The sequence below is a fragment of the Thermobifida halotolerans genome, assembly GCF_003574835.2.
Lineage (GTDB): Bacteria > Actinomycetota > Actinomycetes > Streptosporangiales > Streptosporangiaceae > Thermobifida > Thermobifida halotolerans.
Genome location: NZ_CP063196.1, coordinates 5,339,644 through 5,397,314 on the forward strand (window position 1 = coordinate 5,339,644; position 57,671 = coordinate 5,397,314).

The 57,671-nt window shown below is 70.7% G+C and carries 54 protein-coding genes (1 of these 54 running past the window's edge); 23 read left to right on the top strand and 31 right to left on the bottom strand.

The genetic code is table 11. The features are described from left to right. The 5 genes from NI17_RS23615 to aroA form a co-directional block, all read right to left on the bottom strand. Window positions 1–105: the beginning of an efflux RND transporter periplasmic adaptor subunit gene (locus tag NI17_RS23615; protein ID WP_068687553.1), read on the bottom strand. Its footprint begins 897 nt before the window's first position; only the first 105 of its 1,002 coding nucleotides appear in the window; the start codon lies at window positions 103–105; the stop codon falls past the left edge of the window. Between the two features lie 13 nt (window positions 106–118). Then, the gene (locus NI17_RS23620) at window positions 119–1,321 is read right to left on the bottom strand and encodes an ABC transporter permease (protein WP_068687554.1); all 1,203 of its coding nucleotides are present in this window, start codon (window positions 1,319–1,321) and stop codon (window positions 119–121) included. Between the two features lie 203 nt (window positions 1,322–1,524). Then, window positions 1,525–2,331 (bottom strand): histidinol-phosphatase, encoded by an 807-nt coding sequence (gene hisN, locus NI17_RS23625; RefSeq protein ID WP_068687555.1) that lies wholly within the window; start codon window positions 2,329–2,331, stop codon window positions 1,525–1,527. A gap of 79 nt (window positions 2,332–2,410) precedes the next feature. Then, on the bottom strand, window positions 2,411–3,469 hold the full coding sequence (gene rsgA, locus NI17_RS23630; RefSeq protein WP_068687556.1) for a ribosome small subunit-dependent GTPase A: 1,059 nt from the start codon (window positions 3,467–3,469) through the stop codon (window positions 2,411–2,413). Next, window positions 3,466–4,740 carry a 3-phosphoshikimate 1-carboxyvinyltransferase gene (gene aroA, locus NI17_RS23635; RefSeq protein ID WP_068687557.1) on the bottom strand — a complete coding sequence of 425 codons (1,275 nt, stop codon included), beginning with the start codon at window positions 4,738–4,740 and terminating at the stop codon, window positions 3,466–3,468. Before aroA ends, rsgA begins: the two co-directional genes overlap by 4 nt. Window positions 4,741–4,849: 109 nt before the next feature. Here aroA and NI17_RS23640 point away from each other — a divergent pair, with 109 nt between their 5' ends. After that, entirely contained in the window at window positions 4,850–5,335 is a 486-nt protein-coding gene (locus tag NI17_RS23640; protein WP_234401550.1) for an OsmC family protein, read from the top strand. 63 nt (window positions 5,336–5,398) lie between these two features. On the opposite strand, the gene NI17_RS23645 is transcribed toward NI17_RS23640, so the two are convergent. Then, window positions 5,399–5,953, bottom strand: coding sequence for a DoxX family protein (locus NI17_RS23645; RefSeq protein WP_068687558.1), 555 nt, complete (start codon window positions 5,951–5,953; stop codon window positions 5,399–5,401). 163 nt (window positions 5,954–6,116) lie between these two features. Between NI17_RS23645 and NI17_RS23650 the strand changes: the two genes are divergently transcribed. Continuing rightward, entirely contained in the window at window positions 6,117–6,974 is an 858-nt protein-coding gene (locus NI17_RS23650; protein ID WP_068687559.1) for an SOS response-associated peptidase, read from the top strand. Between the two features lie 343 nt (window positions 6,975–7,317). On the opposite strand, the gene NI17_RS23655 is transcribed toward NI17_RS23650, so the two are convergent. Beyond that, window positions 7,318–8,175: a methyltransferase domain-containing protein gene (locus tag NI17_RS23655; protein ID WP_068687560.1), complete on the bottom strand. Its 858-nt coding sequence runs from the start codon at window positions 8,173–8,175 to the stop codon at window positions 7,318–7,320. A 453-nt stretch (window positions 8,176–8,628) separates the two neighbouring features. Between NI17_RS23655 and NI17_RS23660 the strand changes: the two genes are divergently transcribed. The 6 genes from NI17_RS23660 to NI17_RS23685 all read left to right on the top strand — a co-directional run bounded on the left by NI17_RS23660 (window position 8,629) and on the right by NI17_RS23685 (window position 13,903). Further along, window positions 8,629–9,258 (top strand): sigma-70 family RNA polymerase sigma factor, encoded by a 630-nt coding sequence (locus NI17_RS23660; protein WP_068687561.1) that lies wholly within the window; start codon window positions 8,629–8,631, stop codon window positions 9,256–9,258. After that, window positions 9,255–9,536 (top strand): mycothiol system anti-sigma-R factor, encoded by a 282-nt coding sequence (gene rsrA, locus NI17_RS23665; protein WP_068687562.1) that lies wholly within the window; start codon window positions 9,255–9,257, stop codon window positions 9,534–9,536. The genes NI17_RS23660 and rsrA overlap by 4 nt, the downstream gene beginning before the upstream one ends. A gap of 791 nt (window positions 9,537–10,327) precedes the next feature. Then, on the top strand, window positions 10,328–11,665 hold the full coding sequence (locus NI17_RS23670; protein WP_324609941.1) for an HD-GYP domain-containing protein: 1,338 nt from the start codon (window positions 10,328–10,330) through the stop codon (window positions 11,663–11,665). Then, window positions 11,662–12,984, top strand: a complete 1,323-nt coding sequence (locus tag NI17_RS23675) for an HD-GYP domain-containing protein (protein ID WP_119268005.1) — start codon at window positions 11,662–11,664, stop codon at window positions 12,982–12,984. The genes NI17_RS23670 and NI17_RS23675 overlap by 4 nt, the downstream gene beginning before the upstream one ends. Before the next feature lie 281 nt (window positions 12,985–13,265). Next, window positions 13,266–13,478: a biotin/lipoyl-binding carrier protein gene (locus tag NI17_RS23680; RefSeq protein ID WP_068687564.1), complete on the top strand. Its 213-nt coding sequence runs from the start codon at window positions 13,266–13,268 to the stop codon at window positions 13,476–13,478. A 32-nt stretch (window positions 13,479–13,510) separates the two neighbouring features. Further along, window positions 13,511–13,903 carry a thioesterase family protein gene (locus NI17_RS23685; protein ID WP_068687565.1) on the top strand — a complete coding sequence of 131 codons (393 nt, stop codon included), beginning with the start codon at window positions 13,511–13,513 and terminating at the stop codon, window positions 13,901–13,903. A gap of 10 nt (window positions 13,904–13,913) precedes the next feature. Here NI17_RS23685 and NI17_RS23690 read toward each other — a convergent pair whose 3' ends face one another. Next, entirely contained in the window at window positions 13,914–15,575 is a 1,662-nt protein-coding gene (locus NI17_RS23690) for an acetolactate synthase (protein WP_068687566.1), read from the bottom strand. 154 nt (window positions 15,576–15,729) lie between these two features. After that, the gene (locus NI17_RS23695; RefSeq protein WP_068687567.1) at window positions 15,730–16,479 is read right to left on the bottom strand and encodes a GntR family transcriptional regulator; all 750 of its coding nucleotides are present in this window, start codon (window positions 16,477–16,479) and stop codon (window positions 15,730–15,732) included. 165 nt (window positions 16,480–16,644) lie between these two features. On the opposite strand from NI17_RS23695, the gene NI17_RS23700 reads away from it, so the two are divergent. Continuing rightward, window positions 16,645–18,210, top strand: coding sequence for a sensor histidine kinase (locus NI17_RS23700; RefSeq protein WP_068687568.1), 1,566 nt, complete (start codon window positions 16,645–16,647; stop codon window positions 18,208–18,210). 16 nt (window positions 18,211–18,226) lie between these two features. On the opposite strand, the gene NI17_RS23705 is transcribed toward NI17_RS23700, so the two are convergent. Continuing rightward, the gene (locus NI17_RS23705) at window positions 18,227–18,490 is read right to left on the bottom strand and encodes a WhiB family transcriptional regulator (protein WP_068687569.1); all 264 of its coding nucleotides are present in this window, start codon (window positions 18,488–18,490) and stop codon (window positions 18,227–18,229) included. Window positions 18,491–18,831: 341 nt separating this feature from the next. Next, window positions 18,832–19,767, bottom strand: coding sequence for a diacylglycerol/lipid kinase family protein (locus tag NI17_RS23710; protein WP_068687570.1), 936 nt, complete (start codon window positions 19,765–19,767; stop codon window positions 18,832–18,834). Between the two features lie 109 nt (window positions 19,768–19,876). On the opposite strand from NI17_RS23710, the gene NI17_RS23715 reads away from it, so the two are divergent. Beyond that, window positions 19,877–20,278, top strand: coding sequence for a hypothetical protein (locus tag NI17_RS23715; protein ID WP_068687571.1), 402 nt, complete (start codon window positions 19,877–19,879; stop codon window positions 20,276–20,278). Between the two features lie 52 nt (window positions 20,279–20,330). Here the strand turns inward: NI17_RS23715 and NI17_RS23720 are convergent, their stop codons facing one another. From NI17_RS23720 to NI17_RS23745, 6 genes are all read right to left on the bottom strand, one after another. Continuing rightward, on the bottom strand, window positions 20,331–21,134 hold the full coding sequence (locus tag NI17_RS23720) for an RNA polymerase sigma factor SigF (protein ID WP_084012329.1): 804 nt from the start codon (window positions 21,132–21,134) through the stop codon (window positions 20,331–20,333). Continuing rightward, on the bottom strand, window positions 21,131–21,556 hold the full coding sequence (locus tag NI17_RS23725) for an ATP-binding protein (RefSeq protein WP_068687572.1): 426 nt from the start codon (window positions 21,554–21,556) through the stop codon (window positions 21,131–21,133). The genes NI17_RS23720 and NI17_RS23725 overlap by 4 nt, the downstream gene beginning before the upstream one ends. Window positions 21,557–21,699: 143 nt before the next feature. Beyond that, entirely contained in the window at window positions 21,700–22,182 is a 483-nt protein-coding gene (locus NI17_RS23730) for a GNAT family N-acetyltransferase (RefSeq protein WP_068687930.1), read from the bottom strand. Window positions 22,183–22,293: 111 nt separating this feature from the next. Then, window positions 22,294–23,082: an amino acid ABC transporter ATP-binding protein gene (locus tag NI17_RS23735; RefSeq protein ID WP_068687573.1), complete on the bottom strand. Its 789-nt coding sequence runs from the start codon at window positions 23,080–23,082 to the stop codon at window positions 22,294–22,296. A gap of 10 nt (window positions 23,083–23,092) precedes the next feature. Next, window positions 23,093–24,058 (bottom strand): amino acid ABC transporter permease, encoded by a 966-nt coding sequence (locus tag NI17_RS23740; RefSeq protein ID WP_068687574.1) that lies wholly within the window; start codon window positions 24,056–24,058, stop codon window positions 23,093–23,095. Between the two features lie 9 nt (window positions 24,059–24,067). Continuing rightward, on the bottom strand, window positions 24,068–24,955 hold the full coding sequence (locus NI17_RS23745) for an ABC transporter substrate-binding protein (RefSeq protein WP_068687931.1): 888 nt from the start codon (window positions 24,953–24,955) through the stop codon (window positions 24,068–24,070). A gap of 434 nt (window positions 24,956–25,389) precedes the next feature. On the opposite strand from NI17_RS23745, the gene NI17_RS23750 reads away from it, so the two are divergent. Then, a complete protein-coding gene (locus NI17_RS23750; protein WP_068687575.1) occupies window positions 25,390–26,568 on the top strand; it encodes an NAD(P)-dependent malic enzyme in 1,179 nt (392 codons plus the stop codon). 125 nt (window positions 26,569–26,693) lie between these two features. Here NI17_RS23750 and NI17_RS23755 read toward each other — a convergent pair whose 3' ends face one another. The 5 genes from NI17_RS23755 to NI17_RS23775 form a co-directional block, all read right to left on the bottom strand. Beyond that, window positions 26,694–27,593, bottom strand: coding sequence for a helix-turn-helix domain-containing protein (locus tag NI17_RS23755; protein ID WP_068687576.1), 900 nt, complete (start codon window positions 27,591–27,593; stop codon window positions 26,694–26,696). 126 nt (window positions 27,594–27,719) lie between these two features. Further along, the gene (locus tag NI17_RS23760; protein WP_068687577.1) at window positions 27,720–28,565 is read right to left on the bottom strand and encodes a PadR family transcriptional regulator; all 846 of its coding nucleotides are present in this window, start codon (window positions 28,563–28,565) and stop codon (window positions 27,720–27,722) included. After that, window positions 28,562–29,416 carry a DUF4097 family beta strand repeat-containing protein gene (locus NI17_RS23765; protein ID WP_068687578.1) on the bottom strand — a complete coding sequence of 285 codons (855 nt, stop codon included), beginning with the start codon at window positions 29,414–29,416 and terminating at the stop codon, window positions 28,562–28,564. Before NI17_RS23765 ends, NI17_RS23760 begins: the two co-directional genes overlap by 4 nt. A 212-nt stretch (window positions 29,417–29,628) precedes the next feature. Then, window positions 29,629–29,802 (bottom strand): DUF6104 family protein, encoded by a 174-nt coding sequence (locus NI17_RS23770; protein ID WP_170163068.1) that lies wholly within the window; start codon window positions 29,800–29,802, stop codon window positions 29,629–29,631. A 12-nt stretch (window positions 29,803–29,814) separates the two neighbouring features. Further along, window positions 29,815–33,513, bottom strand: a complete 3,699-nt coding sequence (locus NI17_RS23775) for a multifunctional oxoglutarate decarboxylase/oxoglutarate dehydrogenase thiamine pyrophosphate-binding subunit/dihydrolipoyllysine-residue succinyltransferase subunit (RefSeq protein ID WP_119268006.1) — start codon at window positions 33,511–33,513, stop codon at window positions 29,815–29,817. A 602-nt stretch (window positions 33,514–34,115) separates the two neighbouring features. Here NI17_RS23775 and NI17_RS23780 point away from each other — a divergent pair. The 5 genes from NI17_RS23780 to NI17_RS23800 all read left to right on the top strand — a co-directional run bounded on the left by NI17_RS23780 (window position 34,116) and on the right by NI17_RS23800 (window position 40,978). Then, window positions 34,116–34,985, top strand: coding sequence for an SDR family oxidoreductase (locus NI17_RS23780; RefSeq protein WP_068687579.1), 870 nt, complete (start codon window positions 34,116–34,118; stop codon window positions 34,983–34,985). A 168-nt stretch (window positions 34,986–35,153) separates the two neighbouring features. Continuing rightward, entirely contained in the window at window positions 35,154–35,558 is a 405-nt protein-coding gene (locus NI17_RS23785; protein ID WP_199859883.1) for a BlaI/MecI/CopY family transcriptional regulator, read from the top strand. Window positions 35,559–35,642: 84 nt separating this feature from the next. After that, complete coding sequence (locus tag NI17_RS23790) at window positions 35,643–36,818, top strand: pyridoxal phosphate-dependent aminotransferase (RefSeq protein WP_199859884.1); 1,176 nt, start codon at window positions 35,643–35,645, stop codon at window positions 36,816–36,818. Window positions 36,819–36,895: 77 nt separating this feature from the next. Continuing rightward, on the top strand, window positions 36,896–37,552 hold the full coding sequence (locus NI17_RS23795; RefSeq protein ID WP_369975116.1) for a class I SAM-dependent methyltransferase: 657 nt from the start codon (window positions 36,896–36,898) through the stop codon (window positions 37,550–37,552). 150 nt (window positions 37,553–37,702) lie between these two features. After that, window positions 37,703–40,978 (top strand): transglycosylase domain-containing protein, encoded by a 3,276-nt coding sequence (locus tag NI17_RS23800; RefSeq protein WP_068687582.1) that lies wholly within the window; start codon window positions 37,703–37,705, stop codon window positions 40,976–40,978. Window positions 40,979–41,055: 77 nt separating this feature from the next. On the opposite strand, the gene NI17_RS23805 is transcribed toward NI17_RS23800, so the two are convergent. The 6 genes from NI17_RS23805 to nadA form a co-directional block, all read right to left on the bottom strand. After that, window positions 41,056–42,138, bottom strand: a complete 1,083-nt coding sequence (locus NI17_RS23805; RefSeq protein WP_068687583.1) for a glycoside hydrolase family 15 protein — start codon at window positions 42,136–42,138, stop codon at window positions 41,056–41,058. After that, complete coding sequence (locus NI17_RS23810) at window positions 42,135–42,866, bottom strand: class I SAM-dependent methyltransferase (RefSeq protein ID WP_068687933.1); 732 nt, start codon at window positions 42,864–42,866, stop codon at window positions 42,135–42,137. The genes NI17_RS23805 and NI17_RS23810 overlap by 4 nt, the downstream gene beginning before the upstream one ends. 94 nt (window positions 42,867–42,960) lie before the next feature. After that, complete coding sequence (locus NI17_RS23815; RefSeq protein WP_068687584.1) at window positions 42,961–44,229, bottom strand: glycosyltransferase family 4 protein; 1,269 nt, start codon at window positions 44,227–44,229, stop codon at window positions 42,961–42,963. Between the two features lie 335 nt (window positions 44,230–44,564). Next, complete coding sequence (locus NI17_RS23820) at window positions 44,565–45,569, bottom strand: MBL fold metallo-hydrolase (RefSeq protein WP_068687585.1); 1,005 nt, start codon at window positions 45,567–45,569, stop codon at window positions 44,565–44,567. Window positions 45,570–45,731: 162 nt separating this feature from the next. Further along, complete coding sequence (locus NI17_RS23825; protein ID WP_068687586.1) at window positions 45,732–47,165, bottom strand: sigma factor-like helix-turn-helix DNA-binding protein; 1,434 nt, start codon at window positions 47,163–47,165, stop codon at window positions 45,732–45,734. 213 nt (window positions 47,166–47,378) lie between these two features. Next, window positions 47,379–48,377 carry a quinolinate synthase NadA gene (nadA, locus tag NI17_RS23830; RefSeq protein WP_119268007.1) on the bottom strand — a complete coding sequence of 333 codons (999 nt, stop codon included), beginning with the start codon at window positions 48,375–48,377 and terminating at the stop codon, window positions 47,379–47,381. Window positions 48,378–48,552: 175 nt separating this feature from the next. Between nadA and NI17_RS23835 the strand changes: the two genes are divergently transcribed. From NI17_RS23835 to NI17_RS23865, 7 genes are all read left to right on the top strand, one after another. Continuing rightward, window positions 48,553–49,257, top strand: a complete 705-nt coding sequence (locus NI17_RS23835; protein ID WP_084012365.1) for an NUDIX hydrolase — start codon at window positions 48,553–48,555, stop codon at window positions 49,255–49,257. A gap of 71 nt (window positions 49,258–49,328) precedes the next feature. Then, window positions 49,329–49,970, top strand: a complete 642-nt coding sequence (locus NI17_RS23840) for an HAD family hydrolase (RefSeq protein ID WP_199859885.1) — start codon at window positions 49,329–49,331, stop codon at window positions 49,968–49,970. A 127-nt stretch (window positions 49,971–50,097) separates the two neighbouring features. Then, window positions 50,098–51,249: an ABC transporter ATP-binding protein gene (locus tag NI17_RS23845; protein WP_119268008.1), complete on the top strand. Its 1,152-nt coding sequence runs from the start codon at window positions 50,098–50,100 to the stop codon at window positions 51,247–51,249. Continuing rightward, entirely contained in the window at window positions 51,242–51,949 is a 708-nt protein-coding gene (locus NI17_RS23850) for an ABC transporter permease (RefSeq protein ID WP_084012330.1), read from the top strand. The genes NI17_RS23845 and NI17_RS23850 overlap by 8 nt, the downstream gene beginning before the upstream one ends. Continuing rightward, window positions 51,946–52,629, top strand: coding sequence for an ABC transporter permease (locus NI17_RS23855; protein ID WP_068687935.1), 684 nt, complete (start codon window positions 51,946–51,948; stop codon window positions 52,627–52,629). Before NI17_RS23850 ends, NI17_RS23855 begins: the two co-directional genes overlap by 4 nt. A 47-nt stretch (window positions 52,630–52,676) precedes the next feature. Further along, on the top strand, window positions 52,677–53,582 hold the full coding sequence (locus NI17_RS23860; protein ID WP_068687589.1) for an ABC transporter substrate-binding protein: 906 nt from the start codon (window positions 52,677–52,679) through the stop codon (window positions 53,580–53,582). 85 nt (window positions 53,583–53,667) lie between these two features. Continuing rightward, window positions 53,668–53,961: a hypothetical protein gene (locus NI17_RS23865; RefSeq protein WP_119268009.1), complete on the top strand. Its 294-nt coding sequence runs from the start codon at window positions 53,668–53,670 to the stop codon at window positions 53,959–53,961. Window positions 53,962–54,106: 145 nt separating this feature from the next. On the opposite strand, the gene NI17_RS23870 is transcribed toward NI17_RS23865, so the two are convergent. The 3 genes from NI17_RS23870 to NI17_RS23880 all read right to left on the bottom strand — a co-directional run bounded on the left by NI17_RS23870 (window position 54,107) and on the right by NI17_RS23880 (window position 57,578). After that, the gene (locus tag NI17_RS23870; protein ID WP_068687591.1) at window positions 54,107–54,598 is read right to left on the bottom strand and encodes a flavin reductase family protein; all 492 of its coding nucleotides are present in this window, start codon (window positions 54,596–54,598) and stop codon (window positions 54,107–54,109) included. Continuing rightward, window positions 54,595–56,307, bottom strand: coding sequence for a signal peptide peptidase SppA (gene sppA / locus NI17_RS23875; protein WP_068687592.1), 1,713 nt, complete (start codon window positions 56,305–56,307; stop codon window positions 54,595–54,597). Before sppA ends, NI17_RS23870 begins: the two co-directional genes overlap by 4 nt. Before the next feature lie 71 nt (window positions 56,308–56,378). Next, window positions 56,379–57,578: a glycoside hydrolase family 18 protein gene (locus NI17_RS23880; protein WP_068687593.1), complete on the bottom strand. Its 1,200-nt coding sequence runs from the start codon at window positions 57,576–57,578 to the stop codon at window positions 56,379–56,381. Between the last annotated feature and the right edge of the window lie 93 nt (window positions 57,579–57,671).

Consider the following 57,671-nt stretch of genomic DNA (forward strand, 5'->3'; position numbering starts at 1 on the left):
CGGTGCGGACGCGGAGACGCCGGAGGAGAACAGCACGTAGCCGCCGAACCCCAACCCGCCCAACAGCACGGCCACGGCCAGACCGAGGATGATCCACTTCTTCACGTTCCCACCGTTCCTATTCCCGCAGCCCGGCCACCACGGACGCGCGCAGCGCGCGCCAGGCGGGGATGACTCCGGCCAGCAGGCCGACGAACGCCGCGCCGGACAGGCCCACCAGGGCCGCTTCGGGCGGTACGAAGATCGAGACGTCAGAGGGCAGGTACGGGGAGACGAGGATGTCGGCTCCCCACGCACCCGCAAGACACAGCGTGAGCGCGATCGCTCCGGCCACCACCGAGACGACGACCGCCTCGGTGACGACCGCGACGAACAAGGTCAGCGAACTCGCTCCCAGCGCCCGGTAGGTGGCGAGTTCCCGGCGGCGTTCGCGGACCGTGACCAGACCGACGTTGAGTATCCCCAACAGCCCGGTCAGCAGGGTGATGGAAGCCACCCCGAGCAGGCCCAGCGACAGGTAGTCGAGCACCTCCTGGACCGCCTCGGCGTCGTCGGACCGCCAGACCGACACGGCCTCGTAGAGGTTCTCCGTCGGCAGCCCCCACCGCCAGGACACCGGCTCCAGACGGCGCAGGAACGCCTCGGGGTCGGCGTCGTCCGGGGGGACCAGGACGCTGTAGGTCAGGAGGAAAAAGTCCTCGGAAGAGGCGGCGGGCAGCAGTTCCGCGGAGGCGGGCGCGCGCAGCAGATAGGCCTGGGGGTGGGAGTCGAAGGCGCTCGACTCCACCACCCCGACCACGCGCGCGTCCAGCCAGCGCCGCGAACCGATCTGGACGTCGGTCCCGTCTCCCAGGAGTTCGGCCAGCGCCTCGTTGGCCACCAGCATCGGGACGAGGGACTCCTGGTCCTCCTCGGCGAACCAGCGTCCCCGCACCATCTCCAGCCTGCGGATGTCGCTCAGCGAGGCGTCGACGGCGTTGACCGAGACGTCCGGGATCGTCGTGCCGGCGCTGCGGAGCAGGGGACCGCTGATCCAGGTGTCCAGCGACACCGCGCTGCCGCCGGCGCGCCGCAGGTCCGTCTCGAACGCCTCCGGATTCTCGGGTTGGACCGTGAGGTCCACCTGGAACGTGGCGGCCCGGCCGGCGACGGCCTCGCTGTAGGACCTCGCGTAGCGCTCCCCGACGTCGCCGACCGTCACCACGGTGATGAGGGCGCCGATGCCGATGATGATTCCGGCGCACGAGAGGATCGTCCGGGCCACGTTGGCCCGTGATCCCGCGAAGGCCAGCACGAGACCGGCGGTGACGGAGCGCAGCACGTCGGAGGGCCCTTTCTCGACCAGGGCGGAAAGAGATGCGGAAACCCGCGGTGACCGTGTGGCCGGGCGACTGCGGCCGGGCGGCCCGGGCACGGTTCAGCGTAGTGGATCGTGTGCGCTCGGTGGTGGGTGTGGCCGGTGGCGGCCACTGTGAGGGGAACCACGGCGGCCCCCGGAGAAGGGGCCCGGGGCCCCGACGGGCCTCAGGTCAGCCGCAGCGGGGTGGGACCGCCGTTGAGCTGGGTCAGCACGGCGTCGTGCAGCACGCCGTTGCTGCACACCAACGGTCCCCCGTCGGAGAACGGGCCGCCGCGCAGGTCCGTCGCCCGGCCGCCCGCCTCCTCCAGGATGAGCGGCAGGGCGGCGGCGTCCCACAGCGACAGCTCCGGTTCCGCGGAGACGTCCACCGCGCCCTCGGCGACCATCACGTGCGACCAGAAGTCCCCGTAGGCACGGGTGCGCCACACCGAGCGGGTCAGGTCCAGGAAGTAGTCCAGCCGCCGCTGCTCCTCCCAGCCGGTCAGCGAGGAGAACGACAGCGACGCGTCCTCCAGGCGGGACACCGCGGACACCTGGCAGCGGGTGGCCTTGGTGAGGCTGCGCCCGGCCCACGCGCCGCCGCCCCTGGACGCCCACCAGCGGCGCTGCAGGGCGGGCGCGGACACCACGCCCACGACGGGCTCGTTGCCTTCCAGCAGCGCGATCAGCGTGGCCCACACGGGGACACCGCGCACGTAGTTCTTGGTGCCGTCGATCGGGTCCAGCACCCAGCAGCGGGAGCTGTTCCCGGTCCTGCCGTACTCCTCACCGAGCACCGCGTCCCGGGGACGGGCGCGGGAGAGCACGGAACGCAGCGTCTCCTCGACCGTCCGGTCGGCCTCGGTCACCGGGGTCAGGTCGGGCTTGGTGTCGACCTTCAGATCGAGGGACCGGAAGTGCCTGAGCGAAAGGTCGTCCGCCGCGTCGGCGAGGACGTGGGCGAGACGCAGGTCATCATCAAAGGCCGCCATGACCGGTAACGCTACCGCTCTTCCCGTGGCACGGCCATGCCCGGCCCGCGTGGCGCGGCCGACGCGCCGGAACGCGGACTCAGCGCTCGGAATCGCCCTCGCGGCTGGCGAGGAGGCGGCGGAAGGAGGCGACACGGTCCGGGTTGACCCGCCCCTCGGCCAGCCAGTCGTCCAGGGCGCAGCCGCCGCCCGGTAGGTGGGAGCAGCCGGGCGGGCACTCGGCGACGGCCTCCGCCAGGTCGGGGAAGGCCACCACCACGTCGTCGGGGGCGACGTGGGCCAGGCCGAAACTGCGCACCCCCGGGGTGTCGATGATCCAGCCGTGGTCGAGTTCGCCGCGGTCGACACCGCCCTCGCGGGCCGCGAGCAACCGCTCCAGGCTCCCGGTGTCGGCCGGAGCGCCGATCGGCAGCGCCACCGCCGAGGTCGAGGTGTGCCGTCCCCGGCCGGTGACCGCGTTGACCTGGCCGACCGCCCGTCGCGCCTCGGGCACCAGCAGGTTCACCAGAGTCGACTTGCCCACTCCGGAAGGACCGACGAGCACGCTGATCCGGCCGGTCAGGTGGGCGCGCAACGCGGAGAGGTCGCCGTCCCTGCGGGTCACCACCCAGCGCAGCCCCAGCGGGGAGTAGGTCTCGACCAGTGGGTCGGGCGGGGCCAGGTCGGCCTTGGTCAGGCACAGCAGCGGGACCAGGCCCGCGTCGTAGGCCGCCACGAGACAGCGGTCGATGAAACGCGGCTGCGGCGCCGGGTCGGCCAGGGCCACCACGATGACCAGTTGGTCGGCGTTGGCGACGATCACCCGCTCCACCGGGTCGGTGTCGTCGGCGGTGCGGCGCAGCACCGACGTGCGCTCTTCGACCCGCACCACCCGCGCCAGGGTGCCCGGTCGGCCGGAGAGGTCGCCGACCAGCGCGACGACGTCGCCCACGACGATGCTGCCCCGGCCGAGTTCGCGGGCCTTCATGGCCACCACCGGACGGTCGTCCACCAGGCAGCGGTACCGGCCACGGTCCACCGCGGTCACGAATCCCGGGCGGGCGTTCTCGTGCTTGGGGCGCCTGCGGGTGCGCGGCCGGGAGCCTCCCCGGGCGCGCACCCGGATGTCGTCCTCGTCGAAGTGGCGGCGGTCCCTCAAGAGGCGACCTCGTTCCACAGTGCGGGGAAGTCCGGCAGGGTCTTGCCGGTGGTGGCGATGTTCTCCACCTCCACCCCGGGCACCACGAGTCCGATGACCGCGCCGGAGGTGGCCATCCGGTGGTCGTCGTAGGAGAGGAACACGCCGCCGTGGAGGGGGCGGGGGCGGATGACCAGCCCGTCGGGAAGCTCCTCGGCGTCGCCGCCGAGCCGGTTGATCTCCCGGGCCAGCGCCGCGATCCGGTCGGTCTCGTGCCTGCGCAGGTGCGCGATTCCGGTGATGCGCGAGGGGGTGGACGCCAGCGCGGCCACGGCCGCGACGGTCGGGGTGAGTTCGCCGACGTCGCGCAGGTCGGCGGTGATCCCGCGGACCTCGCCGGTGCCGCGCAGGGTCAGGCCGTCGTCGGTGAACTCCACGGCGCCGCCCATCTCGGTGAAGAGGGCCCGCAGCGCGTCCCCGGGCTGGGTGGTGCGGCGCGGCCAGTCGCGGACCGTCACCCGTCCGCCGGTGACCAGCGCGGCGGCCAGGAACGGCGCGGCGTTGGACAGGTCGGGCTCGACCACGATCTCGGTGGCCCGGACCGGTCCGGGAGCGACCCGCCACACGTCCGGAGCACCGGTGTCCACCTCGACCCCGACATCGCGCAGCATCTCCACCGTCATGTCGAGGTGGGGCTGGGAGGGGACCGGCGGTCCCACGTGCCGGACCTCCACGCCCTTGGTGAAGCGGGCGCCGCTGAGCAGCAGGGCGGAGACGAACTGGGAGGAGGCGGAGGCGTCCAGGGTGACGGTCCCGCCGGGCAGTTCACCCCGGCCGTGGATGACCATGGGCAGTGCGCCGCGTCCGCCGTCGTCGATGTCCGCGCCCAGTGCGCGCAGCGCCGCGAGAAGGGGACCGACGGGCCGCTCGCGGGCCCGGGGGTCGCCGTCGAACGACACGTCGCCGCGGGCCAGCGCGGCCAACGGGGGGACGAACCGCATCACCGTTCCGGCGTTTCCGACGTCCACCGTGGCGGGGCCGACCGGCGGTGCCGGGGTGACCGACCAGTCCCCGTCCGCCTCGGTCACCGTGGTGCCGAGGGCGCGCAGCGCGTCCGCCATCAGAACGGTGTCACGGCTGCGCAGCGGGCGGCGCACCACGCCGGGGGTCTCCGACAGCGCCGCCAGGATCATCGCGCGGTTGGTCATCGACTTGGAGCCGGGCAGACTGACCGCGGCGTCCACCGGCCGGGACACGGTCGGGGCGGGCCAGTGCGATGCGGTTTCAGACATGCCTGAAGGTTATCCGGGAACGCGGCCGGCCGGGGAACGTCCCCGACGGGCGGGTAGTGGCGCGGGGCGGGACCGGGAATCCCGGTCGACAGAGGAAACGGAGGACGCCGTGGCGATCGGCAGAGCGAAGCAGCACCACTACGAGGTCAGGATCCGGTGGACCGGCAACACGGGGGAGGGAACCAGCAACTATCGGGGCTACGAGCGGTCCCACGACGTCGAGGCGGACGGGAAGCCGACGCTTCCGGGATCGGCGGACTCGGCCTTCCGGGGCGACCCCTCCCGGTGGAACCCGGAGGAGTTGCTGCTGGCCGCGCTGGCGCAGTGCCACATGCTGTCCTACCTGGCGCTGGCATCGGCGTCCGAGGTGGTCGTGGTGGACTACGCCGACGAGGCGACCGCCGAGATGGTCACCCACTCCGACGGGTCGGGGGAGTTCACCTCGGCCACCCTGCGCCCGGTGGTGACGGTGGCCGACGGGGGCATGGCCGAGTCGGCGCGCGAACTGCACGGCAGGGCCAACCAGATCTGCTTCATCGCGCGGTCGGTCGGTTTTCCGGTCCACCACGAGCCGACGATCCGCGTGGCGGACTGACCCGGGACCGGGCGGACGTGGGGCCGCGCCGGGAGCGACGGCGTCCCGGCGCGGAGGACGAGGTCAACGCCGTGGCTTCGGCACCCGGACGGCGGGTTTCGACGCCCGGACGACGGACTTCGGCATCCGGACGACGGTCGAGCGGGTGCGGCGGGACGGCGTGGCGGCCGAACGGAGCCTCCGGACCGCCTGACCGGTCTGCCTGCGCAGGCGGGAGGGGCGCTTCTTCGGCTCGGTGGCGGACAGGACGAGAGCGCCGAACAGGCTGAGGTCCTTGACCGCGGTCGAGCGGCGCCGGGCGCGGTCGTCGGGGTCGCCCTCACGGGCCTCGCGCAGTTCGGCCAGCATGGTCGGCGCCGACTGGGCCGCGAGCAGGGCACAGGCGGTGCGCGGGGCCCGGCCGGCCAGCAGCAGCGCTCCCCCGACGACGCCCAGCGCGCCCTGGAGGCGGACCAGGGTCTCGGGGGTGTCCGGCACGCTCGGGTAGCGTGCCGCCAGTTGGCGTACGGTCGGCGCCAACTGCTTGGTGCGCGGGATCGGGTCGCGCAGGACGGTGATCCCCTCCAGGACGAACGGAACGGCGAGCAGGCGCCTGGCCTGGTTGCGTAGTACTCCCACGATGCCTCTCCTTGACACGGGCAGGACGAGAGCCCCGGTGGTGGCGGGGCGATGGGAACCGCTCTACCCGTGTCGGCCGGGAACATCCCAACCGTCGGGGGCGCCGTGGGAGAGGTTGCCGCGGTTTTGACCGAAGGTCACCGGTCGGTTCTAAGCTGGAGGCATGTGCGGTCGGTACGCGCTGGCGCGCGGCAGGAACGAGATCCAGCTCGCCTTCGGCTTCACGGAGCCGCAGCCCGAGGCGTCCGGTGCGGACGACCCCCGGGTGTGGCCGCCGAGGGAGGAGCTCGTCCCCGACTACAACGTCTCCCCCGGCAAGCGGGCCTACGCGGTGCTGGGCCGCGCACCGGGCGAGACGGGTACCGGACCCGCGGGACCCCGGCATCTGGTCACGCTCCGCTGGGGCCTGGTGCCGTCGTGGGCCAAGGACGCCAACGTCGGCTACCGGATGATCAACGCCCGGGCCGAGACGGTCGCCGACAAGCCCGCGTTCCGTACGGCGTTCGCACGCCGCCGCTGTCTGATCCCCGCCGACGCCTACTACGAGTGGCAACTGCTGCCCGCCTCCGGAGAGGCACGGCCGGGCACCTCTCCGGTCACCGATCCGGGGCACCGGGCCCGCAAGGCCAGAGCGCGCAAGCGCCCCTTCGCGGTGCGCTACGCCGACGACGCGCCACTGGCCCTCGCCGGGATCTTCGAGAGGTGGCACAACCGCGACCTTCCCGAGGACGATCCCGCGGCCTGGCTGTGGAGTTTCGCGGTCATCACCACCGAGGCCGCGCCCGAGCTCGCGCACATCCACGAGCGCATGCCGGTCGTCGTCGGGGAGCGGGACTGGAGCGCCTGGCTGGACCCCGAGGCCACGTCCGCCGACCTGCTGCCGATCCTGGACGCCACGCCGGCGGCCGACCTCGCCGTCTACGAGGTGGGTCCCGAGGTCAACACGGTTCGGAACAACGGTCCCCAACTACTCGCCCCGGTCGCGACGGAATCCGAAGGGGGATCGGCGACACTGTTCTGATCCGTTCGGAACCGGCCGTTTCACCAGGATTTCTCCTTCTACCGTGAACTGCGGGAACCGTTGCCCCGACCTTCTTCGGGCCGCTCCGGGCCGAGCGAGACGGTGGAATCCGTACATAAGCCGCAGTAGGGTGGCGAACGCCTGGCGGAAGCGACTCGCGACGCCGCCCCGCGCCGGACGGCGGTTCGGAGGCGGTGTCCGGAGTCGCGTCATGGCGGGCCGCGTGGCCGGGTTCCGGTCTTTCAGCGGTGGACCGGAACCCGGCCACGGCGCCGCTGTGTTCCGGCGGCCTCCGCCGCGCCGTCGACGGGCCGCGCGCCTCGGCGCGGTCGCGGGACCGGGCTCATCCGGGTTTTCTGGCGCTGGCCAGCAGGTGCATGCTGACGTCGTCGCCGGAGTCGGCGGCCTTCAGCTCCATCTCCACCAGCCGGTTCAGGGCGCGGGGGTTGTCGCCCAGCACCTTCTCCACGGTGGAGGCCGACAGGACGGTGCGGGGTTTGATCCACTCCAGTTCCAGGCCGGCCTCGGTGAGCAGTTCACCGAGTTGCTCGCCGGTGAAGCAGCGGGTGATGGCGCCGTCCGGCCAGGGCACCAGTAGCACGTCGGCGTTGGGCGCGTAGCTGAGCTCTGGCCAGCAGTCCTGTTCGGCGAGCACCGCCATGCCCAGCACCACCGAGTCCACGCACAGCAGTGTGCGGCCTCCCGGGCGCAGGACCCGGGCGATCTCGGTCAGGGACGCCTCGGTCACCAGGTGCTGGGAGAGCACCCGGTTGTCGGCGATGACGCCGTCGAACACCTCGGAGGCGAACCCGGAGAGGAGGGTGGAGTCGCCGACGACGGAGCGGAGACGGCCCGGCCGACGGTTGCGGCGGACCGGCGCGTGCTCGTTGACCAGGTTCAGGGTCCGTTTCGGCGCGGCGTCCACCGAGGGCAGCAGGGCGACGACGTCGTGTCCGGCGGCCACCGCGCGTGAGGACCCGCGGAATCCGGGGCCGGAGAGGTCGAGGAGGCGCCCCGGTTCACGGGGCAGCCAACGGGTCAGTTGGGCGGCGGCCACCGCCCAGTAGAACCTCCAGTAGACCGATGGGGAGTCGGCCGACGCGAAGTGGCTCGCCGTGGGCCGAGGGGCCGCGCTGTCGGCCTCGGGGTCGACGGACGGCCGTGATGTCGCAAGCTGGGGTGCGGAACCGGTGAGACGCACGCACACTCCTCTCCCGTCTGGTGGGCATGGGGCGCCCGACTCCCCAGGCGGCCGCGCCCCGTGCGTAGGGTCGGGGTCCGCCTGTCGGACCTCGCCGAACGTCGCTGCCTGGGGGCGTCTATCCCCACTTTCGCATGATGTGTCCGGCGTATACAGCCAATAGCGGAAGTTTCTTCTCGGTGTCGCGTGGAGTGCGGGTCCGCCCGGATCGTGGCGGGCTCCGGAATCAGGCCGCCCCAGACGTTGTTCCTATCCACATCATCGGGAAACATCCCCGTCCGCAGGGCGGGGGCGGCCGCGGGGGAGATGCGGCAGGCAGGAGGTGGGTTGATGTCGGTTTCTGCGGGAAGCTTGGTTCGGGGACGTCCGGCGCGCGTGCGGTTCGGGGGGCTCCCCGCGTATGGTGAGGTTGCGGTTGTCGCGAGGGAGAACCGTGCAAGGAGGCCGACGGGGTTGAGTCAGAGGCAGGAGACCATCGACGAGCGCAGTGCTCGGTTCGAGCGGGATGTCATGCCGCTCCTGGACCAGTTGTACTCGGCGGCGTTGCGCATGACGCGCAACCCGGCGGACGCCGAGGACCTCGTCCAGGAGACGTTCGCCAAGGCGTTCGGATCGTTCCACCAGTTCAAGGAGGGAACGAATCTCAAGGCGTGGCTCTACCGGATCCTCACCAACACCTTCATCAACTCCTACCGCAAGAAGCAGCGTGAGCCCCGGCAGGCCGGGACCGAGGAGGTTGAGGACTGGCAGCTCGCCCAGGCCGCCTCGCACTCCTCGTCCGGTCTCAAGTCGGCCGAGGCCGAGGCGTTGGAGCACCTCCCCGACAGCGACGTCAAACGGGCTCTGCAGGAACTGCCCGAGGACTTCCGCATCGCGGTCTATCTCGCTGATGTCGAGGGTTTCGCCTACAAGGAGGTCGCCGAGATCATGGACACTCCGATCGGCACCGTGATGTCCCGGCTGCATCGTGGTAGACGCCAGTTGCGTTCTCTGCTGGAGGAGTACGCGTTGGAGCGCGGTTTCCTCTCCGCTTCGGCGGGGGAGTCCGTGGCTGCGGCGAATGGTGGGAGGAACCGACGATGAGCGAGGAACCGCACGCCATCCCGTGTAGCGAGGTGCTCGACAAGGTCTACGCCTATCTCGACGGCGAACTCGAGGAGACCAACTGCGCCGACATCCGGCAGCATCTGGAGGAGTGCGCCCCCTGCCTCGAGGAGTACGGCCTTGAGGAGGCGGTGAAGAAGGTCCTGGCCAAGTGCTGCGGGTGCGACCCGGCACCGGCGCAGTTGCGGGCCAGGCTGCTGCAGCAGTTGGCCCAGGCCCGACTGGGCATGGGAGAGCGCGAGACGGTGGCCGATTAGCGGCCCACCGAATCCCCAGGGAAGCGGAAGAGCGGAACCGGGGGTGCAGTTCGGACCTTCCGGACAGCGCCTCCGGTTTTTGGTGATTCATGACTGTTTTGTGGTGATTACCGGATTGAATGGGGATCGGTGTCTGGTTTCCGGACGCGGGACCGCCCGGAGCGGTGGGGCGGACGGTCGGCGCCTCCGGGCTCTCTCTGTTTCCTGGTCGAGTGACATCTGATCTTTAACTGAAAAGTTACATCCGACTACGCAGCGTGATATGGCGTGTTCCGCGCTGCTTCTTCCCCGATGTGGAGGGGCGGTCGGATGGAGGATATTGCGCTACCTTTAAAAAGGAACCCGGTTGCGGAGCGTCACCCCGCTAATTACGAATTAGATTCGTACTTCCGCAGTTTGGAAACGATGCCGTGCTTCTTTGTCGTTCCGGGGTGCGAGTTCGGGGCAGTTGAATGTCGCGGGTCGTGATTGGCGTTAAACTGGCCGCTACATCCCCCTCATGGAGGAAATGTCATGCCTTCGAGAGCGGAGGCGAAAGCGCGGGGGGCGCTGGAAAGGCGGGATAGGGATGTTCTGGTTGTTCAACGGCTTCATGCTTCCCCTGGCCATCGCGGCCATGTTTGTCACGACGGTTACCGGATGGACCTGGTGGTAGGTCCGGATCTCTGGAACTATGGCGGAACGGTCGGCTGCAAGACGAGAAGGAGCGGGAATTGCGTGCCCTACCCGTGGCCGCGCGGTTGTACGTGGGCCTTGTCGCGCTCGGCGCCGCCACCGTCATACTCCTGGGAGTGCTCCTCGGCCGTACAGAAGAGGTCGACCTGGGCACTCTCCTGCTTCTGGCGATCCTGTTCGTGATCGCCGAGTCAATCGCCACGATGGTCGACAGCGGCAAGACGGGGATATCACCCGCTTCGGCGGCCTCTCTTGCCGCTGTTGTCCTGGTGGGGCCGGTGGGCGCCGCCGTCGTCGGTATCGCCTCGGGGCTTGTCATCCGTCGGCAGAACCTGGTCAAGCGCCTGTTCAACGGAGCGCAGTTCGTTCTCGCCGGATACGCCTCGGGAACGGTGTTCCAACTGCTCGGTGGAAGGATGGGGGTTCCGGGGCCCGAGGTGTTCCCGTGGATCATCCTGCCCTTCACCGGAGCGGTCCTGGTCTTCTCCATGTGCAACACGCTGCTCATGGTCGGGCTGATGTGGTGCCTCGGTGAGCTCCGGCTGAAGAGCCCCCGCCACATGCGGTGGCGGCCGCTGGCCACCCTGGAGCTCTCCTCCATCGGCTACGCCATGCTGGGCCTGTTCATCGCCGCCATCTGGGGCGCGGTCGGCCCCTTCGCGGTGCTGCTGGTGCTGCTCCCGCTGTTCATCGCGCGGTGGGCCTTCGACCAGTACGTCTTCCAGCAGCGCGCGCACGACGCCACACTGGCCGCGCTGTGCCAGGCGGTGGAGACCAAGGACTACTACACACGGGGCCACTGCATGCGGGTGGCCAAGGCCGCCGCGATGATCGCGGAGGAGCTGGGCATGTCCGCCGAACGCGTCCAGACGATGCGCTACGCGGGCATGCTGCACGACATCGGCAAACTGGGGGTGCCCACCAAGATCCTGCAGAAGGCCGGAAAGCTCACCGAGGAGGAGTTCGCCGCGATCCAGCTGCATCCCATGCGCGGCTACGAGATCGTGCGCGAGATCGACTTCCTCGACGAGGCGCTGGTCGGCATCCTGCACCACCACGAGCGCATGGACGGTGGGGGGTATCCGAAGGGACTGGCCGGGGAGGACATCCCCGAGGCCGCCCGGCTGGTCTCGGTGGCCGACGTGTTCGACTGCCTGACCTCCACCCGCTCCTACCGCACGGCCTGGAGCGCCGAGGACGCGATCGCCGAGCTGCGCAGGTGCGCCGGGACCCAGTTCGACCCGCGGATGGTCGAGGCGCTGGTACGCGCGGTCGAGCGGGAGGGCTGGGAGGTGCCCGACCTCGTCGAGCCACTCGAGGACGAGTGCGAGAGCATCGCCGCGCGGACACCGTCGACCGGGGCCGCCGCCGGACGGCACACCGCTGAGGACACCGGAACCGAGACCGGGGCCGACGTCACGGTCGGGGTTGTGGAAGAGACAACCGGATCATGATGAAGAGCGTGCCGACCGCTTCGATCCGGACGCCTCGGGGCGCCCGCCACGGCAGACAGTGGCGGGCCGTCGGCTGGACCCGGCCGCTGCTGATCGGGGCGGCGCTGGTCAGCACCGCCGGATCGCTGTTGTGGACCGCCATCGTGGCCGGGTTCGAGCAGCCGCGGGTCACCCTGGCGTTCGGCGTCCTGGTGGCGCTGGGGGAGTTCGCGCGCATCACCCTGCCGGGCGGACGCGAGGCCGCGCCCATCGCCTCGGCCTCCGCCATGTCCTACGCCTTCCTCTTCACCATCGGCGGCGAACCCGTCGCCCACTCGGCCTGGCAGGTCATCGCGGTGGTCGCGGTCGGCATGGTGGTGGGGGAGCTGCCGCACGTCATGGTGGGGCGCCCACCCCACTGGGGGGACCTGGCCCGGCGGCTGCTCAACATCACGGTCATCGCCCTGCTCTTCAAACCCCTGGTGGCCCCCGTCGATCTGGACGGGCCGCTGTGGTGGGTGTCCTTGCTGCTCATGGCCGTGATCGTGGTGGGGGTGTGGGCGATCGACTCGGTGGCCGCCGCCGCCATCCGCGCCGACCGGCTGCGGACCCGGTTCCGCGTCACGGTGCACGACGAGATGCGCGCCCAGGTGGCGATCGGCATGGCCGTGGGGGCGTCGGCCATCCTGATGGCGTTGTCGGTACACGTCATGGGACTGACCAGTCTTCTGGTCTTCACCGCTCCGCTGCTGGTCACCCAGGTCGCCTTCCGGCGCTACGCCCAGATCCGGCGCACCTACCTGCAGACGGTGCGGGCGCTGTCCCGGGTCACCGAGGTCGGCGGTTACGTCGAGACCGGGCACTCCCGCCGGGTCAGTCGGCTGGCCCACAGGATCGGCTGTGAGCTGGGGATGTCGGAGTCCGAACTGCTGGAGTTGGAGTACGCCGCGCTCATGCACGACATCGGCCAGTTGTCGCTGCGCGACCCCATCCCCAGCGGCGCCACCGTGCTGGCCTCGCCGCGGGAACAGCGGCGCATCGCCGAACTGGGCTCGTCGATCATCCGCGAGACCGGGGTTCTCGACGGCGTCGCCGAACTGGTCCGCCGCCAGTGCGAGCCCTACACAGGCGGCGGCGAGGCGGGTCCGCCTCCGCTGGGCAGCAGGATCATCAAGGTGACCAACGCCTTCGACGACCTGGTCGGCGACTCCACGGACCGCGACCGGGTCGAGGCGGTGCTGCAGCGGCTGCGAATGGACACCGGGCACGAGTACGACCCCGCGGTGGTCGAGGCGCTGGCGACGGTGCTGCACCGGCCCGCCTTCCGCTGGCGGGAGTGAGCGGACCCCTCAGCCGACTCGGAGGCGTCCGCGGGGGCGGACGTCTCCGGCCGCGGAGGCACGGGCGGCAGGGGGTGTTCGTCGCTATGCTGGGGCGCGAGACGGCTCGCCACGGGCGCGCGTTGGCCGAACAGGTGTGGGAGGACCAGGTCCCGCCCCGGCGCGGTGCGACCCACCCGACCCCGCGCTCGCGGGAATGAGGACTTCCCGGCCCGGGAAGAAGCCGATGACGGGTACTCCCAGTACCGACTGGCCGACGAACACAGGAAGAGAAGCGGGCGATGGCTGAGATCCGTGCGGAGATAGTCGCGAACGTCTGGAAGGTCACGGCGCAGCCGGGCGACACGGTCGCCGCGGGCGACACACTGCTGATCCTGGAGTCCATGAAGATGGAGATCCCGGTGCTGGTGGAGGACCCGGGCACGATCGTCGACATCCTCGTCAACGAGGGCGACGTCGTCCAGGAGGGCGACCTGCTCGCGGTGGTCGAGTAGGGGCCGCGGGAGACGTCCGGGAGGTGACGTCCATGGCGATCGACACGGGGCTCACCGGAACGGCGGAGTTGACGGTCACCACGGCCGACACCGCCGCGGCGCTGGGCAGCGGGGACGTCCCCGTGCTGGGCACCCCTCGGGTGCTGGCGCTGGCGGAGGCCGCCACCGTCGACGCCCTCGCCGGGCATGTGGACGACGAGCACACCACGGTCGGCACCGAGATCCGGCTCTCGCACACCGCCCCCACGCCGGTGGGAGCGCACGTGGTCGCCACGGCGCGCCTGGACGGGGCCGAGGGCGGACGGCTGGTCTTCGGGGTCGCCGTCACCCAGGACGGCCGCCAGGTGGCCGTGGGGACCGTGGAGCGTGTCCTCGTCCACCGCGCACGTTTCCTGGACGGTGCGCTGCGGGGGCCTCGGAGGTGAGGCCCCCGTCTCACACGCCCATGGTCTTGCGCGGGTAGACGTTCTCCGGGTCGGTGGCGATGTTCACCAGGTAGGGGACACCCGAGTCGAAGGCGCGGCGCAGCGCCGGTCCGATCCCGGCGGGGTCGGTGACGAGTTCCCCGCCGCCGCCGAGTGCCGTCACGACCTGGTCGTAGCGGGTCTGCGGAGCCAGGTCGGCGATCACGTCGTAGCCGTAGACCAACCGCATCGGCGCCTTCTCCAGCCCCCAGACGCCGTTGTTGCCGCAGACCATGACCACCGGCAGGTTGTGGCGGACGAGAGTGTCCACGTCCGACAGCGAGAACCCGAGCGCGCCGTCGCCGAACAGGGCCACCACCTGGGAGGAGGGGCGGGACAGGCGGGCGGCGATCGCGTAGCCCATTCCGGTGCCCAGGCAACCGAACGGTCCGGGGTCGAGCCAGTTCCCGGGTCTGCGCGGTTCGATGTACTTGCCCGCGTAGGAGACGAAGTCGCCGCCGTCGCCGATCACCACCGCGTCGTCGTCCAGGATCCGGTTCAGCTCACCGTAGATCCGGGCGGGGTGGACGGGGGAGGCGTCGCTGTTCAGGGCCTCGCTGTCGTTGGCCGCGGTCGCCGCGGCGGTCTCGGCCACCGCGGCGCGCCACTGCGCGACCTCGGGGTGGGGCCTGGCCTGCTCGGCTATGCCGCGCAGGATCAGCGAGAGGTCTCCCGAGACCGCTCCCGCGAGGGAGAGGTGGGTGGCGATCTGCTCGGGGGAGTCGGTGATGTGCACGGTCCGGGCGGGAGGAGCGCCGTCGCGTCCGCCGAACAGGCCGTGGTTGAGCCGGAAGTCCAGCGGGGTGCCCACGACGACGACCAGGTCGGCGCTGCCGAGGGCCAGGCCCCGGGCGCGGGTGGCCAGGAGCGGATGCCCGGCGGGGAGCACCCCGCGGCCCTGGCCGTTGGTGACCACCGGGACGCCCAGTTCCTCGGCGGCGTCGAGGGCGACCTGTTCGGCGCCGTCCAGCCACACGTCCGAGCCGTACACCAGCACCGGCCGCCGAGCCTCGCCGAGCAGGCGGGCGATGTCGGCCACCGCGTCGGGATCGGGGGCGCGGTCGGTCCCGGCCGCGCCCGCGTCGAGGTCGATCTCGGCCTGGTCGTAGAGGCGGTCCATCGGGATGTCCACGAACACCGGCCCCCGGTGCGCGGCGTTGGCGAGCGTGAACGCCTCGTCCAGCGCCGGACCGATCAGCGCGGGCTCGTGGACGGTCCACGCGCGCTTGGTGATCGGGGCGAACAGCGGCGGCTGGTCCAGCTCCTGGAGCAGTCCCTGCCCCCAGCGGCTGTCGGGCGCCCGTCCCCCGACCACCACCAGCGGGGAGCCGTTGAAGTGTGCGGTGGCCACCCCGCTGACACCGTTGGTGACCCCCGGGCCGGCGGTCAGCACCGCCCAACCGGCCCGTCGGGTGAGCTTGCCCACGGCTTCGGCGGCGAACACCGCGGTCTGTTCGTGCCGTACGTCCAGCAGGCGCATGGCGGGTTCGGACCTGACCGCGCCGTCGTAGACCGGGAAGACGTGGCCACCGGAGAGCGTGAAGACGGTGTCCACGCCGTGTCGGCGGGCGACCTCCACGGCATGGACGCCGCCGTGGCCGGTGAGCCGTCCGGGAGGAGAAGAGGAGCCCATTGTGCGTCACGCTCCTTGCGGGATCCCGTAGTTGGGTGAGGCGGGAAGGGAGAGCCGCCCCACCCAGTAAATTACCAGTGAGTAGCAACTGTGGGGTGAGGGACCTCACAGAATCCGGTGCGACACGGGCGCGGAGGAGCGGGAGAGCGGCGGGCTAGTGGTCCTTCTCCTTCGGCGGACGCAGGCGGGTGACGAACTTGTACCGGTCGCCCCGGTACAGCGACCGCACCCACTCCACCGGGTTTCCCTCGGCGTCGAAGCTGTGCTGGCAGTGCAGTACCAGCGGCAGTCCGACGTCCACCCCGAGCAGGCGGGCCTCGCTGGGGGTGGCCAGGACCGTCTCGATGGTCGCCTCGGCCTCGGCCAGATGCACGTTGTACACCGCGGCCAGGGCCTCGTAGAGCGAGGCGTACCGGTCCAGTTGGCGGCGCAGGCCGGGGAAGCGGCGGGCGGGAAGGTGGGCGGTCTCCACGGCCATCGGCTCGCCGTTGGCCAACCGCAGACGTTCGATGCGCAGCACCCGGCCGCCGGAGCGGGTGGCCAGGAGACCGGCCAGGTCCTCGTCGGCGTTGACGTAACTCACATCGAGGATCCGGGTGTCGGGGTGGAGACCGTGCGAGCGCATCTCCTGGGTGTAGCTCGTCAGTTGCAGCACCTGGGTCACCTTGGGCTTGGCGACGAAGGTGCCCTTGCCCTGGATGCGCAGCAACCGTCCCTCGACCACCATCTCGGTGAGCGCCTGGCGCACCGTCGTGCGGGACGTGCCGAACTGGGTTGCCAAAGCCCGCTCCGGTGGCACCGGGTTACCCGCGGGCATCGTCTCGATCAGTTCCAGGAGTTGCTTCTTGACCTGGTAGTACTTCGGAACCCGGGGACTGTCCTCAACAGTTCGCTGACCCGTCACGTCGATTTCCTCCACCGCTTCCCGCCCGTTCGGCGTTTGCCGCATCTTCGCAGTGCCAGCGGACCGATACATAGCCGGGCCACCGAAAAAGACGGTGACTGGTCTAGGCCATTGGTAGAAAGGTGCATCTCTTGAGTATGCCCCCGCGCATGGGATGATTTGTGAGTGCCTCACCTCAGTGATCTGATCAGAAGGTATACGGCGCTCACGACGGTGGACCTGGAGTGGCTGCACGCCCTGGTCTCCGACTGGCAGCTGCTCGCGGACCTGTCCTTCGCGGACCTGCTGCTCTGGGTGCGGCTGCGCGACGACAGCGGCTGGGTCGCGGTCGCCCAGATGCGGCCGACCACCGGGCCGACCGCCTTCCAGGACGACCTCGTCGAGACCTTCCTGCCCGACGCGCCCACGGCCGGTGGGGAGCCGGACCCGGTGGCTCCCCCACTGCGCGCCAAACGCGCGCTGATCGACCGGGCCTGGCGCGAGGGACGGATCTGCCGGGAGGGAGACCCGGACTGGTCGGGCGGGGTTCCGGTGCGGGAGGAGACGATCCCGGTGCGCCGGGAGGGGAACATGCTGGGCGTGATCCAGCGCAGCACCAACCTCAGCGCCGCGCGCACCCCCAGCCGACTGGAGCTCACCTACCTGCAGAGCGCCAGCGACCTGGCGCAGATGATCGCCGAGGGCGGTTTCCCGTTCAGCGACCAGGGGCCGCTGATGGTGCGCTCGCCCCGCGTGGGGGACGGACTGCTCCGGCTGGACCGCGAGGGGCGGGTGGTCTACGCCAGCCCCAACGCCCTGTCCGCCTACCGCAGACTCGGACTGACCGCGGACCTCGTCGGGGCGTCACTGGCGCGCACCACCGTGGAGCTGTCGGCCGACCACGATCCCCGGGACGAGTCGCTGAGCTGGACCGCGGGCGGCCGGGTGCCGTTGGAGGCCGAGGTGGAGGCCCGGGGAACAACCGTCCAACTGCGCGCCATTCCGCTGGTCATCAGCGGGGAGCGGATCGGGGCGCTGGTCATGGTGCGCGACGTCACGGAGTTGCGCCGCCGGGAGCGCGAACTGATGACCAAGGACGCCACCATCCGCGAGATCCACCACCGGGTGAAGAACAACCTGCAGACCGTCGCGGCCCTGCTGCGGCTGCAGTCCCGTCGGCTGCACAACTCCGAGGGGCGCGCGGCGCTCGACGAGGCGGTGCGCAGGGTCGGATCGATCGCGATCGTGCACGAGATGCTCTCGCACACGCCCGACGAGACCGTCGACTTCGACGACATCGCCGACCGCGTCATCGAGATGGCGGCGGAGGTGTCCTCCACCGGCGCGGCGGCGGTGGCGCCGCGCCGGGTGGGGCATTTCGGTCTGCTGTCCGCGCTGGTCGCCACCCCGCTGTCGATGGTCCTGGCCGAACTGGTGCAGAACGCGGTCGAGCACGGACTCAGGTACGGTCCCGGCACGATCGAGGTGCGGGTGCGCCGTCAGGCGCCGGTGCCGGGAACGGACGAGAAGACGGGGAGTGCGGGACGGCTGGTCATCGAGGTCGTCGACAACGGAACAGGGCTCCCCGCCGACTTCGACCTGGAAACCAGTAGTAGCCTTGGTCTACAGATCGTGCGGACCTTGGTGACGGGTGAACTCGCGGGCCGACTGGAGATGACTCCCCAGGAGGGCGGCGGCACCAAGGTCCTGCTGGATCTGCCGGTGGATCATGAGGTCCAGTACTACGACTAGCGGGTAATCGGGCAGGTCAGACCGTGGTGTGCAGTCGGGCGGCGGGACGGACGGAGCGGCGGCGCTTCAGGGCGCGACGCTCGTCCTCGCTCATGCCGCCCCACACACCGCCGTCCTGGCCGGTCTCCAGAGCCCACTGCAGGCAGGCGGTGCTCACGGAACAGCGGCGGCATACCTCTTTGGCCTCTTCGATCTGGATCAGTGCCGGGCCGGAGTTGCCGATGGGAAAGAAAAGCTCGGGGTCTTCGTCACGGCAGGCAGCGTGGTGGCGCCAGTCCATGCGGGTCACTCCTCACGGTGAGGCGGTCGGGGCGAGAGCCTTGTGAAACAGTTCACGAAGCAGGACGCTTAGGGGCCGTCACGGTGGTGCTGGCCGGTCCCCTGCCCTGTTTCGCGCGCCTCGCACGGGACGTCGTGGCCGTTTCCGGAGGTCGCTGAGCGCGGATGCCCGTAAAGTCGCGACCACCGAAGCCGGAACCAACCGTTAACGCGCCCGTAACGTGCGGCGATACTTTGAGCGTGACAGGGTTAAAGAGAGCTTTCAAGGGAGAAGGCGCGTGAAAGCCCGATACGGGGTGTCGTGTACATCACAAGTATCCTGAACTGGGCTTTTATGCTCTCTTAAGCAACTATTCGTAATGCCTTCGGAATCGACCGGAAGTTGACCTGTTGTCGGTGGCCGAGGTATTCTCCGTCGATCTGAAACGCTCGGGGTCGCCGTGACCGGATGGTGAACTCCTCGCGGTCGTGCCAGGTGAGGTAACCGCGCCCCCGGGGCGGCACCCCCCGCGCCGAGAACATCTTGCGCAGCACGTTGGCGGTGGTCATCGTGTCCACGCGCGTCAACGCGAACACGTCCAACCCCAGGTCGAAACGCGACCGGGGAGTCGGCTGCACCGGGGACGGCCCCGCGTAGGTCCACGGGGTCGTGTTCGTCACCAGGGCGAAGTACAGGTCCCGCACCGGAAGCCGCCCCGGCATCTGCACGCTCAGCGACGGGTCGCCCCCCACACCGCCCTTGAGGAACAGGTTCAGGGCGATGGCCACGTACAGGGCGGGTGTGGCCCGACGGCCGCGCCTCCGCTGTCGTTCCACCTCGTGCACCACGTCGGCGTCCCAGCCGAACCCCGCGCAGAAGGTGAAGTAGCGTCCCCCCTCGGGGCCGTCGATGTGCCCCAGGTTCACCACGCGCCGCGAACCGGTGTGCAGCGCCTCCAGCATCGCTCCCGTGGCCTCGATCGGGTCGGCGGGCAGCCCCAGCGCGCGGACGAACACGTTCGCGCTGCCGCCGGGCAGCGCCGCGTAGGCCGGCCGCTGCGCCTCCGGGATCCCGAGCAGTCCGTTGACCACCTCGTTGACGGTTCCGTCACCGCCGAAACTGATCACCAGGTCGTAGCCGTCCTCGGCGGCACGCCGGGCCAGCTCCCCGGCGTGGCCGCGATACTCGGTCGCGGCCGCGTCGAGTTTGATGTCACTGGCGAGCGCACGGACGATCACCTCGCGCGAGCGGGGAGTCATCGTGGTGGCCTGGGGATTCGAGATGAACAGGGCGCGCACTCAGCCAGTCTATTGACTGTGCCTCCTGCCCGGAGCGGACGGGAGGCCCGACCGGGGCGGCCGCAGGTCCCCGGGAGCGGGTCCGTGGCGGGCGGGTTACAGTGAAGCCGTGTCCCGACGACCGATCACCCTTGTCCTCGCCGCCGGCGGCGAAGCGCTGCTCGGGCTGCTGGTGCTCGTCCTGGGCGGCTACGTCCTGGTCAACACGCTGCTGGGCAACGCGACCGACGCCACCTTCGCGATTCCACTGGCCGTGTTCGCCTTCGGTGGCGGCGCCGTTCTCTGCTACGTCGCCTGGGGACTGTTCAACCTCAGGGACTGGGCGCGCACCCCGGTGGTGCTCACCCAGATCTTCGGACTGGTGATCGCCTACTACCTGTGGACCAGCGAGCAGCCCCGGCTCAGTCTGGCTCTGGGGGCGTTCGCGGTCCTCACGCTGGCCCTGGTGCTCGCCCCGCCGACGACCGCCACGCTCTTCCCCGCCGGGGGCGCGGCCCGACGCGGGAAGTGACAAGCCCGCGCCACGGACCGATCGCGGGCCGCGACGCGGGCGGGCAGAAGCGTCACTCGTCCGTGGTGAGTGCCTGACGCAGTTGGGCGAGGGTGCGCGCCAGCAGGCGGGACACGTGCATCTGCGAGATACCGAGCTCCGCGGCGATCTGCGACTGGGTCATGTTGCCGAAGAAGCGCAGCAGCAGGATGCGCTTCTCACGCGGCGGCAACTGCTCCAGAAGCGGTTTGAGCGACTCCCGGTACTCCACCCCCTCCAGGGACTCGTCCACGATGCCCAGCGAGTCGGCGACCGCGGGCGCGTCCTCGTCACCGTTGTCGGGTGCGTCGAGGGACACGGTGGAGTAGGCGTTGGCCGACTCCAGACCCTCGAGCACCTCCTCCTCGGTCATCTTGAGGTACTCGGCGAGTTCGGCGACCGTGGGCGCGCGGCCCTGTCGCTGGGACAGTTCACTGACGGCCTTGGTCAGCGAGAGCTTGAGCTCCTGGAGACGGCGCGGAACCCGCACCGCCCAGCCCTTGTCCCGGAAGTGCCGCTTGATCTCACCGACGATGGTCGGAGTGGCGTAGGTGGAGAACTCCACCCCGCGGTTCAGGTCGAAGCGGTCGATGGACTTGATCAGCCCGATCGTGGCCACCTGGGTGAGGTCGTCGAGCCACTCGCCCCGGTTGCGGAACCGCCTGGCGAGATACTCCACCAGTGGAAGATGCAGTTCGACGAGTTCGTCCCGGATGCGCTGGCGCTCCGGAGAGTCCGGGTCGAGTTCCCCCAGACGTTCGAACAGCTCCCGCGCACGGGCCCGGTCAGGCGTTGAATGCTCCGTTTGCGCCGTCAGAGCGGGCCCCCTTTCACTCACGCCGACTCCACCGGGTCGCGGCGTTTGTGCAGGACGATGGATACCCGGTCATCGGAGCCGACAACGGCGTCGACGTCACCGGCCAACGCCGAGAGTACGGTCCAGGCGAAGGTGTCACGCGCCGGTGGTCGGCCGTCCGCGGTCAGCACCGAAACGCTGATGCGCATCCCGTCCCCGGTGAGTTCGAACTCCGTGGTCAGATCTGTACCGGGCAGCGCCTGGGTGAGGAGCATCGCGCAGGCCTCGTCCACACCGATGCGCAGGTCCTCGATCTCGTCCAGGGTGAAGTCGAGGCGGGCGGCGAGCCCTGCCGTGGCCGTGCGCAGCACGGACAGGTAGGCGCTGTCGGCGGGCATGCGGACCGTCACCGCATCCCTCACGCCCATGGCATCCGCCGTCGGTACAGCGGTGTCTTCGGTCACGTCCCTCCTTCGGGAAGCGAGATTGCCGCTTGTAAGCAATCTATCTTGTTCCCCCCGGGTACGTGACAAGTGCGCGCTGATCCGTGTTCCCCACAGCGTGTGAACAGTGCGGACGACCCGTCCGGTGCGCCGCTTCCGTCGTCCTATCCGCCGAGTTCGGCAAGGGCCCGCCCGTCGAGGCGGTAGACGGTCCACTCGTCCATGGCGACCGCGCCGAGGGCCCGGTAGAACTCGATGGACGGGGTGTTCCAGTCCAGCACCGACCACTCCAGGCGCGTGTACCCCCGCTCCACGCAGACCCGGGCCAGCTCGGTCAGCAGAGCCCTGCCGTAGCCGAGCCCCCGGAACTCGGGGCGCACGTAGAGGTCCTCGAGGTAGATGCCGTGGCGTCCGGTCCAGGTGGAGAAGTTGCGGAACCACAGGGCCATGCCCGCGACCACGGTGGAGCCGTTCTCGGCGGTGTGCTCGGCGACGTGCGCGAAGACCGCGGGATGGGCGCCGAACAGCGCGGTGGCGAGATCCTCCTCGGTGGCCGTCGCGGCCTCCGGCTCCCTCTCGTACTCCGCCAGATCGCGGACCAGGCGAGTGATGACGGGGACGTCCTCGGGACGGGCGGGACGGATCACGGCGGACCTCACTGGGGACGCGGAAGGGGACGGCTGCCGGTCCACGCTAGCCCGACACCGGACGGGCCGCGGTCGCGGGGCGGCGTGAGGAGCCCCGCGACCGCGGCCCGCTCACAGCACCTTGGACAGAAACGCCCTGGTCCGCTCGTGCTGCGGGGAGCCGAGGACGTCCTCGGGAGTGCCGCGTTCGACCACGACGCCGCCGTCCATGAAGACGAGCGTGTCGCCGACCTCGCGGGCGAAACCCATCTCGTGCGTCACCACGAGCATGGTCATCCCGCCTTCGGCCAGGTCCTTCATCACGTCCAGGACCTCGCCGACCAGTTCGGGGTCGAGCGCGCTGGTGGGCTCGTCGAACAGCATGAGCGACGGGTTCATCGCCAGCGCCCGGGCGATCGCCACCCGCTGCTGCTGTCCGCCGGACAACTGCTCCGGGTACGAGGCGGCCTTGTCGGCCAGGCCGACCCGCTCCAGCAGCCCCATCGCGGTCTCCCTGGCCTCGCCCCTGGGCACCCGCTTGACCTGGACCGGCGCCTCCATCACGTTGGCCAGCACCGACATGTGCGGAAACAGGTTGAACCGCTGGAACACCATGCCGATCTCCCGGCGCTGCGCGGCCACCTCCGACTCGCGTAGTTCGTGGAGCCTGCCGCCCTTCTGTCGGTATCCCATCAACTGGCCGTTCACCCACAGGCGGCCGGCGTTGATCTTCTCCAGGTGGTTGACACAGCGCAGGAAGGTGGACTTGCCCGAGCCGGACGGTCCGATCACGCAGCACACCTCGCCGCGCCGCACCTCCAGGTCGATGCCGCGCAGCACGTGGAGCCGGCCGTAGTGCTTGTGGACGTTGTCGGCCACCACCATGCGGTCGTCACCGGGGGGAACACTCTCTGCGACCATCGAACGCGCCTCAATTCCTGCCTTGGACCCGCAACAGCTTCACCCCGGCCCGCGCCCGGCGGTCACCCCTGGTGAAGGAGCGCTCCAGCAGGTGCTGGCCGGCCATGAACACGCTGGTGATCGCCAGGTACCAGAGGCACGCGGCGACCAGCATCGGGAACGGGTCGTAGGTGCGGTTGCCGATGGCCTGCAACTGGAACCACAGTTCCGTGGTGAGCGGTACGTAGGCGACCAGGGACGTGTCCTTGAGCATCGCCGTCGTCTCGTTGCCGGTCGGCGGCACGATCACCCGCAGCGCCTGGGGCAGCGTGATCCGGCGCAGCACCGTGAACCTGCGCATGCCCAGCGCCTGGGCGGCCTCGGTCTGTCCGGGGTCCACCGACTGCAGGCCCGCCCGCACGATCTCGGCCATGTAGGCGCCCTCGGACAGCGCCAGCGCCAGCAGTGCCGCGACGAAGGGGGTGAGCAGGTCACGGGTGTCGAAGGAGAAGAACCTGGCGTCTGTCTGCAGGCCCAGCAGCGGCATCCAGTAGTGGTCGAACGGCAGGCCGAGGTCGATGCGGTTGTAGAGCACGCCCAGGTTGCCGAAGAGCACACACAGCACCAGGCGGGGCACCGCCCGGAAGAACCAGGTGTACAGCCAGCCGACCCCGGACAGCACCGGGTTGCCGGACAGCCGCATGACCGCGACGACGATGCCGATCAGGACGCCGATGAGCATCGCCAGCACGGTCAGGACGAGCGTGGTGCGCACCCCGAGCAGCACCGGCTCGGAGAACATGTTCTCCACCATGAACGGCCAGTTGAACACCTCGTTGGTGACCAGCATGTGCACGAACATGGCGGCGAGCACCAGGACGGCCCCGGCGGCGACCCAGCGGCCGGGGTGACGGACCGGTACCGCCCTGATGACGTCGGGGGAACCCGTCCCGGGCGGGGAGACCGCCACCCGGGGCGGGCTGGTTTCCGCGTTCACGACAGACCGCTACTCCACGTCCGGGTTGACTTCGGGGGTCTCGATGCCGCCGCCCTGGATGCCCCACTCGGCGAGGATCTCGTCGTAGGTGCCGTCCTCCATGACGGCGGCGAAACCGGCCCGGATCACCTCGGCCAGTTCGGTGTCCTCCTTGGGAACCACCACGCCGTAGGGCGCGGCCTCGTACTGCTCCCCGTAGGTCTCCAGTTCCTGGCCGGTCTGCTCGATCGCGTAGGCGGCCACCGGGAGGTCGGCCAGGCTGGCGTCGCTCTGCCCGGACACCACCGACGAGGTCGCCTGGGTCTGGCTCTCGAACTGCTGGATCTCGATGGGCTCCTTGCCCTCTTCGACGCACCTGTCGTTGCGCGCCTGGATGTCGTCCACCTGGATGGTTCCGACCTGCACCGCGATCCGCTTGCCGCAGGCGTCGTCGGGGTCGACGCCCTCGGGGTTGCCCGCGAGGCCGAACCACTGGGTGCCCACGACGAGGTAGCTCACCATGGTCACGTTCTCCAGCCGCTCGGCGGTGATCGTGAACGAGGAGACCCCGACGTCGTACTTGCCGGAGTCCACCCCGGTGATGATGGAGTCGAACGGAGCGGACTGCCAGTCGGTCTCCAGCCCGAGCTTGCCCGCGACGGCGTCGAACAGTTCCACGTCGAAGCCGATGACGGTCTGGCCGTCGGTGTCGAGGAACTCGGCGGGCGGGTACTCGCTGTCCACACCGATGGTGATGACGCCGTCCTCCGCGATCTCGTCGGGGACCATCGCGGCGAGCTCCTCGTCGACCGCGACGGCCGGCGCGTCCTCGGGCTCGGCGGCCTCCTCCTCGGCACCGCCCCCGCAGGCGCTCAGGGCCAGCACGGCCGCCACCGGCAACACCGCCAGGTGGGGCAGGCGCCTGCGGGAAACGGGGTGCTCCGGGGCCTCGGCTGCCTCAGACCCCGTCGGGGGCCACAGGTCCTTCACGTCGGTTTCCTCCTTTGAGGTGGACCGGCTGTCGGTGAGCCGGTTCGTCGCATGCGAGAGCTTGTTGGGCTCCTCGCGTGAAATCTCATGTTGTGGTCGACAGTCAGCATCGTCGCCCTCCGGGCATGGGACTGCGGTCACTGTTGTGAGATGATTGGATAACGGGTCACCCCCCGTACCGCTGGCAGCGCTTCCGTACAACCGCTGCGGAGAGTCAGGAAGCCGCAACCGGTCTCAGCCGACCGGTGTGGACAGTTCCCAACACCGCACACCCGACCCTCTCCGCTCGCTGCTTCCCACCGCACAGTCGTTCCCCCCTCGAAGCCGAGGGGACGCGCACGGATTCACTGAGGGGTTTTCACGTGACCAGCGATCACCATTCCCGGCTCGACGCCGATCCCGCGTTCGCTCTGCACCGCGGCGGCAAGCTGGAAGTCCACTCGACCGTCGAGGTCAACGACCACGAGGGCCTGGCCCTGGCCTACACGCCGGGCGTGGCACGGGTCTGCAGCGCCATCGCCGACCACCCGGAGCTGGTGGACGCCTACACCTGGAAGAGCAAGGTCGTCGCTGTGGTCACCGACGGCACCGCCGTGCTGGGGTTGGGGGACATCGGCCCCGAGGCCTCCCTGCCCGTGATGGAGGGCAAGTCGCTGCTGTTCAAGCAGTTCGCCGGAGTCGACTCGGTGCCGATCGCGCTGGCCTGCACCGACGTCGACGAGGTGGTCGAGACGGTGGCCCGCATGGCACCGTCCTTCGGTGGGATCAACCTGGAGGACATCTCCGCTCCCCGCTGCTTCGAGATCGAGCGGCGGCTGCGGGAACGCCTCGACATCCCGGTCTTCCACGACGACCAGCACGGCACCGCCATCGTGGCGCTGGCCGCGCTGCGCAACGCGGCCCGGGTGACCGGACGGGAGCTCGGCGACCTGCGGGCCGTCGTGTCCGGGGCCGGAGCGTCGGGCATCGCGGTCTCGCGCATGCTGATCAAGGGCGGTATCGGCGACATCGCGGTGGCCGACAGCAAGGGCATCATCTACGGGGGGCGGGCGGGCCTCAACGAGCACAAGGCCGCGCTCGCCGCCGTCAGCAACAGGGCCGGGCTCCAGGGCTCCATCGAGTCCGCGCTGGCCGGAGCCGACGTGTTCGTCGGCCTGTCCGCGGGCGAGGTGCCCGAGGAGGTCGTCGCCACGATGGCCGACAACGCCATCATCTGCGCCATGGCCAACCCCAACCCCGAGGTCCACCCCGACGTCGCCCGCAAGTACGCGGCGGTCGTGGCCACCGGGCGCAGCGACTTCCCCAACCAGATCAACAACGTGCTGGCGTTCCCGGGTGTCTTCCGCGGCGCCATGGAGGTGCGCGCCACGGACATCACCGAGAACATGAAGCTCGCGGCGGCCAACGCACTGGCCGACCTGGTCGGCGACGACCTCGCGCCCGACTACATCATTCCCAGTCCGTTCGACGAGCGGGTCGTCCCGGCGGTCTCCTCGGCCGTCGCCGACCAGGCCCGCGAGGACGGGGTCGCCCGGGCGTGACCGGATCGACGCGGTGAGGCGGTCGGCCCGGAACGGGATCTCCCGTTCCGGGCCGACCACTGTCACGGGTGGAACACGGTCGGATCACGGTACGGAGAAGGCGGGCTGCCCGCCGCCGCGCCCCGTCACTCCTCCGGATCGGGGGGCGGGGCCAGCGCCCGCATCCGCTCCTCGCGCTCGGTCAGCAGGAGCCGCGTCTCCACCGGATGCAGCGCGGCGGTGCGCAGGTGCTCGAAGGCGACCGTGTAGGTCCGCACCTCCTTGGCCTTCTCGATGTAGAGGCTGCTGGTCAAGTTCTCCAGGTGCACCAGGCGCGGCGCGTAGACCTCGGGCTCGCTGAACTCCAGGATGTCGAACGCGCCGTCCAGTCCGGGGTGCGCGCCCCGGCCGAACGGCAGGATCTGCAGGGTGATGTGCGGCAGTTCGCTCATCCGGATGAGGTGCCGCAACTGGTCGGCCATGGTCGTCGGGTCGCCGACGACGCGGTGGACGGTCGCCTCGTCCAGTACCATCCACACGTTCGGCGGGTCCTCCCGGGCCAGGATCTCCTGGCGGCGCATCCGCAGCTCCACCCGGCGGCTGATCTCGTGCGGTTCGACCGGTGCGGGGTGCGCCTCCAGCAGGGCCTGGGCGTACTCCCTGGTCTGGAAGAGTCCGGGAACCAGTTGCCCGTGGTAGAACCGCAGCGCGCACGCCTCCGGTTCCAGGCCGAGGTAGACGTCGAACCGCTCCGGGATCACGTCGCCGTACACGTGCCACCAGCCGCGGCGGCGTGACTCGCGGGCGAGCAGGACCAGCGCCTGGCGGATTCCGGGATCGTCGACCCCGTACAGTTCCAGCAGGTCCCGGATGTCGTCGGAGTTGCTCGACACCTGGCCGCGTTCGATCCGGGAGAGTTTGCTGCCCGACCACGACATCCGCGCGGCGGCCTCCTCCCCGGTGAAACCGGCCTTCTCCCGCAGGCGGCGCAGCTCCACACCCAGACGGCGCCGCCGAGCGGTGGGACTGTTGTAGCCAGCGGCCACCACGATCTCCTTCTCGCCGGGACATCTCGGGGACCAGAAAAGGCTAGTACACAGCGGGAGGAGAAAGATCAACACGGCCCCGGCCCCCTCCCCGGGGCCGAGGCGTTCGGGAGACGGCCCCGGGGGTCAGCCCTTCGGGCTGCCCGGACCGCTGTCGTCCTTCGGCGGGGCGGCCTTCTCGGTCTCCTCCTCGGGGCGCTTCGCGGTGGATTCCGGGGGGCCCCAGTGGGCGGCGTCCCGGCGGATGACCTCCAGGGTCTCGTCCAGGATGCGGCGCAGGTCGCTGACCGCGGCCTCGCTGACGGTGCCCGCCTCGCGGGCGACGTCGCGGACCCGGTCGGCGAAGTCGCGCAGCGTCCGCTCGAAGTCGGTGCACGCGCCGCGTTCCGTCGCTCCCCGGACCCGGGTGCCCCAGCTGAAGCCGTGGGCGAACTTCTCCCACTCGCGGTTCCACCGGAAGCCGTGCTCGCGCTCGCCCGCCCGCCCGCGGGCGTGCCCGCCGGTTTCGGCGCCCTCGGTGGCGGCCTTTCCCCACACGTCCTCGGCGCCCGCCTCTTCGGTCTTCTCCTGCCGGGACCGGTCACGCCGGGTGGCCCGGGCCGCCACCTTCAGCTCCTCCCGCAGGTGGCTGATGGTGTCGCGGACGTCGCGCTGCACCGCCTGGGCGATGTCGCGCACCGACTCGGTGATCTCCCGCTCCAGGTCGTCGAGGTCCCGGCCGCGGTCGCGCAGTTCGGCGCGGCCCTTGTCGGTGAGCCGGTAGACCTTGCGCCCGTCGACCTCCTCGTGGGTGACCAGGCCCTCCTCCTCCAGACGGGCGAGCCGGGGGTAGATGGTGCCGGGCGAGGGGGAGTAGACGCCGAGGAAGCGGTCCCGCAGCAGGCTGATGATCTCGTAGCCGTGCCGGGGGCTCTCGTCCAGCAGTTTCAGCAGGTACAGGCGGAGTCGGCCATGGCCGAAGATGGTGCTCATGCGTCCCCCCTCGGGATCGCGGCCGGGGCGTCGGCCTCCCTGCGCAGCAGCGAGACGGCGCCGGACACGGTGGTCGTGGTGATGGTGGCGGGGTCGACCCCGGTACCGATCTTGCCGCTCAGCCGGCTGAGACCTCGGAGGTTCTGCCGGTCCAGGCTGAACGCCGAGTCCAGGGCGCCGGTGGCCGACCGCAGTTCGACGGTGGCCGAGGTGTCGGTGGGCACCCGCAGGGCCACCGTCCCGGAGACGGAGTTCAGGGCGGCCCGGGCGGCCGGGGCCAGGTCGACGTCGGCGAGCAGCTCCCCCGACGCGGTCGTGCCGGACAGGTCGGAGAACCGGCCTCCGGCCACCTCCAGGTCACCGCTGACGCTCTTGAAGGAGAGTCTGCCGGTGAGGTTGCGGGCTTCGAGGTCACCGGAGACGGTGTTGACCTCCATCTCGCCGCCCACGCCGTCCAGGGTGACGTCTCCGGAGGCACTGCGCAGCTGGGTCTTGGCGGTCAGCCCGGCGGCCACGATCGGCGCCGTGGCGGAGGTGACCTCGACCGGGCAGTCGTGTGGGACGCGGATGCTGACGGTCGCGCTCCGCTTCGGCAGGTCGCGGTAGCTGTTCAACTGGACCGGTCGGAGCCGGTCCAGCAGGCCGCCGCGGGTCAGGTCCGCGTAGGTGACGGTGAGGATTCCGGCCTCGTGGGAGACCAGGAGCGGCTCGCCCGAGATCTCGGAGATCTCGAAGGTCACCGGGTCGTCTGTGGGCAGGATGTTGACGTGGCCGCCGATGATACGCACGCGCAGGGCCACGATTCCGTCGAGTGTGCGCGTGGTCGGCTGGTCGATGGTCCAACGTGCCATCGCGGTCCCCTTCTGATAAGCGACTCTGACAACAAGATATGTCGCGATGGCGGCAGTCTCAAGATATGTCGTGAGATATCAGGGAAGACCCCCACCTCGGTCCGGGGTGCCCCTACCCCGATCGGGGGGCGGATGCCCTCCGACCCCGCACACGCGGGAGGCCCCCGGCCGTTTCCGGCCGGGGGCCTCCCGGAAGCCACGGAGTCCGGGCGCTACTCGTCGTCATCGTCGCGGGCCAACCAGGTGGCCAGCCGATCGACAGCGGTCTCGAACTCCGGGTGCAGGTCGGTGAAGGTCCGCAACTGCTCGGCGAGCCACGCCAGGGTGACCTCCTCCTCGCCGCGGCGCTTCTCCAGCTCCTCGATTCCGCGATCGGTGTAGTACATCGGCGTCCTGCCTCAGTCGGTCGGCGGGAAGACCGTGTTCACCAGGGCCTGCTGCTCCAACTCGTGCCGCTTGGCCGAGCCCGCGGCAGGGGAGGAGCTCGCCGAACGCGACACCCGGGTGAACGGGCGGTCCAACTGCTCGGAGAAGACCAGCGCGACGAACGGCCACGGTCCCATGTTCGCCGGCTCCTCCTGCACCCACAGGACCTCACCCGCGTTGGGGAAGGCCTTGAGCTGCTGGCGGATCTCGTCGATCGGCAGCGGGTAGAGCCGCTCCACCCGGATGATCGCGGTGTGGGTGTCCCCGGTGCTCCTCCGGGCGGCGTCGAGGTCGTAGTAGACCTTGCCGGAGCACAGCACCACACGCCGCACGTCGTTCGGCGCGATGCCGCTGGTGTCGGGGATGAGCGGCTGGAACGCCCCGGAGGTGAACTCCGAGGTGGCCGAGACGGCCGCCTTGTGCCGCAGCATCGACTTGGGCGTGAACACAACCAGCGGGCGCCGGTACGGCGACTTCACCTGCCAGCGCAGCAGGTGGAAGTAGTTCGCCGGGGTGGTGGGCAGCGCGACCGTCATGTTCTCCTGCGCGCACAGCTGCAGGAAGCGCTCGATGCGCCCGGAGGAGTGGTCGGGGCCCTGGCCCTCGTAGCCGTGGGGCAGCAGCAGGGTGACGCTGGAGCGCTGTCCCCACTTCTGCTCACCCGAACTGATGTACTCGTCGATGACGGTCTGGGCGCCGTTGACGAAGTCGCCGAACTGCGCCTCCCAGGCCACCAGGGCGTCGGGGCGCTCCACCGAGTAGCCGTATTCGAAGCCCAGCGCCGCGTACTCGCTCAGCAGCGAGTCGTGCACGTAGAACTTCGAGGTTCCCCGGTCGAACTTCTTGAGCGGGGTGTGCTCCGCTCCGGTATCGCGGTCGACCAGGACGGCGTGGCGCTGGCCGAAGGTGCCGCGTCGGCTGTCCTGGCCGACCAGGCGCACCGGGTGGCCGTCGATCAGCAGCGAGCCGAACGCCAGCGTCTCGCCGAGCGCCCAGTCGATCTTGTCCTCCTCGACCATCCGGGCGCGGCGCTGCAGTTGGGGTAGCAGCCTCGGGTGCGGGGTGAAGCCCTCGGGCAGCGAGACCTGGGTCTCCACCACCCGCTTGACGACCTCGTCGGTGATCGCCGTCCCGGTGGCGGAGTGGTCGATCCGGCCCTCGTCGAACACCTCGGGCTTGATCACCGATCCCGGTTCGACCGGCTTCTTGGCGGCCTCACGGGTCTCGGTGAAGGCGCGTTCCAACTGCTGCTGGTAGTCGCGCAGCGCCTGCTCGGCCTCCTCGACCGAGATGTCGCCGCGGCCGATCAGCGCCTCGGTGTACAGCTTGCGGGTGGACCGCTTGGCGTCGATCACGTCGTACATCAGCGGCTGGGTGAACGAGGGGTTGTCGGCCTCGTTGTGCCCGCGGCGCCGGTAGCAGACCAGATCGATGACGACGTCCTTGTTGAACGCCTGCCGGTAGGCGAAGGCCAGTTGCGCCACCCGGACCACGGCCTCGGGGTCGTCCCCGTTGACGTGGAAGATCGGCGCCTGCACCATGCGGGCCACGTCGGTGGCGTAGACGCTGGAGCGGCTGTCCTTGGGCGAGGTGGTGAAACCCACCTGGTTGTTGACGATGATGTGCACGGTGCCGCCGGTGCGGTATCCGCGCAACTGCGACAGGTTCAGGGTCTCGGCCACCACGCCCTGCCCGGCGAACGCGGCGTCGCCGTGGATCAGGACCGGCAGCACGGTGAAGCCGTTGGCGCCCTTGTTGAGGACGTCCTGCTTGGCGCGCACGATGCCCTCGGCGACCGGGTCGACGGTCTCCAGGTGGCTGGGGTTGGCGGCCAGCGTGATCGCGATCTTCTCGCCCTCGGGCGTGGTGAACGTGCCCTCGGTGCCGAGGTGGTACTTGACGTCGCCCGAGCCGTGCGCGCTGCGCGGGTCGAGGTTGCCCTCGAACTCACCGAAGATCTGCGCGTAGGACTTGCCGCAGATGTTGGCCAGCACGTTCAGGCGGCCCCGGTGGGCCATGCCGATGACGACCTCGTCCAGTTGGGCCTTGGCGGCCTTGGAGATCACCCCGTCCAGCAGCGGGATCAGCGACTCGCCGCCTTCGAGGGAGAAGCGCTTCTGACCCACGTACTTGGTCTGCAGGAAGGTCTCGAAGGCCTCGGCGCTGTTGAGGCGGCGCAGGATGTGCAACTGCTCCTCGCGGCCGATCTTCTCGGGCTCGCGTTCGACGCGGGCCTGGATCCACTCCCGCTCCTCGGGGCTCTGGATGTGCATGTACTCGATACCCACCGTGCGGCAGTAGGTGTCGCGCAACACGCCCAGGATGTCGCGGAGCTTCATGACCGGCTTGCCGCCGAACCCGCCGGTCGGGAACTCGCGGTCCAGGTCCCACAGGGTGAGGCCGTGTTCCAGGACGTCGAGGTCGGGGTGGCGGCGCTGCTTGTACTCCAGCGGGTCGGTGTTGGCCATCAGGTGCCCGCGCACGCGGTAGGCGTGGATGAGCTCCTGGACCCGGGTGGCCTTGTCGAGCTGGCTGTCCCGGTTGACCGAGATGTCCTGCACCCACCGCACGGGCTCGTAGGGGATGCGCAGGGACTCGAAGATCTCGTCGTAGAAGCCGTCCTCGCCCAGCAGCAACTGGTGGATGGTGCGGAGGAACTCACCCGACTGCGCACCCTGGATGATGCGGTGGTCGTAGGTGGAGGTCAGCGTCATGACCTTGCTGATGGCGAGCTGGTTCAGGGTCTCGGGGGAGGCGCCCTGGAACTCGGCCGGGTACTCCATGGAGCCCACGCCCAGGATGGTTCCCTGGCCGGGCATCAGCCGCGGAACCGAGTGCACGGTGCCGATGCCGCCCGGGTTGGTGAGGCTGATGGTGGTGCCCTGGAAGTCCGCCACGCCCAGCTTGTTGTTGCGGGCCTTGCGGACGACCTCCTCGTAGGCGCTCCAGAACTCCTTGAAGTTCATGGTCTCGGCGGCCTTGATGCTCGGCACCACCAGTTGCCGGGAGCCGTCCGGTCTGGCCAGGTCGATCGCCAGGCCGAAGTTGACGTGCTCGGGCTTGGCCACGGCGGGCTTGCCGTCGATCTCGGTGTAGGAGTAGTTCATCACCGGGACCGACTCGAGCGCCTTGACCATGGCGTAGCCGATGAGGTGGGTGAAGGAGACCTTGCCGCCCCGTCCGCGCCGCAGGTGGTTGTTGATCACGATGCGGTTGTCGAACAGCAGCTTCACCGGGACCGACCGCACGCTCGTGGCGGTGGGCAGGGTGAGACTGGACTCCATGTTGGCGGCGGTGCGCGCGGACGCGCCGCGCAGCCGCTCCTCGGACACCGCGAGTGCGTCCCCGGCGCCGTCCCCGGACTTCGCGGGGGCGGCGGGCTTGCTCGCGGCGGCAGGTCGGGCAGCGGGAGAGCTCTTCGACGCGCCCGCGGTGGTGTCCGCCTTCGCAGCCGGGGCCGGGGCCGCGCTGCGGGCGCCGCCGTCGGACCTGGTGTCCTTGGCGGGGGAGGTTGCCCCGTTGGTGGCGGAGCCGGACCTGTAGTCCGCGAAGAAGTTCCACCATGCCTTGTCAACGGAGTTGGGGTCGGCGAGGTACTTTCTGTGAAGCTCGTCGACCAGCCACTCGTTCGGGCCGAAATCTGTCAGGGGTTGAGATGCCTCAGACGACACGGCGGAGATCGCCCTCTTCCGCAGCTCGCTTGTGAATTGTCGGAGAGACGGGCGGTCAGCGAATGTGGCTGTACTACGTGTTTGACCGCACCAGGACACGCCCAGCGGACCGTCTCGGGTAACAGGCTACTTTGCCAGAGAGTCCGGTGGAGCCTCCAGCAGGGTGCCACGCTGGGATATACCTAACATTTATTCACAAATCAAGGACAGTCGCAGTGAGGTTCACTGGTGTGCCCCGGCTTCGAGTGGGCGAGGTGACGCTCTGTGCAGCATCCCCGTCTCCGGTTCAGGCTAATCCTGTGACATGCTTCACATTTGTGCACAGGGGGGAAACGCCTCGAGCGGCGACCCGCGGAGAAGGGGGTGCGGAAGGGCGGTGGGCCGGGGCCGCGGGAGCCGACCCGGCGCCCCGCCGTGTCGAAACCGTGTCCCCGAAGCGACCCCGCCGGGCGCGGACCGGGTATTGACTTTCCCCTGCCCCCTGGGCGGTCGACCGCCGACCGTCCACGAAACCCACGGGGAGCGCACGATTCGGAAGGGGACCGGGTTCCCGTCCCCGAGCCCGGGGACCCCCTCCCCGGCGTCTCGTTGAGGAGGAAGCAATGGGCGAGCTGCGGTTCGACGGAAGGGTCGCCGTCATCACCGGGGCCGGACACGGACTGGGCCGTTCCCACGCCCTCGGATTCGCCGCACGCGGGGCCAGGGTGGTGGTCAACGACCTCGAAGAACCGGCAGCCGCCGCGGTGGCGGAGCGCATCCGCGCGCACGGCGGAAGCGCGCTGACCCACACCGGGGACATCTCCACCGAGGAGGGCGCGCAGTCGCTGGTCGACGCGGCCAACGACACCTTCGGTCGGGTGGACGTGATCGTCAACAACGCGGGAATCCTGCGCGACAGGTCCTTCAAGAACATCTCCACCCGGGAATGGGACGAGGTGTTGGCCGTCCACCTGCGCGGCGCCTTCCTGGTCTCCCGCGCGGCCTTCGAGCACCTGCGGGAGCACGGCTACGGCCGGATCGTCAACACCACCTCGCCCTCGGGGCTGTTCGGCAACTTCGGGCAGAGCAACTACTCGGCCGCCAAGATGGGCGTCGTCGGGCTCACCAAGACGCTGGCGATCGAGGGTGCCAAGTACGACATCAACGTCAACGCCGTCGCGCCCATCGCCTACACCCGGATGACCGAGGACCTCTTCCCCGCGGACGCCGCCGCCGTCCTCAGCCCCGAGAAGGTCACCCCCCTGGTGCTGTGGCTGGCGCACGAGGACTGCCCCACCACCGGCGAGGTCTACTCGGTGGGCGGCGGCCGGATCGCCCGCGTGTTCGTGGCGGAGGGCCCCGGAGTGGTGCTGGAGCACACCACCGCCGAGGAGATCCAGGACAACTGGCCCGACGTCAACGCCGAGCGCCCCTACGTCATTCCGCGCAACCTGGGGGAGCAGACCGAGATCCACATCCGGGGGCTGCTCTGAGAACCGCGGCCCGACAGCCGTCGGAGGTGCGAAAACGAGTTCGCGGTTCCCGAAAACGCGGCACGGCTCACCACCGTGGCGGTGGAAACGGCTGTTCTGTCCAGAGAAGGGCACGGATCGGTTCGTCAGACCGCGTTTCGCCGTGTCCGAACCGTCCCCGCTCCTAGCATGCTGCCCTGGAGGTGGGGAAAGGTGAAGGTAAGGGAGTTCGGCGAGTTGGAGGCCGCCATCATGGACGCCCTGTGGTCCGCTGACCGCGCGCTCGCGGTCCGTGAGATCCGCGAGACCATGACCTACGACCGCGACGTCGCCTACACCACGGTCATGACCGTGGCGAACATCCTGTTCAACAAGGGGATGCTGCACCGGGAGAAGGTGGGCAGGGCATGGCGGTACCGGCCGCGGGAGAGCCGCGAGGAACACACCGCCCGGGTCATGAGCGAGGTGCTCAGCGGTGGAGGGGACCGCGGGGCGACCATGGTCCGGCTCATCGAGCGCTTCAGCGACGAGGAGATGTCCCGCCTGCACGAGGCGCTCGCCGAGATCCGGCTGCGCAGGGGGATCGCCTCGTGACCGGAACGCGGTAGACCGGCAGCGCCGCACGGGACGGCGGCTCCGCACCCGGGCCCGCGGGAGGGGACGGATTAGGGTGGGGCCGTGGACGAACCTGTGGTGAAGCGGATGAGAGGCTTCGGCGAGACCATCTTCGCCGAGATGACCCGGCTGGCCAACGAGGCCGGCGCCATCAACCTGGGGCAGGGCTTCCCCGACACCGACGGGCCACGGTCCCTGCTGGAGGACGCGGCCCGCCGACTCCGGGAGGGCGTCAACCAGTACCCTCCGGGCCCCGGGCGGATCGAACTGCGCGCCGCGGTCGCCGCCGACCGCGGGGAGCGCTACGGCCTGGAGCACGACCCCGAGACCGAGGTGTACGTCACCGTCGGAGCCACCGCCGGGATCGCCGCGAGCGTGCTGGCGCTGGTCGAGCCGGGCGACGAGGTCGTGCTGTTCGAGCCGATGTACGACTCCTACTCCGCCGTCATCGCGCTCGCCCAGGGGGTGCGCCGCCCGGTGACGCTGCGGCCGTCCGCCGACGACGCGAGGTACACGTTCGACCCCGAGGAACTGGCCGCGGCGATCACCCCCCGGACCCGGATGGTCATCGTCAACACCCCGCACAACCCCACGGGGACCGTGTTCACCCCCGAGGAGCTGGCGCTGGTCGCGCGACTGTGCCGGGAGAACGACGTCATCGCGCTCACCGACGAGGTCTACGAGCACCTGACCTTCGACGGGGTGGCGCACGTGCCGCTGGCCACGCTCCCCGGCATGGCCGAGCGCACGCTCAGCGTCTCCTCGGCGGGCAAGACCTTCTCCGTCACCGGGTGGAAGGTGGGGTGGGTCACGGGCCCGGCGCCCCTGGTGAACGCGGTGCGCACCGTCAACCAGTTCCTGACCTTCTCGGCCAACGGCGCGCAGCAGCTCGCCGTCGCCGACGCGCTGCGCGGTGAGAGGGACTGGGTGCGCGCCCAGCGCGACGCCCTCCAGGCGAAACGCGACCGGTTGGCCGCAGGGTTGGCCGCCGCGGGATTCGGGGTGGGGCGCGCCCAGGGCGCCTACTTCCTCATGGCCGACATCCGTCCGCTCGGCCACGACGACGGCGCGGTGCTGGCCCGCTCCCTGATCCACCGGGCCGGAGTCGCGGCGGTGCCCGCCCAGGTCTTCTACGCCGACGAGCGGGAGGGCCGCCACCTCGTCCGCTTCGCCTTCTGCAAGAGGGACGAGGTGCTGGACGAGGCAGCCGCCCGGCTGCGCTCCCTCGGAGGCCGATAGCGTACGCGGTCGGACGAGGACCGGCACGACCCACCGACCAGGTGTAACCGGAGGCGAGGACACCCGTGAGCACGCCCATGCCCGAAGACCTGCTGCGCGTGGCCGAGAGCGCCAGGGGCTTCATGCCGACCGACGAGGGGCTCGCCCTGTACGAGACCGCGCTGGCCTACGCGCCGCTGGGACCGGTGCTGGAGATCGGGACCTACTGCGGCAAGTCCACCGTGTTCCTGGGCGCGGCCGTCCGGGAGGTCGGCGGCGTCGTCGTCACCGTGGACCACCACCACGGCTCCGAGGAGCACCAGATCGGCTGGGAGTACCACGACCCGTCCCTGGTCAACCCCGCGACCGGGCGGCTCGACACCGTGGGCGCGTTCCGGGAGACCATGGCGGCCGCCGACCTGGAGGACCGGGTCGTCGCGGTGGTGGGCCGTTCCGCGGAGGTGGCCCGCCTGTGGAACACCCCCCTGGGGATGCTCTTCATCGACGGCGGCCACACCGAGGAGGCCGCCCAGGCCGACTACGCCGGTTGGAGTCCGCACGTGCGGGTCGGCGGAGCCCTGGTCATCCACGACGTGTTCCCCGACCCGGCCGACGGCGGACGCCCGCCCTACAACATCTACCGCCGCGCCCTGGACTCCGGCGAGTTCGTCGAGGAGCGGGCGCGGGGCTCGCTGCGGGTGCTGCGGCGGAGCCGCCGGGAGGACGGCCGGGCAACGACAGCGGGACGGTTGTAAGACGGTTCTGTTACAGAGGGCCGGTATCGTGAAGCGCGATGGTTGAGGGCGACCCCCCGCCAGCGCCCATCCCAGTCCGACTTTTCGTGAACCCATCGCCCCCGTCTGTGCGTCATAACCGATAGCGCTTGCAGTGTGTGGGGAGCGACGATGCCAGGGGGCGACGAACTGAGCGAGAGCAACAACGGCGACATCGATCCGCGCCCTGAGGTCGAAGCAGCGGACGCCGCCGATTCTTCAGCGACGAAAAGTGACGTGAACTTCAACGAGCCTGATTCCGGCGACCATTCTGACAGCGCCGACGACCATCCTGACAAGACTCGGACCGGGGCTGAGGCCGACGCCGACACGCCCGGCGACGGAGGCGAGGGCGACTTCGACTGGTTCGCCTCGCACGACGACGCTTCGGAGGACGAGTCTCCCTACCTCGAAGCCAGCGCCTTCAAGGACAGCGGCAGTTTCTTCCGGGACCGGGTGGCACGCAGCCTGGCCGAGGAGTACGGCCTGGAACTGGACGAGGACGGCAGGGTCACCGACCCCGGAGACTCCGACGGCACGGCCGGACAGAAGACCGAGACCGGGACCGGGTCGCCGGACGAGCCGACCGGGGCGGCGGCCGCACGGGAGGACGCCGACGACACGGCCGCCGGTGAGGAGACCGCTTCGGTCGATTCGGGCGACGGCGAGGACGCGACGGGCGCACCCGTAGCCGACCCGGGGTCCGGGAGCACCGTTGAGGCCGCACCGTCTCGGTCCGACGACACGGCCGGGGTCTCGGAGGCGGACGAGGAGGACACCGAGCGGCTCAGGCAGTCCGAGGTGGCTGCGGTGCCCGGAACCGGTGAGGAGGACACCGAGCGGCTCGGCCGGTCCGAGGCGGCCGGGGTCTCGGAGGTGGACGAGGAGGACACCGAACGGCTCGGCCGGTCCGAGGCGGCTGCGGTGCCCGGAACCGGTGAGGAGGACACCGAACGGGTCCGGCCGACCGCGCCCTCCGGGATCGACGAGGCCACCGTCCAGGTCTCCGCGGTGGGGACCGACCAGCCCACGGCGGCGACGGAGCGCTTCGGGAGCACACCCCCCGAGCCCGAGACCTCTTCCGAGACCACCGCGGTCTTCAGCCACGGCCCGGTCGGAACCGGTCCCCGACAGCAGGGGCCCGCCTCCCGCGCTCCGCGCTTCGTGGAGGGTGCGGCCGGCCCGGGGACGGACACGCCCGCCCCCGTCGGACCGTCCCCCACCACCGAATCCGCGGCGGGCGGCACGGCGGTGAAGGCCAAGAAGAAGCAGCCCAAGCGGAAGAAGCCGCTGTGGTGGCGGATCACCCGTGTCGGGCTGGTCGCCGTGGTACTGGCCGTGGGAGCCGTGGTCGGCGGGTTCGCCTACGCCTACTCGGCGTTCGAGGTCCCCGACGCGGCCCAGGCCGACGCCACCGCGCAGGGGTCCGTCTTCTACTACGCCGACGGGTCGGTCCTCACCGAGCGCGGCGTCAACCGCAAGCCCGTCTCGCTCGACGATGTCCCCGAGCACGTCCAGAACGCCATCCTCTCCGCGGAGAACCGCGGCTTCTGGGACGAACCGGGCGTCTCCGTCACCGGCACGGCGCGCGCGGTCTGGTCCACCGTCACCGGACAGCAGGTCCAGGGCGGGTCCACCATCACCCAGCAGTTCGTGCGCAACTACTACGAGGGACTGAGCCAGGAGCAGACCATCGAGCGCAAGCTCAAGGAGATCATCATCGCGCTGAAGGTCGACCGCTCCCAGCCCAAGGAGTGGATCCTGGAGCAGTACCTCAACACCATCTACTTCGGCCGCAACGCCTACGGCATCCAGGCGGCCGCCGAGGCCTACTACAACAAGGACGTCGGCGACCTCACCCCTGACGAGGCGGCGTTCCTGGCCGCGGCCATCCAGCAGCCCACCAAGTTCGGCCTGGCCGACAGCGACACCACCCCCGAGATGGAGAGCCGCTGGCGGTACGTGGTCAGGGGCCTGGTGGAGATGGGGTCCATCACCGAGGCGGAGTCGGCGGACTACGAGTTCCCCAAGCCGCTGCCGGAACGGCCGCAGGACAACATCGACCTCAGCGGCTACAAGGGCTACATGTTCCAGCAGGCCATGAAGGAGCTGGAGGAGCTCGGCTACACCGAGGACAACATCAACCGGGGCGGCTACGAGATCCACACCACCTTCGATCCGGACCTGATGCAGGCGGCCTACGAGGCGGTGCAGGAGAACGTGCCCGTCGACGACCTGCCGGAGGGGGTGCGGGTCGGGCTCAGCGTGGTCGACCCGGCCACCGGCGGCGTGGTGGCCTTCTACGGGGGCCAGGACTACTTCGAGAACCAGTACGACAGCGCGTTCCTGGGTACCGCGCAGGCGGGGTCGGCGATGAAGCCGTACGTGCTCGCCACGGCGCTCAAGGAGGGGCTGAGCCTGTACACCGTGGTGGACGGCTCCGGGCCGAGGATGATCAACGGTACGCGGATCCAGAACGCGGGCAACTCCCCCGGCGGCGCGATGAACCTCATCCAGGCCACCACCGTCTCCAACAACCTCGGCTACATCGACCTGGCCCAGCGGGTCGGGTTGGAGAAGGTCGCCGAGACCGCCTACGACATGGGACTGCCCGAGGACAGCATCGACCTGGTGCCGGTGCTGCCGCTGGGCGCCAACAGCGTGAGCCCCACCAACCAGGCGGGCGGCTACGCCACCTTCGCCAACGGTGGTGAGCACGTCGAGACACACGTGGTGTCGTCCATCCTCAACAAGGACGGCGAGGAGGAACGCCCCGAGCCGGAACGCAACCGGGTACTCACCGAGGAGCAGGCGGCCGACGCCACCTACGCGATGCGCCAGGTGATCAACTCGGGCACCGGCACGGCCGCCAACATCGGACGCCCCGCCGCGGGCAAGACCGGGACCACCAACGGCAGCGTCGCCGCCTGGTTCGTCGGCTACACGCCGCAGATGTCCGCGGCGGTGGGCATCTACAGCGGTGACAACGAGACGTTCTCCGTTCCCGGCTGGGGAACCCTGTCCGGCGGCACGCTCCCGGCGACGGTGTGGCGCGCCTTCATGCAGAAGGCGATGGCGGACGTACCCGTCGAGGACTTCCCCTCACCCTCGTTCAGCGGCTCCTCGCCCAACTGGGCGCCGGAGCCCGAGCCCGATCCCACGGAGAGCTCCGGTCCCTCGACCGAGCAGCCTCCGGTGACGGAGGAGGAGCCGCCCGTGGTCGCCGATCCGGGCACGGGAGTCGACCCGGGCACGGGCGGCGGCGGCATCGACACCGGCGGCGGCGGTGGCGATGGTGGTGGCGGTACCGATCCCGGCACCGACCCCGGCGGTGGTGGCGGTACCGACCCCGGTGGCGGCGGCGGTGGCGGCGACACCGGCGACGGGATGCTGTCGCCGACGGGCTGACCACGGTGTGGGTCGCCTCCCGGTCCGGGAGGCGACCCACACCGCTGTGCGGGCGCCGAACGGTGAGCCGCGGACGGTCATCCGGTGGGGAGCGCCACCGGCTGGTCGCAGCAGTCCGCGGCGGTCCGCTCCGCCCCGTGCGAAACATCGGTGAAGACGCGGATGCCGGGCGTGGCCGCGCAGAGCGCGTCGACAGCCAGGATCACCGCGGCGGTGGTCCAGGTGCTGCGCTCCACCGGCCAGCGCACGTCCTGGGCGAACTGGTAACCGGTCCAGTAGGCGCCGTCGTCGGGGTCGCGCAGGTGCTGGATCCAGGCCAGCAGTTCGGCGCCCCGGTCGAGGTCGCCGACGGCTGCCAGGGCCAACACCAGCTCCGACGTCTCGGCCCCGGTGACCCACGGCTGGTCGCTGACACAGCGGATGCCCAGGCCGGGCACCACGAAGGCGTCCCAGCGCTCCGCGAGGCGCTTCTCGGCCCGCTCACCGCGCACCGCTCCGCCCAGAACCGGGTAGTACCAGTCCATCGAGTAGCGGCTGCGGTCGGCGAAGAGCGACTCGTGGTCGCACACCAGGTGGGCCAGTCGTGCCGCGGCCGCCTCCCAGTCGGGCTGCGGGCACCCCAGATACTCGGCGAGCGCGGCGGCGCAGCGCAGCCCCTGGTGGATGCTCGCGCAGACGGTGAGCAGGGCGTGGTCGCCGGGACTGCCGTCGGCGCCGCGCGCCCACAGGATCTCGCCCCGCTCGGTGCGCAGTCCCAGCACGAAGCCGATCCCCGCGCGCACGGTGGGCCACAGCCGCTCCGCGAACCCGTCGTCACCGCTGACCAGCAGGTGGTGCCAGACGCCGACGGCGGCGTAGGCGGCGTGGTTGGCCTCCCGGAGCGGATCGGCGACCTTGCCCTGGCGGAGTTTGGCGGGCCAGGAGCCGTCCGGGTTCTGCACCGTCGCCAGCCAGTCGTAGGCGCGCACCGCCGCCCTGTGGTGGCCGGACGCCGACAGCGCCATGGCGCACTCGACGTGGTCCCAGACGTCCAGGTGGCCTCCGGGAAACCACGGGATCGCTCCCGAGGGCTCCTGGGTGTTGACCAGGTACTCGGCGCTGCGGGCGATGTCGTCGGCCCCGAGGACACCCGGAAGTTCGGGAAGGTCGTGCGTGCTCATCCGGTGTCCCCGCCCCGCCGTGGTTTGCGGAGGTAGACGACGACGCTCTTGCCGATCAGCGGGTTGAGCGCGCGCTCGGCGAGACGGGTGACACGGGGGGCCTTCATCATGTCCCACACCAGGAGGTTGTGGTAGGCGCGCACCAGCGGGTGCGTGTCGTTGTCGGTGCCCACGGCGCACTTGAGCCACCAGTAGGGCGAGTGCAGGGCGTGCGCGTGGTGGTGCGGACCGATCCGGAACCCGGTGGCCTTGAGCTTGGCCTCCAACTCGGCGCGGGTGTAGATGCGGATGTGTCCGCCCTCGTTGGTGTGGTACTCCTCCGACAGCGCCCAGCAGACGCGTTCGGGCAGCCAGCTCGGCACGGTGACGACGGCGATGCCGCCCGGTGTGAGCACGCGGTGCAGCTCGGCCATGGCGGCGGTGTCGTGCGGGATGTGCTCCATGATCTCGGCGGCGATGACCCGGTCGAAGGAGCCGTCCTCGAAGGGCATGGCCAGCGCGTCGCCCCTGACGGTCTCGGCGGTGGCCGAGGCGGGCGCCTCCCCCTCGGCGCGCATGGCGGCGAACATGGCGGAGACCGAGGCCAGGTCGTTCTCGTTCTGGTCGAAGGCCACCACGTCGGCGCCTCGACGGTACGCCTCGAACGCGTGCCGGCCGCCGCCGCAGCCCAGGTCCAGCACCCGGTTGCCGGGGCCGACGGGGAACAGAGTGAAGTCGACGGTGATCAGAGGAAGCTCCTTCTGGTCGTACCTGCGGGGTCGTGTGCGGAAGAGGGCACGCGCCCACGGTGGGTCCAGGGGGGACCCTACGGGGTGATGGGGGTCAGGGCCGACGTCCCCGTCCGCTCCGCGTGGCCTCGATGGCGGCGACATAGCGGCGGGCGGTCGCCTCGGCCACCGCCCGCCAGGTGAAGCGCTCCTGGACGCGCCGCCACGCCGCCTCGCTCATCCGGGCGCGTTCGGCGTCGTTGTCCAGCAGTTCCGCCACCGCCGCCGAGAGCGCCTCGGCGTCGCCGGGAGGGACCAGGCGTCCGGCGGCGCCGTCCTCGCCGACCACCTCGGGCAGGGCGCCCGCCCGGCTGGCCACGAGCGGGGTGCCGGTGGCCATGGCCTCCACCGCGGGCAGGGAGAAGCCCTCGTAGAGCGAGGGGACCACCGCGACCTGGGCACTGGACAGCAGGCGGGCCAGTTCGGTGTCGTCGATGCCGCTGACGAAGGTGACGCGGTCCCGCAGTGACAGTTCGTCGACGAGCCGGTCGGTGGGACCTCCGGGGCGGGGCCTGCTGACGACGGTCAACTCGACCTCTCGTTCGGTGGCGAGTTTGGCCGTGGCGCCCAGCAGCGTCGCCACCCCCTTGAGCGGGCTGTCGGCGCTGGCCACGCAGACGATCCGGCCGGGGACCCGGGTGACGTCGGGGCGCGGGTGGAAGAACCTGGTGTCGACTCCGAGCGGGACCACGTCGATGGCGGAGGGGCGGACCCGGAACTCGCGGGCGACGTCCTCGGCGGAGGACCGGGAGGGCACCAGGATGGACCGCAGCCGTCGCGCCACCCGTCTCTGCATGTTCACGAAGCCGTACCAGCGGCGCTTGGACAGGCGCTGCCAGCCGGAGGAGGACTCCAGTTCGATGCGGCGGTCCACGGTGATGGGGTGGTGGACGGTGGTGACCAGGGGGAAGGATGACTGGACGCCGAGCAGGCCGTAGCCGAGGGTCTGGTTGTCGTGCACCACGTCGAACTCGTCGCGTCGGGCGCGCAGTTCGCGCAGGGCCCGCAGGGAGAAGGTGAGCGGTTCGGGGAAGCCGGCGGTCCACATGGTGGCGACCTCCAGCGCGTCGATCCAGTCCCGCCACCGGCTGACCGGAGGGGTCTGGAACGGGTGGGCGTCGTTGTACAGGTCCAGGCTGGGAATCCTGTCCAGGGTGACGCCGTCGTCGAGTTCGGGGTAGGGCTGGCCGGACAGTACACGTACCCGGTGACCGAGCGCGGCGAGTTCCCGGGAGAGGTGTCGGACGTAGACGCCCTGGCCGCCGCAGTGCGGCTTGCTTCGGTAGGAGAGCAGGGCAATGCGCAGGGGACGGTCGAGAGGCATGTGGTGACAACCCATCACAGGCGAGGAGCCGCGGGCCGACCCGCCGGTGCGGGTGTGGTCCCGCACGCTCATGACGGCGGCGGAGTGACTCGGGGCGGCGGGGACGGGAAGAGGGGCCTCGGGGCGCGAAGCGTCGGCGGCCCCCCGTTCCAACACTGTCGACAAACCACCTGATGCGTCACCCGCCTCGCATATTACCCACCAGTTTAATGGCCGGCCCCTTCCGGGACTCCAGAGGGCCAACTGCGGCGGCTGTTCCGTTACCCCCGTCGTGTGCTGGAAAAACGTCTCCGCCGCACGGAAGATGACGGAAACGGGGGCGGCGGGTGGAGAGGTCAGCCCCGGGCCGCGGCCCACAGCAGGGTTCCGGAGCCGTCCGTGACGGGCACGGCGACACCGCGTCGGTGCAGGAGGCGCAGGTGCGCTGCGATCTCGGAGGCGGCCAGGCGGCGTGTCGACACCGGCATCCGGTCCCAGCCCCGTCTCCAGGACAGCCGCGACGTCAGCGTCCACAGGGTGGCCGGGGAGGAGGAGAGCAGGCGGGACAGTTCGGCGAGGCGGTCCTCGTGGTGGTCGGCGATGGTGGCGGCGCGTTCCGGGATGCCGGTGAACCGGTGCTCGTGGGCGGGCAGGGCCGTCGTCGCCCCGAGTTTCGCGACCCGGGTCAGGGAGTCCAGGAAGTCGCCGAGGGGATCGTGGTCGGCGTCGAGCGGGTACAGGGCGATGTGCGGGGTGATCCGGGGCAGCAGGTGGTCGCCGGTGAGCAGGAGGCCCGCGTCCTCCAGGTGCAGACAGACGTGGCCCGGGGTGTGGCCGGGAGTCCACACCACCCGCAGCCGGTGGCCGGGCAGGTCCGCGAGTTCGCCCGGGACGAGTGCGCGGTCGGGAAGGGGGAGCGGGAGCAGAGGAGGCAGCGCCGCGGCGTGGGCGCGGATCTCGTCCTCTGAGGCCCCGGCGCGGCGTAGTTGGCCGAGCTCGGTCTCCCGGAACTCCTGGGGGGTCAGGTGGCGGAGGAAGCGGGCCCGGTCGATGTCGGCGCGGTGGGCCGCGACCCAGGCCCCCGAGGCGGCGCGCACCCGGCCCGCCAGACCCAGGTGGTCGCCGTGGAAGTGGGTGACGACGACGCCGTGCACGTCCTCGATCCGCGTTCCGGCCGTCTCCAGGCCCGCGCACAGTCCCCGCCAGGACTCCTCGTGGTCGCATCCGGCGTCCACCAGCACCGGGCCCCGGGCGGTGTGCAGCGCGTAGACCAGTGTGTGGCCGAGCGAGCTGTCCGGGAACGGCACCGGGATACTCCACAGTCCGTCGGCCACCTCCTCGACCGGGGGCAGTTCGCGCATGGCACCTCTTCCCTCTCCCGACCAGAACGCCGTTCGAGTTTAGGAGGGGAGGGGAACCGCCGTCCCGGCGGGGCGAGGAAACGACGGAGCACGGCCCCGGGGGGAGCGGGTGGATCGGCACCGGGGCGCCTCCCCGCTCCCCGGAGCCGGTTCCGGGAGGGGTCAGCCCCCGCCCTTCAGGCCCAGCAGGCCCAGCACCTCGTCCAGCAGGGTGGTCACCACGCCCGACTCCTGGTTCTGGGGAGACTCCGACGGCGGCGCGGGGGAGTCCTCGGGAGCGCTCTGAGGCTGGGGGGCCGGTTCCGGTGGTGCGTCGGCTGCCGGGTCGTCCTCCGGAGCCTGCGGCGCGGGGTTCGGCGCCTCGGCCTCCCCGGTCGAGGAGTCGGTGGGCTCCGCGGGCCCGGGGTCCGCGCCGCTGCCGGATTCCTCCGGTGGAGTCGCCTCCCCGGTGGGCTCCGGGAGGGGCGGGGCGGAGGGCTCGACGGGAACACCGCCGGGGTCGGGTTCGGAGGTCTCGGTGACGTGGCCGGACAAGGGGGTGGCGGTCACCCCGCCGACGGGAGGCGGTGCCCCGACGACGGGGGCCCCGGAGCCGTTCAGGAAGACGCCGATTCCCCACAGGCTGAAGGCGACCAGGGCGGTGAACAGGCCAGCGGCGGCCGGGAGCAGCCAGCCGGACAGCCGGTGGGGTTCGTCGGCCCCGTGCTCGCCGTCCACCTCGCCGGTGGCGGGCCCGGACAGCGGTCCGGCGGCCGGGACAGCAGCGGTGTCCGGCACGGTGGGGGAGGAGGTGGGGGGCGCGTCCTCCGTCGGGTCCGCGGCGACCTCCGGGACCCCGGAGTCCTGCGGGGTGGACGCGGCGCCGCGGATCCGCTGCAGGGGGAAGCCGTTGGGGCCCAGGGGGCGGACCGCGACGCCCGCGGCCTCGCGCCGAGGGGCGGCCCCCGGCGACGCGCAGTCGGCGATGACCCGCTCGCGCAGTCGTCGCGGTGGACCGGGCAGTGCGATGGAGGTCAGTGCCAGGGGGATGTCCGCGAGTCCCCACCGGGAGCCGGGGCGGTCGTCGGTGCCGCTGTTCTCGGTGAGCAGGTCGGTGGCCCGTTTGGCGGCGGACCGGCACAGTTCGCTCACCGTTTCGGGGTCCAGGCCGAGCACGACCGCGATCTGGGTGTGGGACAGACCGTGCCGCAGCGACAGCTCCAGCAGTTCCCGGTGGCTGGGCGGCAGTTCGAGCAGCACGTCGCGGAAGGGTTGGTTCTCGGCGTGGACGGACAGCAGCGCGTACGGCGCGTCCGTGGCGAAGCCGCGCTGCTGGCAGACGGCCCGTGCCAGGGCGAACAGCCAGGCGCGGAACAGGTCGCGGTCACGCAGTTGGGGGAGCAGTGCGACCGCGGCCAGGAAGGTCTCGTGCACGGCCGCGCCCGGGGCGTCGTCCTCCCGCTCGGTGCTCGGACCGAGCAGGGTCCAGCAGTAGCGGTAGAGCGCGGGGGCGAACGCGTCGTAGCACCGTTCGTACCCCTGCCCCTCCCACAGCAGCGTCGCAAAAGCGTAGTCCTCGCTGACCCGCTGCCGGTTCGGTCCCTGAGGCGCGGTCAAGACCCCTCCGCTCGGTCGCTTGCTTCTCGATCGCTTTCCGGTCTGTCTCTAATGGGAGAAAAGCCGGAGATGTTCGAGACGCTAGCGACTCGGACGTGTTCTGTCCTGGCTTTTCGGAATATTTGTCCAAAAAGCAAGGGCGGGTGGCCTGTCCTGGCGCGGAGTACGGCGGGGCCGGTGCGGCAGCCGCACCGGCCCCGCCGGAGGCGGTGCCTACTCCCCGCCGCGGGAGGGGGAGCCGATGGCGATCATGCGCTCCACCGACCGGCGGGCCCGGACCGCCACGTCCTCGGGCACGGTGATCTCGGTGGTGCCGTGGCGCAGCGCCGACAGCAGTTTCTCGGCGGTGATCATCTTCATGTAGTGGCACTCCGCGCGGGAGTTCACCGGCTCGAAGGCGGTCCTGGGGTTGGCCGCCCGCAGTTGGTGCAGCATGCCGGTCTCGGTGGCGATGAGCACCTTGTTCGCGGTCGTCTTCTCCGCGGCGCTCAGCATGCCGCCGGTGGAGAGCACCTTGACCCGGTCCTGGGGCACCGTGCCCGAGGAGGCCAGGTACAGCGCCGACGTGGCGCAGCCGCACTCGGGGTGCACGTACAGCTCGGCGTCGGGTTCGGCCTCGACCCGCTCACGCAGGGTGTGGCCGTCGATTCCGGCGTGCACGTGGCACTCGCCCATCCACACGTGGATGTTGTCGCGGCCGGTGACCCGCCTGACGTGTGCGCCCAGGAACTGGTCGGGCAGGAACAGGATCTCCCGGTCCTCGGGGATCGAGCGGATGACGTCGGCGGCGTTGGACGAGGTGCAGCAGATGTCGGTCTCGGCCTTGACCGCCGCGGTGGTGTTGACGTAGGCGACCACGACCGCGCCGGGGTGTTCGGCGCGCCAGGCGCGCACATCCTCGGCGGTGATCGTGTCGGCCAGGGAGCATCCGGCCTCGGGTTCGGGGAGCAGGACCGTCTTCTCGGGGGAGAGCAGTTTGGCCGTCTCGGCCATGAAGTGCACGCCGCAGAAGACGATGGTGCTCGCCTCGACACTGGCCGCCAACCGGGACAGGGCCAGGGAGTCGCCGGTGTGGTCCGCGACGTCCTGGATCTCGGGCCGCTGGTAGTTGTGCGCGAGGATGACCGCGTCGCGCTCCTTGGCCAGGCGGCGGACCTCGTCGGCCCACTCCTGCCTGGTCATAGCGTCCGCTGGGACGGTGACCGTTGCCATGTCGGTGCTTCTTCCTTCAGATGGACCGGATGCCCGCCCTGTGGAGTGGGCGTCCGGGGATGCCGGTGGGGCCGGATGGTTTTTGTCTTATAGGCAAAAACTCGAAGCAGCTTAACATGATTCCCAGCGGACGGAAGGGAGCAGGGTGGATATCGACGAGGTCGGCGGAAAGCTCGTGCCTGTCCCCCAGGCGAGCCCGACCACGGACGGCCCCGGAGCCGCCCACGAGGTGCTGGCCGTGGTCTTCCAGATCCGCCACGACCGCCTGTGCGTGCTCATCTGGCGGCGCGGCCGCCCTCCCTGCGAGGGGCTGTGGGCGCTGCCCGGCGGACGGCTCGGCGCCACCGAGGGACTGGGCGAGTCGATCCGCCGCCAACTCGCCCAGAAGGTCGACGTGCGCGAACTCGCCCACCTGGAACAGTTGGAGACCTGGGGCGACCCCGACCGCAACCCCTTCGGCCGCACCCTGGCCACCGCCTACCTGGGCCTGGTCCCCGCGGGAATCGACCCGCTCGTCCCCGACGACACCGAGTGGCGGCCGGTCTCCGAACTGCCTCCCATGGCGTTCGACCACGCGGCCATGGTCGGCGCGGCCCGGCGGCGGCTGCGCGCCAAACTCTCCTACACCAACATCGGGTTCGCGCTCGCTCCACCCGAGTTCACCATGTCCCAACTCTCCCGCTACTACCGTGCCGCCCTGGGACACGACGTCGCGGCCACCAACCTGCGCCGGGTGCTGCTGCGCCGGGGGCAGATCGAGGAGACCGGCAGGAGCGTGCCCTCGGGCCGGTCGGGCGGCCGTCCCGCCGCGCTCTTCCGGTTCCGCACCCGGAAACTGGAGATCACCGACGCCTTCGCGGTGCTGCGCCCGCCGAGCTGACCGCGATCGCCCACGGGACGGCCGGCCTGGACAGGCCCTGTGTTAGCGTCCCGTTTGTGACGATTCGCAGCGTGGTTTTCGACGTCGGCGAGACCCTGATCGACGAGACCAGGATCTTCGGTCGCTGGGCCGACCGCCTTGGAGTCCCCCATCTGACCTTCTTCGGGACCCTCGGCGGGGTGCTCGCCGAAGGCCGCCCGATGCTCGATGCGTTCCGGCTGGTCAAACCCGGTTTCGACCTGGAGGCCGAGATCACGGCGTGGGAGCGGGACGAACCGGACTCGCTGCGCGAGAACTTCGACGCCGACGACCTCTACCCCGACGTGCGCCCCGCCCTGGAGAAGCTGCGTGCCGGGGGACTGCGCGTGCTCATCGCGGGCAACCAGCCGGTGCAGGCCGAGGCGGCGCTGCGCGCCATGGCACTTCCGGTGGAGGACGTCCACGTCTCGGCGGCGTGGGGCGTGGCCAAACCCGAGCGGGCGTTCTTCACCCGGGTGATCGAGGAGGCCGGGGTCGCCGCCGAGGAGATCCTCTACGTGGGCGACCGCATCGACAACGACGTCATCCCCGCCCGGGCGTCCGGACTGCGCACCGCCCTGCTCCGCCGCGGCCCGTGGGGCTACCTGCACGCCGAACGCCCCGAGGCCGAGCAGGCCGACGTGATCCTGACCGACCTGACCGAACTGCCCCGATGGGTGGCCGATGCCGGATGAGGCCGGTCCGCGTCGCGCCGCAGCGGCGGGGCCTCCCGCGCAGCGAGGCGGTTTGCCGGAACAGAGCCCGGGGAAAAAGCGTCGGCATGAGCGACCGGCGGCGTGCCGAGGAATCCACCCCCATACCATGATCACCTTCACCGGAGTGACCAAGCGCTACCCCGACGGCACCGTCGCCGTCGACAGCCTGGACCTCGAGATCCCCGGCGGACGCACCACCGTCCTCGTCGGCCCTTCCGGCTGCGGCAAGACCACCTCGCTGCGGATGGTCAACAGGATGGTGGAGCCCACCGCGGGAACGGTCGCCATCGACGGGGCCGACGTCCGCGAACAGGACCCGGCACTGCTGCGCCGCTCCATCGGCTACGTCATCCAGCAGGCGGGACTCTTCCCGCACCGCACCGTCGTGGACAACATCGCCACCGTGCCGCTTCTGCTCGGCTGGGGCAGGAGCCGGGCCCGGTCCAGGGCCCGCGAACTCATGGAGGTGATGGGACTCGCGTCCGAACTGGCCGGACGCTACCCGCACCAGTTGTCGGGGGGCCAGCAGCAGCGCGTGGGCGTGGCCCGGGCCCTGGCCGCCGATCCCCCCGTGCTCCTCATGGACGAACCGTTCAGCGCGGTGGACCCCGTGGTGCGCGCCGACCTCCAGGACGAACTGATCCGGTTGCAGAGCGAACTGCGCAAGACCGTCGTCTTCGTCACCCACGACATCGAGGAGGCGGTGCGGATCGGCGACGCCATCGCGGTCCTGCGCCCCGGCGGCGTGCTCGCCCAGTTCGACACGCCCGAACGGCTCCTGGCGGCACCGGCGGACACGTTCGTCGAGCGGTTCGTCGGCCGGGACCGGGGCGTGCGGCGGCTCTCCCTCCTGCCCGCACGCACCCTCCGGCTCCACCCCGAACCGGTCGTCGACGAGCACACCCCGCTCGCCCGGGCCCGCGCCCTCGCCGAGAAGCACGGCGAGCCGTGGCTGCTGGTCGTGGACGCGCACCGCCGCCCGCGCGGCTGGGCGCCGGCCGAAGCACTGGGCCACGACACCGGCGGCACGATCGGCGACCTCGACCTCGTCAGCCACGGACACGTCTTCCGCGTCGCCACCGACTCCCTGCGCGTCGCCCTGGACGCCGCCGTGCTCTCCCCGGCCGGGCGCGCCGTCGGAGTCGACACCGACGGGCGGGTCGTCGGCGTGGTCCCCCAGAGCGAACTGGGCACGGCCGTCTGGGCGGCCGGAGCCGACGCGGCGTCCGCCACCCGGATGGTGGGCGTCGATGGGTGAGCAGCCGCTGGTCCGCTGGGACTGGATCGCCGAGCACCTGGCCGACCCGATCGGCACGCGGCTGCTGGAGCACCTCCAGCTCTCCCTGGCGCCGCTCCTGATCGGACTGGTCACCGCGGTCGTCCTCGGCGTGGCCTGCGAGCGGTGGCGGTGGTGGTACCCGCCGGTCCTCGTCGGCGTCAACGTCGTGTACGCGATACCGTCCATCGCGCTGTTCTTCCTGCTGCTGCCCTACACCGGGTTCGGTCCGTGGACCGCGATCATCCCGCTGAGCCTGTACACGCTGGCGGTCCTGGTGCCCAACGTCGTGGACGGACTGCGCCAGGTGCCCGACCACGTCCGCCAGGCCGCCACGGCGATGGGCTTCTCCCCGCTGCGCCGCCTCGTCCAGGTGGAGTTCCCCGTCGCGCTGCCGGTGGTCATCGCGGGCCTGCGGGTGGCGGCCGTGTCCACCGTCAGCATGGTCAGCGTCGCCTCCCTGGTGGGGCTCGGCGGGCTCGGCCAGCTCATCCTCACCGACGGGTTCCGGCGCCAGTTCACCACCCCGATCGTCGTCGGCATCGTGCTGTCGGTCCTGCTGGCCCTCCTCCTGGACGGGCTGCTGGTGCTGGCCCAGCGGGGACTGACCCCGTGGACACGCGACCGCGGCGGCGCGGCACGGCGCGCGACCGCCCGGACGGACGGGAGGAGCCGGACGTGAACATCGCCGTCGCCCTCTGGCAGTGGTTCGGCGACCCCGCCCAGTGGACCGGCCCCTCGGGCATCCCGGCACGCCTCGCCGAACACGTCGGCTACTCCGCGCTGGCCCTGCTGCTGGCCGCCCTGATCGGCGTTCCCGTGGGGCTGCTCACCGGGCACACCGGCCGCGGCGGCTTCCTCACCGCGAGCCTGGCCAACACCGCACGCGCGCTGCCCACGATCGGCGTGCTCATGCTGGTGGTGCTCGCCACGGGGATCGGTCTGCTTCCCGTCATGGCCGCCCTGGTGGCGCTGGCCGTTCCGCCCGTCATGGTCAACACCCACGAGGGGGTGCGCGGCGTCGCACCGGAGCTGCGGGACGCCGCCCGGGGCATGGGGATGCGCGGCCGGGAGATCCTGTTCGCCCTGGAGGTGCCGGTCGCGCTGCCGCTGATCCTGCTGGGGCTGCGCACCGCGGCGGTCCAGGTGGTCTCCACGGCCACCATCGCCGCCTACGTCGGCATCGGCGGTCTGGGCCGCTACATCGTGGACGGCCAGGCCCGCAGGGAGTTCGACATGGTGCTGGGCGGCGCGGTCCTGGTCGTCGTGCTCGCGGTGGCGGTCACCGCGCTGTTCTTCCTGCTGCGCCGGATGACGGTCTCCCCAGGGCTGCGCCGTCCGTGGTCCGGCGCGGCGACGTGATCCCGTTCCCCGTCCCCCGTTCCCCGCAAGTGAGGAGAGAACATCCCATGCGAGTCTCGACGAGGTGGGCCGCGGCGGCGGCCGTACCGCTGCTGCTCCTGGTCAGCGCCTGCGGCGGCAGTGACCCCTACGCCGGAGACGACGCCGCTCCGACCGGCGGGACGGTGGTGGTCGGGTCCGCGGACTTCCCGGAGAGCATCCTGCTCGGCAACGTCTACGCCCAGGCGCTGGAGGCCGCGGGCGTGCCGGTGGAGACGCGGTTCAACATCGGCAGCCGCGAGGTCTACTACGACCAGATCGTCTCCGGAAACCTGTCGGTCCTGCCCGAGTACAACGGCGCCATCCTGTTCTACCTGGACCCCGACGCCGTCGCGGCCGACACCGAGTCCACCAACGCGGCGGTCGCCGAGGCGCTGCCCGGGGAGCTGGAGATCCTGGAGTCCTCCGAGGCGCAGAACAAGGACTCCCTGACCGTCACCGGGGACACCGCCGAGCGGTACGACCTGGCCGCCGTCGGCGACCTGGAACCGGTCGCCGAGGAGATGGTCCTGGGCGGGCCGCCCGAGTTCGGCAGCCGCGCCCAGGGGGTGCCCGGCCTCCGCGACCGCTACGGACTGGAGTTCGCGGAGTTTCGCCCCCTGGACGTCAGCATCGTCGCGCAGGCGCTCCGGGACGGCGACGTGCAGGTGGCGAACCTGTTCACCACCGATCCGGCCATCGCGGCCAACGACTTCGTGGTCCTGGAGGACACCGAGAACCTCTTCGGCTCCCAGAACGTCACCCCGCTGGTGCACAGCGCCAGCGTCGACGACACGGCGCGCGAGGCGCTCAACGCGGTCTCGGCCGAACTGACCACGCAGACCCTGCTCGAACTCAACCGGCGGATCAGCATCGACCAGGAGGACCCCGACGACGTCGCCGCCGACTGGCTGGAGTCGGTCGGCCTGGCGTGACGGAGCGGGCACCCGGGGACGGTGCGGCCGCCGGCCCCGGGCTTTCCCACCGGAAGGAAGGGAAGAGAGCAGCGAAGTATTTCCTGTGAGCGACATCGAAGAACCGCGCCCGGGCGAGGGCAACGTCACCAAGGTCAGCGTCTCCCTACCGGAGGGAACCGCGGCCGCGGTCCGCAGACGGGTGGGCGACAGGGAGCTCTCCAGTTACGTGGCGGCAGCGGTGGAGCGGGAACTGCGCCGCCAGGTGCTGGCCGACATCGTCGCCGAGTACGAGGAGGAGAACGGCCCGGTTCCGGAGGAGGCCCGTGCCACGGTCCGCTCCGCATGGGAGGACGCCGAACGGAGGCACGCCCGGTGGGCCGCAGAGCCGGGCGCGTGAGTCCGGGAACCCTCGTTCTCGACAGTCAGGCGTTCTCGCTCCTCCTCCGTGCGGACGCGAATCTCGCCGCCTACGTCGATGATGCCCGAAACCGCGACATCAGCGTCGCCACGAATTCGATGACGATCATCGAGGCGCGGGGCACTCAGCCCAGCGTCCGGTACCGGCCGCCGTAGCGGACCAGCGGGCCGTCGGCCCCTCCGGTCACCTCGGGCAGCGCCACCACGGAGGCGAGGTAGACGGTGTGGTCGCCTGCCACGACCCGCTGCGTCACCTCGCACTCCACGGCGGCGACCGCGGAGTCCAGCACGAGCGCGCCGGTGCGCTCCCCCCGGTGGTGCGGCTCCGACGCCAGCAGCAGCCGCGCGCTGGGGCGTCCCTCGGCGGCGAACCGGCCCGCGACGGCCCGGTGCCGCGCGCCCAGCACGTTCACCGCGAAGCGGCCCTGCCGGTCGATCACCTCGGCCAGGTAGCTGTCCGACGCCACGCTGACCACGACGATCGGCGGCTCCGCCGAGATCGACGCGAAGGCGCTGATCGTGCTGCCGATGTCGTCGCGGCCGTCGGCCACGGTCACCACGGTCACCCCGGTGGCGAAACGGGCCAGCGTCTCGGTGAACTCCGCGGCCGTGATCACCGGATCTCCCACGTCCCCGGCATCACCAGCGGGCCCGCCGCGGGCAGACCCAGCCGGGCCGACACCTCCGCCAGCGGCCCCCACGCGCTCAGCCGCAGCCGCGCCTGCGCCGCCTTGTCCTCGCTGGACTCGGCCGGAACCAGTCGCTCCAGCGGTCCCAGCCGGGGGAAGTGCCGCACCGGGGCGAACGGCGGCAGCGTGCCCCGGTCACGGGCCAGCCGCACCGCGGTCTCCAGGCCGCCCAGTTCGTCGACCAGACCCTTCTCCAGCGCGTCCCGACCGGTCCACACCCGGCCGCGGGCCACCTCGTGCACCTCTTCGCGGGTCATTCCCCGGCCCTCGGCGACCTTGGCGACGAAGTCGTCGTAGATGTGGTCGAGTATCGCGTTGACGCGCTCCCACTCGGTGTCGTGGAACGGGCGGTCGCTGCTGAACATGCCCGCGTGCCTGCCGCCGTCGATGGAGTCGCTGGTGATGCCCAGCCTGCCGAGCAGCCCGGACAGCACCGCCTTGCCCACGAACACGCCGATCGAGCCGGTGATCGTCCCCGGCTGGGCCACGATCACGTCGGCGCCCGCGGAGACGAAGTAGCCGCCCGAACCGGCGACCTCGCCCATCGCCACCACGACCGGGATGCCCGCCTTGCGGGTCAGGACCACCTCGCGCCAGATCACGTCGGAGGCGGTGTAGGAACCGCCGGGACTGTCCACCCGGAACACCACCGCACGCACCTGCGGGTCCTGCCGGGCCGCGCGGAACGCCGCGGCCACGGTGTCCGACCCCATCGCCGCGCCTCCGCCGAGCGGCGAGCGGCGGCTGTGCCCGGGGACGATCTGCCCCACCCCCGAGACCAGCGCCACGTAGCCGTCGCGGTGCGCGGCCGGGACCCGGTTGACCAGGGAGCGGGTCCGCTGGTAGCGGGAGACGTACTGCAGGTGTGCGGGCTCCTCGGGAGTGGACCAGCGGTCCAGCAGCTCCGCGTAGATCTCGTCCCGGTAGGCGACGCGGTCGACGAGACCGGCCTCCAGTGCCTCGGCGGCCAGGAACGGACCCCGGTCGATGAGCGAGCGCACCGTGTCCTCGGACAGGCCGCGTCCGGTGCTGACGCCCTCCACGAGCTGCTCGGTGAACGACTCGACGATCCGTCCGCTGGCCTCGCGGTGCGGTTCGGTGAAGCCGCGCTCCGTGAAGACGTTGACGGCGGTCTTGTACTCGTGCCGCGCACCGGTCTGGTACTCGACGCCGAGCTTCTCGACGGCCTCGCCGAAGAACTTGTTCTCGGCGCTCACCCCGGTGAGCCCCACCGTTCCCGACGGCAGCAGCGCGATCTCGTCGAACGCCGTGGCCAGGTAGTAGGGGATCGACCCGGGGCCGAACTCCCCGAACGACTCGCTCCACGCCACCGCGGTCCTGCCGGAGCGGCGGAACATGCCGACGGCCTGCCGTAGCTCCTGCACCTTGGCCATGCCGATCGGACGGGAGCCGATCTTGACGACCAGCCCCTTGACCCGGGGGTCGTGCGCGGCCCGCCGGATACCCTCGACGACGTCGAGCAGCCGCTGCCGCCGCATCGCCATGATCTGGCCGAGCGGATCGCCCGGCGTCTCGTCGGTGATCCCTTCGGTCAGGTCCAGTTCGAGAACCAGCGGGGCGGTGCGCCGCCGCCGGATCTTGGACACGGGGTCGAACAGCTTCGCGACATCCACCATGCCACTCAGGGTAGACGAGCCTTCCGGCCGGCCCCCCGGAGTCGGACCCGGCGGGCCGTGTGTGCGGGCCCTCACCCGTGCATGGCGCGCACCAGGGAGCCGTGGGAGTCGTCGTTGTCCAGCGACCACAGGCTCAGCCCGGCCAGTCCCAGATCCCTGGCGTAGGCGGCCTTCTGCCGGATGAGATCGGGGTCGTCGTAGCTCCAGAACTCGTTCCCGTCGTACAGCCACAGCGCCCCGTGCTCGCGGTCGCGGAACCGCCTGCCCGGACGGCGCGCCAGGGTCCTGTAGTCCTCGTCACCCACTTCCCAGGTGCCCGGAGCCAGTTCCCTGGCGCGCTGGTAGAGGCCGTTCCTGCGGTTGCGGACGCCGCGCCAGCCGCGCCCGAAGCCGGGGACGCCGATCACCAGCTTGTGCGGGGGCACCCCCGACTCCAGGTAGTTGACGACTCCGGTGTCCAGGCTGAGCCTCCTCGGTGAGGGATCGTCGCGGGGGGTGTACAACTGCGACGCGTGGTTGGTGGTCAGGTCCCAGTCGCCGCTGAAGTCGTAGCCCTGCACGATGCCGAAGTCCAGGTAGTCGAACAGCTCCGGTTCGAATCCCGCGTCGATGCGCTCGGCGTCGGCGGGCAGGTAGGCGCTGATCTCCACCCGACGGCCGGTCCGCCGGGTGAAGTCGTCCAGTTGGCGGCGGGTCTCGGCCAGCAGCAGCGTGTAGTTGCGCCGGTCCTCGGGGCGGACCACGTTGTGCGCGTGGCCGTTGGATCCGGGCCACTCCCAGTCGAAGTCGACGTAGTCGAAGATGCCCGCGGCGGTCCCCGGGCCGCCCTGCGGTTCCCCCGGCAGCACCGGGAGGTTGCCGTCGAAGTAGAGGGAGACCAGCGAGGCGGCGAAGGCCGCACGCGACTCGGGGGTGAGCGCGGAGTTGGACAGGTACCGGGACGCGTTCCAGCCGCCGAAGGAGATGCCGACCCTGAGGTGCCGGTGCCGCTTCTTCAGTTTCCGCAGTTGGTTGAAGTTTCCGGCCAGCGGCTGTTCATAGGAGTCGCCCTTGCCGTCTACGCTTTCCGAAGTGCTGAACCGACACTGGTAGTCCGCCCAGGCGTCCCCGGTCGCCTCGTCGGTCATGACGCAGACGCCGCTCTCGTCCAACTCGCCGAAGGCGTAGGTGAGGTGGGTGAGCTTGGCCGCCTGTCCGCTGGAGTGGACGTCACGGAGAAGATAGTGACGGTCATAGATGCCCCACTGGGGGAAGTAACCGATGATGCGCACCAGGGGTCCTCTCGCGTGTGGGCGGTCGGTGTCACAGAGTGTGGCGCAGAACGCCAGATTCGCCCGCTATCGTCGTTGAGGTCAAGCGTGTAG

Coding starts and splice junctions, on each gene's coding strand:
- hisN (WP_068687555.1), bottom strand. CDS start 2,331: ATGGCGGCCTTTGATGATGACCTGCGTCTCGCCCACGTCCTCGCCGAC.
- aroA (WP_068687557.1), bottom strand. CDS start 4,740: ATGTCTGAAACCGCATCGCACTGGCCCGCCCCGACCGTGTCCCGGCCG.
- NI17_RS23650 (WP_068687559.1), top strand. CDS start 6,117: ATGTGCGGTCGGTACGCGCTGGCGCGCGGCAGGAACGAGATCCAGCTC.
- rsrA (WP_068687562.1), top strand. CDS start 9,255: ATGAGCGAGGAACCGCACGCCATCCCGTGTAGCGAGGTGCTCGACAAG.
- NI17_RS23675 (WP_119268005.1), top strand. CDS start 11,662: ATGATGAAGAGCGTGCCGACCGCTTCGATCCGGACGCCTCGGGGCGCC.
- NI17_RS23680 (WP_068687564.1), top strand. CDS start 13,266: ATGGCTGAGATCCGTGCGGAGATAGTCGCGAACGTCTGGAAGGTCACG.
- NI17_RS23685 (WP_068687565.1), top strand. CDS start 13,511: ATGGCGATCGACACGGGGCTCACCGGAACGGCGGAGTTGACGGTCACC.
- NI17_RS23690 (WP_068687566.1), bottom strand. CDS start 15,575: ATGGGCTCCTCTTCTCCTCCCGGACGGCTCACCGGCCACGGCGGCGTC.
- NI17_RS23705 (WP_068687569.1), bottom strand. CDS start 18,490: ATGGACTGGCGCCACCACGCTGCCTGCCGTGACGAAGACCCCGAGCTT.
- NI17_RS23735 (WP_068687573.1), bottom strand. CDS start 23,082: ATGGTCGCAGAGAGTGTTCCCCCCGGTGACGACCGCATGGTGGTGGCC.
- NI17_RS23760 (WP_068687577.1), bottom strand. CDS start 28,565: ATGAGCACCATCTTCGGCCATGGCCGACTCCGCCTGTACCTGCTGAAA.
- NI17_RS23765 (WP_068687578.1), bottom strand. CDS start 29,416: ATGGCACGTTGGACCATCGACCAGCCGACCACGCGCACACTCGACGGA.
- NI17_RS23770 (WP_170163068.1), bottom strand. CDS start 29,802: ATGTACTACACCGATCGCGGAATCGAGGAGCTGGAGAAGCGCCGCGGC.
- NI17_RS23780 (WP_068687579.1), top strand. CDS start 34,116: ATGGGCGAGCTGCGGTTCGACGGAAGGGTCGCCGTCATCACCGGGGCC.
- NI17_RS23785 (WP_199859883.1), top strand. CDS start 35,154: ATGCTGCCCTGGAGGTGGGGAAAGGTGAAGGTAAGGGAGTTCGGCGAG.
- NI17_RS23795 (WP_369975116.1), top strand. CDS start 36,896: ATGCCCGAAGACCTGCTGCGCGTGGCCGAGAGCGCCAGGGGCTTCATG.
- NI17_RS23800 (WP_068687582.1), top strand. CDS start 37,703: ATGCCAGGGGGCGACGAACTGAGCGAGAGCAACAACGGCGACATCGAT.
- NI17_RS23805 (WP_068687583.1), bottom strand. CDS start 42,138: ATGAGCACGCACGACCTTCCCGAACTTCCGGGTGTCCTCGGGGCCGAC.
- NI17_RS23815 (WP_068687584.1), bottom strand. CDS start 44,229: ATGCCTCTCGACCGTCCCCTGCGCATTGCCCTGCTCTCCTACCGAAGC.
- NI17_RS23820 (WP_068687585.1), bottom strand. CDS start 45,569: ATGCGCGAACTGCCCCCGGTCGAGGAGGTGGCCGACGGACTGTGGAGT.
- nadA (WP_119268007.1), bottom strand. CDS start 48,377: ATGGCAACGGTCACCGTCCCAGCGGACGCTATGACCAGGCAGGAGTGG.
- NI17_RS23845 (WP_119268008.1), top strand. CDS start 50,098: ATGATCACCTTCACCGGAGTGACCAAGCGCTACCCCGACGGCACCGTC.
- NI17_RS23850 (WP_084012330.1), top strand. CDS start 51,242: ATGGGTGAGCAGCCGCTGGTCCGCTGGGACTGGATCGCCGAGCACCTG.
- NI17_RS23860 (WP_068687589.1), top strand. CDS start 52,677: ATGCGAGTCTCGACGAGGTGGGCCGCGGCGGCGGCCGTACCGCTGCTG.
- sppA (WP_068687592.1), bottom strand. CDS start 56,307: ATGGTGGATGTCGCGAAGCTGTTCGACCCCGTGTCCAAGATCCGGCGG.